Source organism: Labrys sp. Lb11 (genome assembly GCF_057554225.1).
This window is the reverse complement of the sequence record NZ_BAAJOT010000002.1, coordinates 402494-457967: the sequence shown is the minus strand read 5'-3', so window position 1 is coordinate 457967 and position 55474 is coordinate 402494. Positions and strand designations below refer to the sequence as shown.

Here is a 55474-nt window from a genome sequence, read left to right as displayed (position 1 = left end):
GCATGCCATGGCAGGATCGCGGGACGCAACTCTCGGAACCCCTTCGCGGTCCGGGGGCGCGTCGCGCCGTCTTGCGCATGGCTTTGTTGCGTTGGGCCCTGCCGTATGAACGGCCAGGCGCGTCCGGTCGACGCCAATCGACAGGATGATCAGATGTTCACCATATATCGCGAAGAACTCGACTGGGCCGGCCGCAAGCTCACCCTCGAGACCGGCAAAGTCGCCCGCCAGGCCGACGGCGCGGTCCTCGCCACCTATGGCGAGACCACCGTGCTCGCCACGGTCGTCTCTGCCAAGCAACCCAAACCCGGCCTCGACTTCTTCCCCCTGACCGTCAACTACCAGGAAAAGGCCTTCGCGGCGGGCCGCATTCCCGGCGGCTACTTCAAGCGTGAGGGCCGCCCCTCCGAGCGTGAGACGCTGATCTCCCGCCTGATCGACCGGCCGATCCGTCCGCTTTTCGTGGATGGCTATCGCAACGAGACACAGGTGATCATCACCGTGCTCTCGCACGACCTCGTCAACGACACCGACGCCCTGTCGATGGTCGCTGCCTCCGCGGCGCTGACCCTGTCGGGCGTGCCGTTCATGGGGCCGATCGGCGGCGCCAGCGTCGGCTACATCAACGGCGAGCTCAAGCTCAACCCGACCATCGACGAGATGAAGGAATCCTCGCTCGAGCTCGTGGTCGCCGGCACCGCCGACGCCGTGCTGATGGTGGAATCGGAAGCCAAGGAATTGTCCGAGCAGACCATGCTCGAGGCGGTCATGTTCGGCCATCGCGGCTTCCAGCCGGTGATCGAGGCGATCATCCGCCTGGCCGAGAAGGCCGCCAAGGAGCCGCGCGATTTCCAGCCGGCCGACCATTCGGCCGCGGAGAAGGCGGTGCTGGCCCTGATCGAGGACGATCTGCGCGCCGCCTACTCGATCACCGCCAAGCAGGAGCGCTACGCCGCCGTCGACGCGGCCAAGGCCAAGGTCGCCGCGCATTTCCTGCCCGAGGGCGTCGAGAACCCGACCTTCTCCAAGCAGGAGATCGGCGAGGTCTTCCACGACCTGCAGGCCAAGGTCGTGCGCTGGAACATCCTCGACAAGGGCGTGCGCATCGACGGCCGCGACGTCAAGACCGTGCGCCCGATCGTGGCTGAAGCCGGCTTCCTGCCGCGCACCCACGGCTCGGCCCTGTTCACCCGCGGCGAGACGCAGGCCCTGGCCGTGGCGACCCTCGGCACCGGCGAGGACGAGCAGTATGTCGACAGCCTGGAGGGGACGTACAAGGAGCGCTTCATGCTCCATTACAACTTCCCGCCCTACTCGGTCGGCGAGGCCGGCCGCATGGGTTCGCCCGGCCGCCGCGAGATCGGCCACGGCAAGCTCGCCTGGCGCGCCATCCGGCCGATGCTGCCGCCGGCGCACGAGTTCCCCTACACCATCCGCGTCGTCTCCGAGATCACGGAGTCGAACGGCTCCTCGTCGATGGCGACGGTGTGCGGCACCTCGCTGGCGCTGATGGATGCGGGCGTGCCGCTGCGCGCGCCGGTCGCCGGCATCGCCATGGGCCTGATCCTGGAAGGCGAGCGCTTCGCGGTGCTCTCCGACATCCTCGGCGACGAGGATCATCTCGGCGACATGGACTTCAAGGTGGCGGGCACGCAGAACGGCGTCACCTCGCTGCAGATGGACATCAAGATCGCCGGCATCACCGAGGAGATCATGCGCGTCGCCCTCGACCAGGCCAAGGACGGGCGCCTGCACATCCTCGGCGAGATGGCCAAGGCCTTGACCGGCGCGCGCGCCGAGCTCGGCGAGCATGCGCCGCGCATCGAGGTGATCCAGATCCCGGTCGACAAGATCCGGGAAGTGATCGGGTCCGGCGGCAAGGTGATCCGCGAGATCGTCGAGAAGACCGGCGCCAAGGTCAACATCGAGGACGACGGCACGGTGAAGATCGCCTCGGCCTCGGGCACGGCGATCAAGGCGGCGATCAACTGGATCAAGTCGATCGCCTCCGAGCCGGAGCTGAACATGATCTATGACGGCACGGTGGTGAAGACCACGGACTTCGGCGCCTTCGTCAACTTCTTCGGCGCCAAGGACGGCCTGGTTCACATCTCCCAGCTTGCCGCCAGCCGCGTCAACAAGGTCACGGACGTGGTCAAGGAAGGCGACAAGGTCAAGGTCAAGCTGCTCGGCTTCGACGAGCGCGGCAAGGTGCGCCTGTCCATGAAGGTCGTCGACCAGAAGACCGGCGAGGATCTGGAAAAGAAGTCCGAGGGCCAGGCGGCCGAGTAAGTCCCGCCGGCCATCGCGACGAACGACAGCGGGCGGCCTTCGGGCCGCCCTTTTTCTATGCGCGCCCGGGCCTTCGCTGAAGGCCCGGGCGCTTGTCGTTCATATCCTTGGTTGAATCCGCTGAGTTGGAACGTCTCCCGGTTGGCAAACCTCTGGTTCATCCGAATTCGCGGTAATTTCATAAGATTATAGTTAAAATGTCTGAAAATTTGAATGAAACTCGGCTAAGCCGGGCAAAATCGGGATAAAATCGCGCGATCCGGGGGCATTTTGCCGGCCAATACACGGCCACGGCCACGACCGTGGCGGGCCGCGCGATAGCGCAGGCAGCGCCCGACTGGTATGGTCTACATCTAGTAAACGAGGCCATAGTGTGATGTCGGTCCCGCGGGTCGTGTTGCCCCCGCCTGTGCGTACCCAGGCTGTTGCCGGCGAGCGTCGGCGTGGGCAGGAGCGACGGCCGCCGGTCGGCAAGCGCGACCTGTTCAATCTCCGGCAGCTCGAGGTCTCCTTCGATGCCGCGGCAGCGACGCTGTGGACCTTCATGCGGCCGGAGGGGCGGCCCAGCTACAATCCGTCCATGCTGCAGGACTTCCACGACTGGCAGGACGGGATCGTCGAGACCTATGGCGGAGGCGAGCAGGCGCTGCGCTACCTCGTGCTGGGGTCGCATTTTCCGCGCGTCTTCTGCCTGGGCGGCGACCTCAGCCTCTTCGCCGACCGCATCCTGCAGCGCGATCGCGAAGCGCTGGTGCGCTACGGCCAGTCCTGCGTGCGTATCCTGCACCGCAACATGCGGACGCTCGACCTGCCGGTCGTCACCATCGGCCTGGTACAGGGCGACGCGCTCGGCGGCGGCTTCGAATCGCTGCTGTCGTTCAACGTGGTCGTCGCCGAAAAGGGCTCGAAGTTCGGCCTGCCGGAAACCGTGTTCGGCCTGTTCCCGGGCATGGGCGCCCATTGCTTCCTGACCCGCCGGCTCGGGGCGGCCCAGGCCGAGCGGATGATCCTCAGCGGCAACATCTACACGGCCGAGGAGATGCACCAGATGGGCATCGTCCATGTGCTGGCCGAGCCGGGGGAGGGCGTCGCGGCGGTCAAGGACTATATCGCCATGCACACCCGCCGCCACGCCGGGCACCAGGCGATCTACCGCGCCTCCCAGACGGTCAACCCGATCACGCTGCAGGAGCTCGACGACATCGTCGAGATCTGGGCCGACACGGCGCTGCGGCTGCGCGAGCAGGATCTGAAGGTGATGAAGCGCCTGGTGGCGGCGCAGGACCGCCTGATCGGGCTGGCGACGATGACCGAGAAGTAGCGCGCGGCCGGCTCAGGCGACCAGCTTGACGCGCCGCGCCTCGTTGGCCAGCACCTCGCGGATTTCGCGCGAGGGCATCGGCCGCCCGAACAGGTAGCCCTGGCCCTCGGTGCAGCCCTCGGTCTTGACCCGCTCATACTGTTCCGTCGTCTCGATGCCCTCGACCAGGATGGTCAGGCCGAGGTCGCGGCCGAGGCTGGCCACCGCGCGGACGATGGCCGCGGAGCCGGCGTCATGGCCGATGTCCTTGACGAAGGAACTGTCGATCTTGATCTTCTCGAACGGGTATTTGCGCAGATAGCTCAGCGAGGAATAGCCGGTCCCGAAATCGTCGAGGGACAGGCGCACGCCCAGCTGCTTGAGCTGCTTCATGGTGGCGAGGGTGAGGGCGCTGTCCTGGATCAGCACCATCTCCGTCACTTCCAGCTCCAGGCGGCTGGCCGGCAGGCCGGACTTGGCGAGCGCGGTGACGACGGTGCTGCCGAAGCTGCGGTTCTTGAACTGCACCGGCGACAGGTTGACGGCGAGGCGCGTGTGCTTGGGCCAGGCCGTCGCCTCGACGCAGGCCTGGTTGAGCACCCATTCGCCGAGCGCGACGATCAGGCCCGTCTCCTCGGCGATGGGGATGAACTCCAGCGGCGAGATCCAGCCGCGCACCGGGTGCTGCCAGCGCACCAGCGCCTCGCAGCCGGCGATCCGCCGGTTCGCCAGGTCGACCAGGGGCTGGTAGTGCAGCTCGAACTCGCCGCGCTCCCAGGCATGCCGCAGGTCCAGCTCCAGGGCACGCCGCTCCTGCGCGCCGGCATCCATGCTCGGCTCGAACAGGCGAAAGGCGCCGCGCCCGTCGGCCTTGGCGCGATAGAGGGCGAGGTCGGCGTTCTTGAGCAGCCGGTCGGTGTCGGAGCCGTCGCGCGGCGCCAGGGCGATGCCGGCCGAGGCGCTGATCTCCAGATGGTGTCCCTCGATCTCGAAGCGCTCGGACAGGGTCTCCATCAGCCGCCTGGCGAGGCGCGAGGCATCCTCGCTGCGGCGGATCGGGTATTGCATGATGACGAATTCGTCGCCGCCGAAGCGGGCGACGACGTCGGTCTCGCGAACCGAGTCGCGAAGGCGCTCGGCCACGGCGCGCAGCAGCCCGTCGCCGACAGGGTGGCCCAGCGTGTCGTTGACCGACTTGAAGCGGTCGAGGTCGATCCAATGGATGGCGAGCCGGTCCGGGCCGCCGCGCAGATGCGCCAGCGCATTGTCCATGTGCTGGTGGAAGGTGCGCCGGTTGGCGAGGCCGGTGAGCTCGTCGTAGCGCGCCATGCGCGAGACGATCCGCTCGGCCTCCTTGCGGGCGGTGATATCCTCGAAGATTACCACCGAGCCGCCTTCCGGCATGGCGCGCTGGGACAGGAGGATGGTCCGACCGTCGGTCAGTCCGGCCTCCGTCTGGCCGACATGGCCGCCGGCAACCTCGCGGACCAGCTTGCCGAAGACGCGCCGTGCCACGGCGCGGGAATGACGTCCGCTGCGGATGGCGATCTGCAGCAGCTCGTGGGCCGAGGCGCCGGCGCGGATGTCGTCGGCCGGAAGGCCGGTGACCTCCAGGAAGCGTTCGTTCCACACCGCCAGGCGCCCGTCTCGGTCGAACATGCACAGGCCGTGCGACATGTTGGTGAGGGCGGCGTCGAAGCGGTTGGCCTGCTCGCGGTAGCGGCCGGCGAGCTCGGCCTTGTCGCGCGTGGTCACCAGAGCCTGGACGATGATGTCGCGGATGCTGAGGGTGATGTCGACCATGCCGTAGATGAACAGCAGCAACACCGTGGCGAGGGTGTTCTGCATCGTGCCGCCGTTCATGTAGAGCCCGATCGACAGCGGCACCGCCGCCAGCGTCAGCTGGGCCACGGCGATGTAGGGACGGCCGGCATTGCGTCCGGTGATGCCGGCGGCATAGCCCACCGACATCGTCGCCACCACCAGGTGCAAGGCCGGATCGTCGGTCAGCAGCACCGCGAGCAGGCACTGCAGTCCGAGCAAGCCGGCATAGGACCAGGCACCGAGCTCGTAGACCCGTTCCCAGCGATAGGCCGTTTGCACAAGCTCCGGGTCGCGCCGCGTGCGATAGGCGATGGCGGACAGGATGCGGGCGAGGCCGACCAGGAAGATCGCCGTCGAGCAGAGGGTCAGCCAGATGTTCTCGGATCGGTACGACACCATCGCGCCGACCAGGCCGCCGGCGACGGCCCCGACCACCAGCGAGGCGAACGGAGCGTAGAGGGAGTCCACCAGCGCCATCCGCACGTCGTCAGGAAGCTTGGCATCCGCCTTCCTGACGTCGAGCAGTTTGCGGATCAGCAGAGCCATGGAACGCGTGCGTTGCCTTCTTGTCGAACGTCGAAACGATAACAGGGGAGCCCTGAACGTCTTCTCTTCCCATTGAAGAAAATTTTATGGGAACAGGACGCAGAAACGCACGAACATCGACTGGGGTACGACGGGTTCCTGCCTCGCAAGCGGGGTGGCGGGAAAGCGCTTCCCGAAACGATAACAAAGGGCGGCGCCGATGCGCAATGGCCGCGGCGCGCCCGAGGGCGCCGCGGCCGCTGCACGTCGCCGCCGGTTCAGGCGCCGAGCCGGGCGCCGGTCTCGGGATGGAACAGGCGGACGTCGCCGGGCGCCACGCCGATCGTGATCCGGTCGCCGACGCGCAGCGCCGGCCGGTCGGTGGTGAAGCTCTTCATGTCCTGTCCGGCGACCTGGAGGTGCAGCACCGTGCCAAGGCCTGTCGGCTCGATCAGGTCGGCTCGGGCCGAGACCTCGCCGGTGCCGAGTGCGATGCGCTCGGGGCGGATGCCGACGACGACGCGGCCGTCGGCCGGCAGAGCCGCGACCGGCGGCAGGACGGCGAGCAGGGCATCGCCGATCCGGACCTCGAGCCGTCCCTGCGCCGCGACCGCCTGGCCTTGCAGGAAGTTCATGGCCGGCGAGCCGATGAAGCCGGCGACGAACATGTTGGCCGGGTCGTCATAGAGCTGCAGCGGCGTGCCGACCTGCTGGATGACGCCGCCATTCATGGCGACGATGCGGTCGGCCATGGTCATGGCCTCGATCTGGTCGTGGGTGACGTAGACCGAGGTCGCGCCGAGGTCGCGGTGCAGCTTCTTGATCTCGAAGCGCATCTGCTCGCGCAGACGGGCGTCAAGGTTGGACAGCGGCTCGTCGAACAGGAAGGCCTTGGGCTTGCGCACGATGGCGCGGCCCATGGCGACGCGCTGGCGCTGGCCGCCGGAAAGCTGGCGCGGCTTGCGCTCCTGCAGCGCGTCCAGGCCGAGCTTGGCTCCGGCCCGGCCCACCGCCTCGGCGATGCGCTCTCGCGGCGTCTTCTTCAGCTTGAGGCTGTAGCTCATGTTGTCGCGCACGCTCATATGCGGGTAGAGCGCGTAGGACTGGAAGACCATGGCGATGTCGCGGTCTTTCGGCGCGAGGTCGTTGACCACGGTGCCGCCGATGCTGATCTCGCCGGCGGTCATGTCCTCCAGCCCGGCGATCAGGCGCAGCAGCGTCGACTTGCCGCAACCGGAGGGACCGACCAGCACCACGAATTCGCCGGAGGCGATGGCGAGATCGATGCCCTTGAGGATCGAGACGCTGCCGAAGCTCTTTTGCACGCCGCGGATGTCGATGGAGGCCATGGCGATTACCCCTTGACCGCGCCGGCCGTGAGGCCCTGCACGAGATAGCGCTGGATGAGGAAGAAGAAGGCGCAGGCCGGGATGAGGGCGAGGACGCTCGCCGCCATCATCTGCCCGAAGTCGACCGAGAATTTCGACACGAAGGACAGGAGGCCGACCGGGAAGGTGGTCGCGGCCTGGGCCGAGTTCAGCATCAGGGCGAAGAGCAGCTCGCTCCAGGCCGCGGTGAAGACGAAGCCCAGCGTCGCCGCCAGGCCCGGCAGCGTCAGGGGCAGGATGATCTGCAGCACCGCCTTGAGGCGCGTCGCCCCGTCGATCATCGCGGCCTCCTCCAGCTCCTTGGGGATGCCGTCGAAGAAGGACTGCATCAGGAAGGCGGCGAAGGGCACGTTGTAGGCGACGTAGATGATGATCAGGCCGGTGAGGCTGTTGGTGAGGCCGAGCGGGGCGAACAGCTTGAAGATCGGGGCGATGATCATCACCAGCGGGAACATCTGCGTCACCAGCATCAGTCCGATCAGCCAGAACTTGCCGCCGAAGACGAAGCGCGAGAAGGCGTAGCCCGCGCCGGCGGCGATCAGGGTGGTGACGACGGCCGTGACGCCGGAGACGATCAGGCTGTTGCGGAAGAACAGCGGGAAGTCCGAATGCCGGAGCACCGAGGTGTAATGCTCCAGCCCCGCCTGCGACGGCCACATGCGCACGCCCTCGCTGTAGAGCAGCTCATTGGGCGTCACCGACACCTTGAACAGCCAGTAGAGCGGGAACAGGGCGAACAGGACATAGCAGCCGATGGCGACGTAATGCAGCGTCCACAGGGCTGCGCGCTTTCGAGAGGATCCTCGCATGGCGCCCTCAACCGGCTTTGACGAGAAGCTGGCGCAGCGCCACCAGCAGGAAGGCATAGGCGAGCAGCAGCACCAGGAGGACCGCGGCGATGGCCGAGGCATAGCCGAAGTCGAGGCGCTGGAAGGCCTGGGTGAAGATGTAGCTGGCGACGATCTGGGAGGAATCGGCCGGGCCGCCCTTGGTCATCACCACGATCAGGTCGGCCGAGTTGGCGATCCACACCGTGCGCAGCATCACGGTGATGGCGACGGTGGGAGCCAGGAACGGCACGGTGATCGAGCGGAAGCGCTCGAAGGAGGAGGCGCCGTCGATCTCTGCCGCCTCGTAGATGTCCTTGGGGATCGACTGCAGCGCCGCCAGCAGGGTGATGGCGAAGAAGGGGATGCCCCACCAGACGCAGGCGATGATCGGGCCCCACAGGGCTGTGCGCGGATCGGACAGGATGTTGTCGGGCGACGCCATCAGGCCGAGGGCATGGGCCCAGTGCGGCAGCGGGCCGACCACCGGGTTGAACAGCCAGGCCCAGTTGAGGCCCGACAGGAAGGTCGGCACCGCCCAGGGCAGGAAGACCAGGGCCTGGACGATGCCGCGGCCGGGGAAGGGCCGGTTGAGCAGCAGCGCCAGGATCAGGCCGAAGACGAACTGCAGCAGCACCGCGGCCACCGTCCACACGAAGGTGTTGCGCAGCGCGTTCCAGAAATTGGCGTCGGCCCAGAGGGTTCTGAAGTTGGCCATGCCGACGAAGCCGCCGCTGAACGGGTTCAGCAGCTGGATGTCGCGGAAGGCATAGGACAGGCCGATGACCAGCGGCACCAGCATGATCGTCGCGATCAGGAACACGGAAGGGGCCGTGTAGAGGTAGGGCTCGACGGCGAGCATGAAGCGGCGCCGCCGCCTCGTTCCGATGCTGAGTGCCTCGACGGCCATCCCGTGATCCTCTGTCGATGTGACGGCGGTTGTGGCGCGGCGCGGAGCCTTCCGCTGCGGGGCGGGCGGCCGGGCGACGCGGGCCGGATGGCGGCGCGGCGGGCGGGGCAGCCCCATCCGCCGCTCCTTCGCGGCGGTGTCTTCCCCGCCCGGGCGGGGAAGGCCTCCGCCTGCGGCCTGGCCGCTGCTACTTCTTATCGGCCAGGTACTTCTGCTGGGCCTTGGTGAGGTAGTCCGCCCATTGCTTGGCGAGGTCCTCGGGCGAGAGCTGGCCGAGAAGTGCCTGCTGGGTGGTCTTCACCGCGATCGAGTCGGCGAAGAAGGCGAACTCGGACAGGTAGGTCGGCATCACCGTCGGCACCACGTCCTTGTCGGCGAGCGAGGCGAACCAGCCCTTGAACTTGGGATCGGCGTAGAAGGGATCCTTCTCGGCGCTGACATAGATGGGCAGCGCGCCGATCTTCTTGTTCCAGGCGATATTGCCTTCCGGACCGTCCAGGGTGGCGATCAGCTTCCAGGCCAGGTCCTTGTCCTTGGCGGTGGAGAACATCGACCAGCTGCCGTAGCCGATGGTCGGGAAAGCCTTGCCGGCCGGTCCCTTGGGCATGGGCACGACGTCGTAGTCGTCCTTGTTCATGCGCTCGGCGATGGCGATCAGGGCATCGGGATCCTGGTCGAGCATGGCGCAGGTGCCGGAATAGAAGCCCGAGACGATCTCGTTGAAGCCCCAGTTGACGCTGTCCTTGGGGGCATAGCCGTTCTTGTACATGTCGACCAGGAAGGTCACGCCCTTGACCCAGCCCGGATCGGCCATGGTCGAGGTGCCGTCCTCCTTGAAGAAGGTGTTGTCACCGTTCATGGTCGCGCCCATCATCATCCAGCCGTTGAGGCCGCCGGGGCCGCCGCGCAGGCAGTAGCCGGACTTGCCGGGCAGGGCCGAGATCTTCTTGGCCGCTTCCATGAACTCGTCCGTGGTCTTGGGCGGGCCGTCGATCTTGGCTTCGGCGAACAGTTTCTTGTTGTAGAACATGGCCCGCAGGTAGAAGCCGTAGGGCAGGGCATAGGCCGTGTTCTTGACGTAGCGGCCCATCTCCAGGGCGCGGGCGTTGAGGTCCTTGGTGTGCTCCCACTTGGCCAGGTACGGCTCCAGGCTCTCCAGCATGCCGTTGTTGGCATAGAGCGACAGCCAGCGGTCGGGCATCTCGACCACGTCGGGGGTGTCGCCGGCCGAGACCATGGTGGCGAACTTCTCGAAGGCCTGGCCCCAGGGCAGCGAGACGATCTCGACCTTCACGCCGGGATTGGCGTCCTCGAAGGTCTTGACGATGCCCTTGAGCGTCTCGGTGCGCTCGGGGCTGGTGATGACCTCGACCAGCTTCAGCGTGGTCTCGGCCTTGGCGCCGGCGGCGAACATCAGTGTCGCGGCGGCGGCCAGAAGCAGCTTCTTGATCATGGATCTCCCCTGTTGGACGTAACGGATTGTTATTGACGGCGGCGCGGGCCGCCGCTTCGGTTCCTCGACAGGCCGGCGGGCCGGCCCTACAGGCTTGCCAGGCCCGGTGCTTCCCTCCCCGGCGCCGAGGCGCCGGCAAGCGCCTGCTCGATGTCGCTCCAGAGGGCATCGACGCCCTCCAGCCCGACGTGAAACCTGACGACCCGCTCCGGCACGCCGAAATCGATCGCCGAGTTGGGGCCGGCGGCCTGGTGGCGCGTCACCAGGGCCGGCACGACCAGGCTCTCATGCCCGCCCCAGCTGACGCCCAGCTTGAACAGGCGCAGGGCGTTGCAGAAGGCTGGAATGTCGACGCTGTCGTCGAGCTCGAAGGAGAACAGGCTCGATGTGCCGGTGAGACCCGGCGGCAGGCAGTTGCCGAGGCCGGGATGATGCACGGCCGTGACCTGCCGGTGCGCCGACAGCCGCCGGGCGATGGCCAGGCACGCCGTCTCGTGGGCGCGCATGCGCGTGGGCAGGGTGCGCAGGCCGCGCAGCAGCAGCCAGGCCTCGAACGGAGCGAGCTTGGCGCCGAGATAGGGGTGGATGCTCTGGCGGATGCGCCGGATCAGCGCGGCGCTGCCGGCGACCACGCCGGCCACGGTGTCGCTGTGGCCGCCGATATATTTGGAGGCCGAATGCAGCACGAGGTCGACGCCGAGCGTCACCGGCTGCTGGAACACCGGCGTGGCCCAGCTGTTGTCGATGACGGTGACGACGCCCTCGGCCCGGGCCAGGGCGGCGAGGGCGCCGACATCGTGCGCCTCCATCATCCAGCTGGTCGGGCTCTCCATGTAGAACAGCTTGGCCCCCTTCAGCGCCGCCGCCACGGCTTCGTGGTCGCGGCCGTCGACATAGGTGGTCGAGACCTTCCAGCGCCTGAGCAGCGTCTCGAACAGGCGGTAGCTGTCGGGATAGACGTGGCGGACGCAGACGATGCGGTCGCCGGGCTCGACGAAGGCCAGCACCGTGCCGGAGATGGCCGCCATGCCGCTGGCGAAGCCGATGGCATCGTCGGCCGCCTCGAGCGCCGCCAGCTTCTCCTCGAACAGGCGCACGGTCGGGTTGGTCACCCGGGTGTAGACCATGCGCGAGCGCTCGCCCTTGTAGGTCGCCACCATCTCGTCGAAGGACGAGAAGGTAAAGAGCGACGTCTGCACGATCGGCGGCACCACCGCGTCGAAAGCGTGGTCGCCGTCATGGGCGACGATGAGATCAGCCGCGTCGGCGCCGGCGGGATCGGTCATTGCGACATGTCCTTGATGTCTTCCTCGACGATCTCGAGGATGGCGAAGGTCTTGGCCCGGGCCGCCGCCGCATCCCGGTCGCGGATGGCGTCGAACAGCTGGCGATGGAACGGGAAGGAGCGACGGGCGAAGTCGGGCCGGTTGAACGGCTCCTCGAAGAAGTTCTCGAAGGCCTCGCGGATCTGCTCCAGGAGCTGGCGGAACAGCGGGTTGTGCGTCGCGTCGTAGATGGAGAGGTGATAGGCCAGATCCTCGCGGCCCGACGTGCCCTTGGCCAGGTGCACCCGCTCCATCTCGTCGAGCTTCTCCTCGATGGTCGCGAGGTCGGCGGGCGTGCGTCGCAGCGCGGCGACGGCGCTCGCCTCCATCTCCAGGCCGCGGCGCACCTCCAGGGTCTGCAGCAGCCGGTCGCGCAGATGCGCGGCGTCGATCACCAGCGGCATGTGGATGGCGTCGGCCGAGAAGGGGCGCAGCAGATAGGTGCCGCTGCCCTTGCGGGATTCGACGATGCCCATGACCTGCAGCTGGCTCATCGCCTCGCGCACGGTGGAGCGGCCGACGGCGAGCGCCTCGGTGAGCTGGCGCTCGGTCGGCAGGCGGTCGCCGGGGGTGAAATCGGACCCGGCGATGAACTCGGCCATGGCGCGCAGGACGCTGTCCACCCGCCCGGCGGGCGGCAGAGGCATCAGGCCGTTGGTCGAGGGCTTGCGCATGCGGGCTCGCCGGGATCAAAATTGGTCTGACATCTGATCGATTTTGGTGGGAGCGTCAAGCAGCAATCGCGGCGGGCGCGAACCCTGCCGCGGCGCCGGGACGGTCTTGCCGACCGGGGAGGGCGCTAGGCCAGGAGCCCCCTGGCTTCGTCCTCACCGAGCGGCGCCGGCCGCTCGCAGCCGTCGGTGATGGCGACGGGCCGGCCGCCGGCGGCCGAGTCGAGGATGCCGGCCATGACCGCCAGCGTGTGCAGCGCGACGGCGCCGTTGGCCCGGTGCGGCCGGTTGTCGAGGATGGCGCGCGCCATCTCGGCGAGGCCCAGGCCGCGATAATTGGCAAGGTGCGGGTTCGGGGCCGGCCAGTTGAGCGCACCGAACACCCGGTCGCCGCTGCCGGTCGCGGTCCAGTCGCCGCGTTCGCGGGCGACATCGACGGCGCCGCCGAAGAAGTTGGGATCGGGAACCCGCATCGAGCCGTCGGTGCCGTAGAGCTCGATCGGCGGCACGCCGTGCTTCCACACGTCCCAGCTCGCCAGGAAGGCGACCTGGGCGCCGGAGGCGAAGCCGAGCAGGGCCTGCACCGTGGTCAGGACCTCGACCTTGATGGTGCTGCCGCGGATCGGCGAGGCCTGCGCCGTGACGATCCGCTCGGCAAAGCCGGTCTGGCCCACGGCGGTGACGCCGGCGACCGGCCCGAGCAGGGTGATCAGGGTGGCGATGTAATAGGGCCCCATGTCGAACACCGGCCCGGCGCCCGGCTTGAAGAAAAAGGCCGGGTTGGGGTGCCAGTTCTCCATGCCGTGCGACAGCACCGACATCAGGCCGGACAGCGGCCGGCCGATGGCGCCGCCGTCGACGAGGGCGCGGGCGGCCTGGATGCCGGCTCCCAGCACCGTGTCCGGCGCCGAGCCGACACGCACGCCGCGTGCCTGCGCTGCCGCGACGACGGCGCGGCCGTCGGCGAGCGTCGTGGCCAGCGGCTTCTCGCCATAGACGTGCTTGCCGGCTTCGATCGCCCGCAGGGCGATCGGGGCGTGGGCGTCGGGAACGGTCAGGTTGAGGACGATGTCGACGTCCGGGCTGGCGATCAGCGCGTCGGCCGGCCGGACGGGCAGGCCGTACCGGGCGCCCTGGCGGGCGGCCGCATCGGGGTTGATGTCGCTGACGGCGACGAAGGCGATGTCGCGGAACAGCCGGGCGTTGGTCAGGTAGATGTCGGAGATGTTGCCGCAGCCGACGAGGCCGATCTTCAGGGGCATGGTTCAGGCCTCCCCGTGGAGCCGGGACATGGTTGCGAAGCTGGCGCCGGCAAAGCGCAGGAAATCGCTGGGATTGTCGTGCTCGGCCACCATGATCTCGGCGCCGGCCGCGGCGGCGGCCTGCCACAGGGCGGTCCAGGGCAGCACGCCGGCGCCGATGTCGGCCCAGCCGTCCTCGTCGGTCTTGGTGCCGGCGGGGGCGATGTCCTTGACATGGACGAGCGGCACGCGGCCGCGATAGCGCCGCAGCCAGGGCACGGGGTCGACGCCGGCGCGCACGACCCAGGCGAGGTCGGCCTCCCAGGCGATGCCCTCGCCCAGGACATGCTCGATCGGCGAGGTGGCGTCCGGCAGGGGGCGGAACTCGAAGTCGTGATTGTGCCAGGCGAGCCGAAGGCCGTGCGTTTCGAGACGGGCGGCGATCCTCTGCAGGCGCGCGCCCAGACCCTTCCAGCCGGCGGTATCGGCCGGACGCTGCCCGGCGCCGAGATAGGGGCAGACGACATAGGTCATGCCGAGGGTCCGGGCGATGGCGGCGGCCCGGTCCGGGGCGTCTTCCAGCAGGCCGAGGTCGAAATGGCCGCTCCTAGCCGTCAGCCCGGCAGCGTCCAGGGCCGTGCGCAGGCCCGCGGCATCGGCGTAGAGCCCGCCGAACGGCTCGACATTGGTGTAGCCGATCCGCGCCAGCGCCGCGAGCTGATCGGACAGGGGCGGGAAGTTGCGGGAGGAGTAGAGCTGGAAGGAGTAGGGGGTGGAAATCGCCATGGAGCATCCCTGCCGTGCTGACCGCCTGGAGACGCGCCCGCAGGCGCGTCCGACAGCCAAGCGCGGACGGGAGCAAAAGGGAAGGGCCGGCGGACGATGTCGGCCGTCGGGGCCGGCAGCAGGAGGATCGGCGGGAGTGCGCCGGCCCGACCCGGCGTGGGCTACTGCGTCTTCTTGCCGTCGGCTCCGTATTGCTTGAGGAAGGCGATGACGTTCTTGATGTCATCCTCCTTGGACAGGCCGACAAATGCCATCTTGTTTCCAGGAACTTTCTGTTTAGGATTCTTAAGATATGCTGAGATATTCTCTTCGGTCCATTCCAGATTGGCATTCTTCATGGCGTCGGAATAATTGAAGCCGGCGACCGAGCCGGAATGCCGGCCGATGACGCCATTCAATTCGGGACCTACGGCGTTCTTTGCGGTCTCGCCAATTTGATGACATGCCTTGCATTTGATGAATACTTTTTCACCCAATGCTGCATCCTGAGCGTGAGCGGCGCCTCCCCAAGCCAGAGCCGCAAGTGTAGCGAGCGCGATACGCCTCATAATAGTTTCCTCCCCACAAAAGCTTCTCGGAATGGTTCCGGAAAGCTTGCTGAATACCCCGGATCGACTCATGCGATCTTCCTGCGCGGCCTCCGCCTCGCAGCGACGTCAGAATGACGCTGGACAGTATGAGAAATGATGATCAGACTGTGTGTCAAGAATAGTTCTAATTTTTTCACCGGAACGCGTGCTTCCAATCGTCGCGGCCCCGCGCCGGAGCTCCGGCACCCATCCGGCCGTGTACGGCACGGACCCGTGGAGGGGAGCCGGTCCCGGCCGCATTCGGGGGCGCGGGCGTCGGATAGGGGCGCATAGGAGGATTGAATGCCCACTCGCCGCGATATGCTGCTGCTCGCCGGCGGCGCCCTGGCCATGCCGGGCTTGGTGCGGGCGGCTGAACCCGTCCCGGTCCGGATCGGCGTTCTGCAGTTCGGCACGGTCGGCTGGGAGATCGAGACGATCCGGCGGAACGGCTTCGACGTGGCCGCCGGCGTGAGAATCGAGACGACGCGGCTGGCCTCCAACGATGCCGCCCGCATCGCTTTCCAGTCCGGTGCGGTCGACGTCATCGTCAGCGACCTCCTGCTCGCGGCCCGCATCCGCGCCGAAGGTCGCGCCGTGGTCTACGCGCCCTTCTCCGCCACGGAAGGGGCGGTGATGGTGGCGGCGGATTCTCCGGCCCGGGGCGTCGCCGACCTCGCCGGCCGCAGCCTCGGCGTCGCCGGCGGCGCGCTCGACAAGAGCTGGCTGCTGCTGCAGGCCTATGGCCGCAGGACCGCCGGCCTCGACCTCGCCAAGGCGGCGCGGGCCGCCTTCGGCGCTCCGCCGCTGATGAGCGAGAAGCTGGCGTCCGGCGAGCTCGACGCCGCGCTGCTCTACTGGAATTTCTGCGCCCGGCTGGAGGCGCGGGGGTTCCGCCGGCTGATCGGTGCGGAGGAGGTGATGCGGGCTTTCGGCGTGCGCGGGCCGCTGGCGCTGGTCGGCTACATGATCGACGACCGCCTCGCCGCCGGTCGGCCCGAGGCGGTGCGCGGCCTTCTCGCCGCCTCGCGCGCCGCCAAGCGGCTGCTGGCGACATCCGACGCGGCCTGGGCGGCGATCCGTCCGCTGATGCAGGCCGAGGACGAGGCGACCTTCCAGACCTTGCGGCGGCGCTTCGTCGAGGGCATCCCCGACCGGCCGATCGCCGAGGAGCGAGCCGACGCGCAGACGCTCTATGCCGTCCTCGCCGAGATCGGCGGCGAGAGGCTGGTCGGATCGGCGAAGACCTTGCCGGCCGGCCTCTATTGGGGTGCCGACTGATGGCGGGGCGGCACACACGCGGCCGCGACCTTGCCGTGCGCGCGGGCTCGCTGCTGCTGTTGCTCGCCATCTGGCAGGTGGGCGCGGTGCTGGCCGCCAGCAGGGCGCTGCCGACGCCGGTCGCCGTGGGCCAGTTCATCGCCACCGAGGCGGTGCAGGGCGAGCTTGTCGCCAATATCGTCGCGACGCTGCGGCGGGTGGTGCTCGCCTTCGCCGTCGCCATGGCGATCGGCTGCGCCGTCGGCGTGGCGCTCGGGCGCTCGACGGCGGCGGACACGCTGTTCGATCCCTGGCTGCTGGCCCTGCTCAATGCCCCGGCCCTGGTGGTGGCGGTGCTGTGCTACATCTGGCTCGGACTGGGCGAGACCGCCGCGATCGTGGCGGTCGCCCTCAACAAGATCCCCAATGTGGTGGTGATCCTGCGCGAGGGCGCCCGTTCGCTCGACCCGGGGCTGGAGGAGATGGCGCGGGTCTATCGCTTCTCCTACGCCACCTGGGCGCGGCATGTGCTGGCGCCGCAGCTCGCGCCCTTCATCGCGGCGGCGGCGCGCTCGGGACTGGCCCTGGTGTGGAAGATTGTGCTGCTGGTCGAGCTGCTCGGCCGGCCGGACGGCGTCGGCTATGCCATCTCCGTCTACTTCCAGCTCTTCGACGTCCGCGCCGTGCTCGGCTACGCCGTCGCCTTCATGGCGGTGATGCTGGCGGCCGAGTTCCTGGTGCTGCAGCCGCTGGAAGCGCGGGCCCGCAGGTGGCGCCTTGCAGCGGCTTGAGCTCGACATCGTCCGCAAGGCGTATCGGCGCGGCGACGGCACGGTGATCGAGGCGGTGCGCGGCCTGCGCTTTGCCCTCTCCCCCGGCGAGTTCGTCTGCCTGATCGGCCCGTCCGGCTGCGGCAAGACCACGGCCCTGCGCGTCCTGCTCGGTCTTGACCGGGCCTTCGAGGGGCGGGTGTCGCCCGACCCGGCCGGGCTGGAGGTCGGCATGGTGTTCCAGGAGCCGCGCCTGCTGCCCTGGCGCAGCGTGGAGGAGAACGTCCGGCTGTGCATCCGCCGCGGCCGGCGGACCCAGCCGCTCGACGGCCTGTTCGCCGCTTTCGGCCTCGAGGAGTGGCGCGGCCGCTATCCCGGCGAATTGTCGCTCGGCCTGGCGCGGCGGGCGTCGCTCGTCCGGGCGCTGGTCAACGAGCCGGAACTCCTGGTGCTGGACGAGCCCTTCGTCTCGCTCGACGACCGGGCGGCGGCGGAACTGCGCCAGGCGGTGACCGCCGCCGCCGCCCGGCGCGGCATGGCGGTGCTGATGGTGACGCACAACGTCCGCGAGGCGATCGAGCTCGCCGATCGACTGCTCCTCCTGGCGCCGCGGCCGACGCGGGTGCTGGCGGAAGTGCCGCTGCCGGTGCCGCGGGCGGAGCGCAACGCGGCCTGGATCGAGGCGCGGCATGCCGAACTGGCGGCGCGGGAGTGAACGATGATGATGCGATGCCTGTACGCGATGCTGTGCCTTGCCCTGCTGCTGCCGGCCGCCGTCATGCCGGCTCTCGCCGGAGAGGACGAGCCCTTCCCGGTGACGGAGGTGGCGGAGGGAGTGTTCGTCTATGTCGCTCCCTATGCGCTTGCCGCGCCCGGCAACCTCGACGCGATCGGCAATGCCGGCTTCATCGTCGGGCGCGACGCCGTGGCGGTGGTCGACACCACGGGCAGCTTCCGGGCGGGCCGACGCCTGCTGGCGGCGATTCGGGGGAAGACCGACCTGCCGATTCGCTATGTCATCAACACCCATGTCCACCCCGACCACCTCCTCGGCAACGCCGCATTCGCCGGCACCGGTGCGACCTTCGTCGGCCACCGCACCCTGCCGGCCGCGCTCGCCGCCCGGGCGGAGGGCTATCTCGCCGCGACGCGTGACCTGATCGGCGCGGAGGCCTTTGCCGGCACGATCGCCGTGCCGCCGACCCTGCTGGTCGAGGGGCGCACGAGCCTCGACCTGGGCGATCGGGCGATCGAGCTGGAGGCCTGGGCGACGGGCCACACCAATTCGGACCTGACCGTACTCGACCGGCGGACCGGCACCTGGTTCCTGGGCGACATGCTGTTTGCCGGCCATGTGCCGGCGCTCGACGGCAGCCTCAAGGGCTGGCTCGCCGACCTGGAGCGGGCCAAGGCGCAGCCGGCCGCCCGGGTGGTGCCCGGCCACGGGCCGGCGGCGATGGCGTGGCCCGATGCCGCGGAGCCGATCGAACGCTATCTCCTGCGGCTGCAGACCGACGTGCGCGCCATGGTCCGGGAGGGCCGGACCATCGGCGAGGCGGCGCGGGAGGCCGGCCGCGCCGAAGCGGGGAAATGGGAGCTTTTCGACGATTTCAACGCCCGCAACGCCACGGCTGCCTTCCACGAGCTGGAATGGGAGTAGGCGCAGGCGAATTGTCGTCATGCTGCAGTGCAGCTTATTGATGCTGCTTTGCAGTATAAATCGAGGGTGGGGAGTATTTGATAGGAATATATGCAGATTGGATCCGATCTATTGCATACCCAAGAAATTCTGCTTAGAGTTCCCACATCTTCGGCTTCAACGGCTTCTGTGATGGGGATCGCAGGGCCGGTTCGAAGGCCGGCAGGGCACTGTCCCTGCTTGGCTTCAGGGGCAACTTGCTGGCTGTGACACGCTGCCGAAGACACGAGGTATCCCCAAGGCGAACGAGCGACGCTCAACTTGGCATGCCATCCGCCGGATGGAGTGACCATGGCCACTCGGAGGAAACGTTCATGAAACGACTATTGGTACTGGCGGGGATCGTCGGATCCCTGTTCTGGTCCGGCGCAGCCAGCGCGAACGACGAAGTCAAGAAGCTCATCGATGACCCCAACCAGTGGGTGATCCAGACCGGCGACTACGCCAACACCCGGTATTCCAAGCTCGACCAGATCAACGCCGAGAACGTCAAGAAACTGCAGGTTGCCTGGACCTTCTCGACCGGCGTGCTGCGCGGGCACGAGGGCTCGCCGCTCGTCATCGGCGACGTGATGTATGTGCACACGCCGTTCCCCAATATCGTCTATGCCCTCGATCTCAACAACGACGGCAGGATCATCTGGAAGTACGAGCCCAAGCAGGATCCCAACGTCATTCCGGTGATGTGCTGCGACACCGTCAATCGCGGCCTCGCCTATGCAGACGGCAAGATCTTCCTGCACCAGGCCGACACCACCGTCGTCGCCCTCGACGCCAAGGACGGCAAAGTCGTCTGGAGCGCCGTCAACGGCGACCCGAAGAAGGGCGAGACCAACACCGCCACCGTGCTGCCGGTGAAGGACAAGATCATCGTCGGCATCTCCGGCGGCGAGTTCGGCGTGCAGTGCCACGTCACCGCCTACGACATGAAGACCGGCAAGCAGGTCTGGCGCGCCTATTCGGTCGGCCCGGACGACCAGCTCCTGGTCGACCCGGAGAAGACCACCGAACTCGGCAAGCCGATCGGCAAGGATTCCTCGCTCAAGACCTGGCAGGGCGACCAGTGGAAGACCGGCGGCGGCTGCACCTGGGGCTGGTATTCCTATGACCCCGATCTGAACCTGTTCTACTATGGTTCGGGCAACCCCTCGACCTGGAACCCCAAGCAGCGTCCCGGCGACAACAAGTGGTCGATGACCATCTTCGCCCGCGACCCCGACACCGGCATGGCCAAGTGGGTCTACCAGATGACCCCCCATGACGAGTGGGACTATGACGGCGTCAACGAGATGCCGCTGGTCGACCAGAAGATCGACGGCAAGGACCGCAAGCTCCTCGTCCACTTCGACCGCAACGGCTTCGGCTACTCGCTCGACCGCGTGACCGGCGAGCTGCTCGTTGCCGAGAAGTACGACCCGGCGGTGAACTGGGCTTCCAAGGTCGACATGGACAAGAACAGCAAGACCTATGGTCGCCCGCTGGTCGTGTCCCAGTACTCGACCGAGCAGAACGGCGAGGACGTGAACTCCAAGGGCATCTGCCCGGCGGCTCTCGGCACCAAAGACCAGCAGCCCTCGGCCTTCTCGCCCAAGACCGGCCTGTTCTACGTGCCGACCAACCATGTCTGCATGGACTATGAGCCGTTCAAGGTGAGCTATACGCCCGGCCAGCCCTTCGTCGGCGCCACCCTGTCGATGTATCCGGCCCCCGGCGGCAACACCATGGGCAACTTCATCGCCTGGGACGCCACCAAGGGCAAGATCGTCTGGTCGCTGCCTGAGCAGTTCTCCGTCTGGTCGGGGGCCCTGGCCACCGCCGGCGACATCGTGTTCTACGGCACGCTTGAAGGCTACCTGAAGGCGGTCGACTCCAAGACGGGCAAGGAACTCTACAAGTTCAAGACCCCGTCGGGCATCATCGGCAACGTCATGACCTACACCCACAAGGGCAAGCAGTATGTGGCGGTGCTCTCGGGCGTGGGCGGCTGGGCCGGCATCGGCCTGGCAGCGGGCCTCACCGACCCCAACGCCGGCCTCGGCGCGGTCGGCGGTTATGCCGCCCTCAACAACTACACCGCGCTCGGCGGTCAGCTCTCGGTGTTCACGCTTCCCGAATGAGGGCAAGCGCGTAGACCGTCACTGAAAATCTGGTCGGGGCCAGCACGCATGCACACAGGCGCGCTGGCCCTTTCAGTCAACGCCGAGACACCGGCGGCAAACCTGGCGGCGAAGCCCGCTGCCAGCCCGGGCCGTCCGCGTGGCGGGAGGATATGTGTTGCTCTGGACATTTCTGACAGTTGAACCGCGACGGTGGGCCGTCGCAACCTGCACAGCCGCCGGGATCGCGGCGGCCCTGTCGGTCGCCGCGCCGGCGGGCGCGCGAGCGGAGGCGACGAAGCCGGCGAGCAGCGAGGACGGCAAGTATGCCGATGCCGACGGGACGCCGGTCTATCGCGTCGACCCCGACGGCAAAGTCGACTGGTATACGTTCTCGGGCTATCGGCGCTATCATTCCGAGTGCCATGTCTGCCATGGCCCGGACGGCATGGGCTCGACCTATGCGCCGCCGCTGGTGGAGTCCCTCAAGCACCTGAAATACGAGGATTTCATCACCATCGTCGCGCAGGGGCGCAAGAATGTCGGCGGCGGCAACGAGAAGGTGATGCCGGCGCTTGGCGAGAACCGCAACGTCATGTGCTATCTCGATGACATCTACGTCTATCTGCGGGCCCGGTCCGACGGAGCCCTGGGGCGCGTGCGCCCGGAAAAACACGATGACAAGCCCCAGAGCGCCAAGGACAACGAGACGGCCTGCATGGGCAACTGAGCGCCGGCCGGCGGCGGCAGCGGCGCTGGCCGCGGCCGCCTTCGCCTGGGCAGCGTCGCTGCCCGGCGCCGCCGGCGCCCAGCAGATCCCCGATCTCGTCACCCATAACGTGCTGCGCGTCTGCGCCGATCCGGCGAACACGCCCTTCTCCAACCGCCAGAGCGGCGGCTTCGAGAACCGGATCGCCGAGATCGTCGCGCAGGAGCTGAAGGTGCCGCTGCGCTACTACTGGATGCCCCAGGGCCCCGGTTTCGTGCGCAACACCCTCGGCTCGGGCCTGTGCGACCTGATCATCGGCTATGCCTCGGGCGCCGACATCGTCGAACATTCCAATCCCTACTACACCTCGACCTATGTGCTGGTGGTGAAGGCCGGCGGCCCGCTCGACGGGGTGGAGAAGCTCGACGATCCTCGCCTGAAGGGGCGCAAGCTCGGCGTCATCGCGGCGACGCCGCCCGCCGACCGCCTGCTCGAGCTCGGGCTGGTGCAGGATGCCAGGACCTATGCCTTGCTGGTCGACCGGCGCTTCGAGTCGCCGGCCGAGGAGGCGATCGCCGACCTTGCCGCCGGCAAGATCGAAGGCGCCCTGCTCTGGGGGCCGATCGGCGGCTATTTCGCCCGCAAGGCTCCGGTTCCGCTCAAGGTGATCGCCCTCACCCAGGAGCCGAGCCGGCCGCCGATGTCCTACCGCGTCACCTTCGGCATCCGTCCGAACGAGCGGGAATGGAAGCATGCGCTCAACGATGTCATCCGCAAGCGCCAAGGCGACATCGACAAGGTGCTGCTGGATGCCGGCGTTCCGCTGCTCGACAACAGCGGCAAGCCGCTTGTCGCCACGGGAGCGGCGACGCCATGACGGCGCGCCGCAGCGCCGCGCTGGCTCTCGTCGGCCTTCTCGTCCTTGCCGCGCCCGGAGACGCCGCTCCGGCGGCGGCGCCGGAGGAGCCGGCGACCTACCGGCTGGATCACTACAGGGCGCCGACGCCGGCGACGCTGAAGGGGGCCGCCGTCGTCACCACGGCCGAGGCCGAAGCCTTGTGGCGGAGCCGGGGTGCGGTGTTCGTGGATGTCCTGCCGCGCCCGCCCAAGCCAGAGGGCCTGCCGGTCGGCACCATCTGGCGCGAGCCGCCGCATCGCTCGATCCCCGGCGCAGTCTGGCTGCGCGACGTCGGCTTCGGCGAACTGGCACCGGTGACGCAGGCCTATTTCGAGCGTGGCCTCGCCGAGGCGACCGGCGGCGACCGCACGAGGTCGCTCCTGTTCTTCTGCAAGCGCGAATGCTGGATGTCGTGGAACGCAGCGAAGCGGGCGCTGAGTCTCGGCTATTCCGCCGTCCGCTGGTACCCGGACGGCGTCGACGGATGGGAGGCGGCCGGGCTGGCCCTCGAGGAGATCCAGCCGCGGCCCTGATGCCCGTCGCCGGGACGTAATTTGCCGGCTATTTGCCCTTCATCTTGCTCTTCAGCGCCAGCAGGCCGGCGAGATAGATGTCGGCGATCGCCTTGCGCGCGGACTTCTCCGGCACGCCCTTCGGCTCGAAGGTCGACGACCACGTGATCGCCACCTTGCCGGGTTCATCGTCCTCCTCCAGCTTCAGCGTCGAGACGTAGTTGCTGATCGGCAGCGGGCTTTCGAGGATCTCGTAGGTGTAGAGGTGATCCTTGTCGTCCCACTTGACCAGCTTCTCGACGAATTTGGCGCCGTCCTTGGTGGTCAATGTGCGGATCTTCGCTCCGTCCTTTTCCGACAATTCGCAGGAGGCGATGGCCGGGTGCCAGGTCTGGATGCCGCAGAAGTCGCCGATCAGGGCCCAGGCCTGGTCGACCGTCGCGACGCCCTCGATGCGATTGCTGTTCTTGGCGGCGAGGGCCTCGGCAGAAGCGAGCGTCGCCAGCGTCAAGGCGGCGATGAAAGCCAGTCTCTTCATGAAGCGTCCTCCGATCCTTATTTTTCTCTCACGTTCAACGTGCCTTCGGACAGGCTAGCGAAAGTGCCATTCCTCGGCAATTCTTACTATTTTCATGGAAATTCTCGGCAATGTTCGTTGCAAAGCTTCCGAGCGGCGTGTTGGAAGGCCGAAGTCGCGCGAGGATCACCATGCCGGATGCGGCGGGTTGTGATAGGGTGGCGGACAACCTGACGAACGGAGGCGTGAGATGAGCGAAGACGGCAAGGACGTCGCGCTGGCGGAGGCGGACGTGGTGCAGCGCCTGCAGCAGGAGCTGCCGCACTGGTATTTCGAGAACGGCTGGATCCGGCGCCGCTACAAGACCAACAGCTGGAAGAGCACGCTGATGGTGATCAACACCGTCGGCCACCTGGCCGAGGCGGCTTGGCATCATCCGGACATCACGGCCTCCTATGCCTGGGTGGAGGTGCGGCTGATGACCCACACGGCCAAGGGCGTGACCGAGAAGGATTTCCAGCTCGCCCGCAAGATCGAGGAGGTGGTGCAGTGGCAGCCGGCCAGGGAGGGCGGGGCGCTGGAGGGAACGCCGCAGAACGACCTGCGCTTCTCCTACATCAAGTACGACACGTGATCGGGCCGGCGGGCCGGACGGCTGGGGCGGAGCCATGGCGCTGCCGGGCGCTTGCGCTCGCCGCCCTGCTGGCGCTGGCGGGGGCGCCGGCCGGCGCGCAGGACTTGATGCGCCATCTCGACCTCGACTCGCCGATGATGACGCAGGCCGAGATGAGCCGGGCCGAGGTCGAGCGGGTCCTGGCCAAGCCGCCCGCCGACCTCGCCGGCAGGCGCCTTTCCGGCCTCGACCTCTCCGGCCTCGACTTCCGCGGCGCCAACCTGCGGACGGCGATGCTCAACGGCACCAGGCTTGCCGGCGCCCGGCTTGGCGGCGCCACCCTGGACCAGGCCTGGCTGCTGAAGGCCGACCTGTCGGGGGCGGATCTGGCAGGAGCAAGCCTGTTCGGGACGCAGGCGATCGGCGCGCGGCTCGACGGCGCCGACCTTTCCGGCGCCCGGGTGGCCGGAGATTTCACCGGCGCCAGCCTGAAGGGGGCAAAGCTGGTCCGCGCGCGGCTCGGCGCCGACATGCGCAACCAGTCGATGGGGCTGATGCGGGCGGTGCTCCAATCGGCCTTGCTCGACGGGGCGGACCTGACGCAGGCGGACCTGTCGCGGGTCGATCTCGAATTCGCCAGTCTGCGCCAGGCGGATCTCTCCGGCGCTGACCTGCGCGGCGCCCAACTCGCCGGCGCCGATTTCCTCGGCGCCAAGGTCGAGGGAGCGGATTTCGACGGCGCCGATCTCGCTTCGGCCCGGCTCCGCGGCGTGATCGGCCTCGGGCAGGCCCGCAACGTCGAACGCACCCGCAATCTCGACCGGGCCCTGCGCGATTGATCCAGGCCGGACCGGCCGAGGCGCCGCGATTGCCGGGCGATACGCGGCGGCCATCGACCTCGCGAGGGGGCGGCGGTGAGTGTTCGGACGACAGGAGGTTCCATGACCGCGTTGAGGATCGCCCGGGGCGCCTTGCTCGTCAGCATCACGCTCTACGTGGCGACTATGGCGATTGTCCTGGCCGGCTACCGGGCGCCCGCGCTTCTGTCGATCGGCATTTGCTCCATGATAGGCATCGAGGTCAGCGCGGTCGCCTGCGTTGTCCTGCAGACGGCAACCTGCCTGGCCCGCCGCCTGCGGCGGTGACGCTAGTTTCCGGTCGGCGGAGCCACGCGGCGGCAGACGGTCTTGAGATAGCTGGTCGGGCCGAGATGCTCGCGCAGCGCCGTACGGGCGACGATCTCCTGCCAGCCCATGGCGCAGGCGAGCTCGGACGGCACCTTCGTCGACATCACGTCGATGGCGGTCTTCTCGGTGCAGGCGTCCTGGCGCAAGGAGGTCGCACAGATCAATACAAGAGCAACATAAGAATCCATTTCCGATGTCCTCGCTTTGCATCGAGGAACGGGATGATATCCTTGTTTCGATTTGGGGACGATGGATTTGCGGTCACGACGACGTCTCGTGTTCGGCGAAGCGCCGGTCGATACCTTGGAAACTCGTCCTGGGGACGGGCAGGAACGTCTCGCCCTGATCGATCAGGAACTGGCACAGCGTCTTGACCGCCGGCATCAGCCGCCGCTGCTTGAGGTGCACGATCTGCCATTGGCGGATGATCGGGAGGCCGATGATATCGAGCATGGTCAGGCGTCCGGAGGCGATCTCCGCCTCGATGGTATGGCCAGAGATGAAGGCAATGCCGAGCCCGGCCATGACGGCCTGCTTGATGGTCTCGTTGCTCGACATCTGCATGCCGATCTTGGGCTTGACCGCCATGTCGGCGAAGTAGCGCTCCATCAGGCTGCGGGTGCCGCTGCCCGGCTCGCGCACCATCAGTGTCTCGCCGGCCAGGGCCGTGGGGTCGATCATCCGCTGGCCGGCCAGCGGATGATCGGGCGGGGCGATGATGACGTGCGGGTTGTCGCCGATCACCGTGGCCTCGACCTCCAGCTCCTCGGGCGGGCGGCCCATGATGGCGATGTCGAAGTCGAGCTGGCGCAGGCCGGCGATGATGTCGGACCGGTTGCCGACGGTGAGGTGCAGCGTGATGCCGGGATGCTGGCGGGCGAAGGCGGCCAGGGCACGCGGCGCGAAATATTTGGCGGTGCTGACGATGCCGACCGCGGCGGTGCCGCGCTGGGAGCCGACGAGCTCGGCGAGGGCGGCCTCGCATTCGGCCAGGACCCCGGCGATCCGCTCCGCCGCGACCAGCACCTCGCGTCCGGCATCGGTCGGCATCGTGCCGGCGGCCGAGCGCTCGACCAGCGGCAAGCCGGCCTGCTCCTGCAGGAGCTGCATCTGCAGGGTCACCGCCGGCGGGGTGATGTTGAGACTTTGTGCCGCACCCGTGACCGAGCCGGCCTTGAGCAGGGCGGCAAAAGTGCGGAGCTGCTTGAGTGTGACGTTGCGCATGGCGGTATGATTTAGTTTTGTTGAATGGCAGCATAATCAAATTCAAATTTACTTACAACATCGGCGCGCCATGATGCCTCGAGCAGGCGGGACGGTGCGCCACGTCGAAACGATCCGGCGGACTTGAGCGGCTGGGCGGGAGGTTCAACCATGTCGGGCGTCATCAGGCTCGAGACCCATCTGGCACGGCAATGCCGAACCGGGGAGACCGTGCGGTCGGCGGCTGCGGATGTGATCCTGGCGCTCGCCGGCGCCGCCCGACGGGTCGCAACGCTGCTGGCCCAGGGGCCCCTGGCCGGCAGGCTCGGGACCGTCCATGCCGACGGGCGCGGCGGCGATAGCCAGAAGGAGCTCGACCTTCTCGCCAACCGGCTGATGGTCGAGGCCCTGGCGAGGGCCCCGGTCGGCGTCATCGGCTCGGAGGAGATGGACGAGCCGATGACAGGCGCGGCCGACGGCCCGCTGGCCGTGGCGATCGACCCCCTGGACGGCTCCGACAACATCGAGACCGGGGTGCCGGTCGGTACCATCTTCTCGGTGTTGCCCCGGCGCGGTGGCGAGGCCATGGCCAGCCTGCTGCAGCCCGGCCAGGCGCAGATCGCCGCCGGCTACTTCATGTACGGCAGCCGCATCACCCTGACCCTCACTTTTGGCGAGGGTACGCAGGTGTTCACGCTCGATCCGTTGTCCGGCGAGTTCGTCCTGACCGCGGCCCAGGTGGCGATCCCGCTGCAGACGCGCGAATACGCCATCAACGGCTCGAATTTCCGGCACTGGGACGAAGCGATCCGTCTCTATGTCAGCGATTGCCAGAAGGGGACAGCGGGGCCGCGCGGCGCCGATTTCAACACCCGCTGGAACGCGTCGCTGGTGGCGGAGGCGACGCGGATCCTGCTGCGCGGCGGCATCTATCTCTACCCCGGCGATGCCCGGCCGGGCTACGGCCAGGGCCGCCTGCGCCTGGTCTACGAGGCCAACCCGATCGCCTTCCTGGTCGAGCAGGCGGGTGGGGGCGCCAGCGACGGGCGCGAGCGTATCCTCGGCCTAGTACCGACCGGCCTGCACCAGCGTATGCCCTTCGTCTTCGGCTCGCGCAGCGAGGTCGAGGGCGTGGCACGCTACTATTCCAGCCCGCTCGACACCGGCGAGACCTCGCCGCTGTTCGGTCGCCGCAGCCTCTTCCGTGTCTGAAGCCGAGCCGTAGCCATGTCCCTGAAGCACCCGATCATTTCCATCACCGGCTCCTCAGGAGCGGGTACGACGTCGGTCAAGAACGTGTTCGTGCAGATCTTCCGGCGCGAGAAGATCACGGCCGCCTTCATCGAGGGCGACGCCTTCCACCGCTACGACCGGGCCGAGATGAAAGCCAAGATGGCGGAGGAGTGGGAGCGCGGCAACCGCCACTTCAGCCATTTCGGGCCGGACGCCAACCTGCTGGCCGAGCTCGAACAGACTTTTGCCGACTATGCGGCGACCGGCGGCGGACGGACGCGCACCTATATCCACGACGCCGAGGAGGCGGAGCTCTACGGCGCGCCGCCCGGCACGTTCACCCCGTGGCGCACGTTCGAGCCGGACACGGACCTCCTGTTCTATGAGGGCCTGCACGGCGCCGTGGCAGGCGAGGGCGTCGACATCGCCAGGCATCCCGACATCAAGATCGGCGTGGTCCCGGTGATCAACCTCGAATGGATCCAGAAGATCCATCGCGACCGCTCCTTGCGCGGCTATTCGACCGAGGCGGTGACGGACACGATCCTGCGGCGCATGCCGGACTATGTGAACACCATCTGCCCGCAATTCGCCCGTACCGACATCAATTTCCAGCGCGTGCCGACGGTGGACACCTCCAACCCGTTCATCAGCCGCTGGATCCCGACGCCGGACGAATCGATGGTGGTGATCCGCTTCGCCAACCCGCGCGGCATCGACTTCCCCTACCTCCTGTCGATGATCCCCGGCAGCTTCATGTCGCGGGCCAACTCCATCGTCATCGCCGGCAACAAGATGGATCTGGCGATGCAGCTCATCCTCACCCCCATCATCCTGACGCTGATCGAGCGCAAGCGGAGAGCATCATGAGCATCCCCGGTCCCGCAGCCAGCCTCCACGGCGCCGCCGTCGCCGCGCCGCCGCTTGCCGCCGACGTGCCGGTGCGCACCATGGCCAATGCCGTCCGCGCCCTGGCCATGGACGCGGTCCAGGCGGCGAACTCCGGCCACCCCGGCATGCCGATGGGCATGGCCGACGTGGCGACGGTGCTGTTCACGCGCTTCCTGAAGTTCGACCCCGCCGACCCAGCCTGGCCGGACCGCGACCGCTTCGTGCTCTCGGCCGGGCACGGCTCGATGCTGCTCTATGCGTTGCTGCACCTCACCGGCTATCCCGGCATGACGGTGGAGGAACTGCGCGCCTTCCGGCAATGGGGGGCGCTCACCGCCGGCCATCCCGAATATGGCCACACGCCGGGCGTGGAGACCACCACCGGCCCGCTCGGCCAGGGCATCGCCACGGCCGTCGGCATGGCGCTGGCGGAGCGGATGCTGGCCGAGCGCTTCGGCGCCGACCTTGTCGACCACTACACCTATGCCCTGGCCGGCGACGGCTGCCTGATGGAGGGGCTCAGCCACGAGGCGATCTCGCTGGCCGGCCATCTCCGGCTCGCCCGGCTGATCGTGCTGTTCGACGACAATTCCATCTCGATCGACGGGGCCACCAGCCTGTCCTGCTCCGACGACCAGCTGGCGCGCTTCGCCGCGGCGGGATGGTCGGTGCGGCGGGTCGACGGCCACGATCCGGAGGCGGTGGCCGAGGCGATTGCGGCCGAGCGCGAGACGGACAGGCCGTCCCTGATCGCCTGCCGCACCATCATCGGCTACGGCGCGCCGAACAGGCAGGGCTCGGAGAAGGTTCACGGCGCCCCGCTCGGCGCCGAGGAGATTGCCGCGGCGCGCCGGCAGCTCGATTGGCCGCACGCGCCCTTCGAGGTGCCCGGGCCGGTGCGCCAGGCCTGGCTGGAGGCCGGCCGGCGTTCCGCGGCCGCCCACCGCATTTGGGACGGCCATGTCGCCCGGCTCGGTGAGAGCGAGCGCCGGCGCTTCGACGAGGCGATCAAGGGCCTGGTGCCCGAGACGGCCCACGCTGCGCTCGACGCCATCCGCGAGCGTTTTGCCACGGAGGCGCCGAAGATCGCGACGCGTCAGGCCTCGCAGCAGGTGATCGACGCGCTGGCCCCGGCCATGGCCAACCTTGCCGGCGGCTCGGCCGACCTTACCCATTCCAACCTGACGCAGGCCAAGTCCCAGGCTCCGGTGAGGCCCGGTGCCTTCGCCGGCTCCTACATCCACTACGGCGTGCGTGAGCACGGCATGGCCGCGGCGATGAACGGCCTGGCGCTGCATGGCGGCTTCGTGCCCTATGGCGGCACGTTCCTGGTGTTCTCCGATTATTCGCGCCCGGCGATCCGCCTGGCGGCGCTGATGGGCATCCGCGTCATCCACGTGATGACCCATGATTCCATCGGCCTGGGCGAGGACGGCCCGACGCACCAGCCGGTCGAGCACCTGGCGGCCCTTCGGGCGATTCCCAACCTCCTGGTGTTCCGCCCGGCCGACGCGGTCGAGACCGCGGAGGCCTGGGCCTGCGCCCTGACGTCTGAGAAGACGCCGTCCGTGCTCTGCCTCACCCGCCAGGCCTTGCCGACGCTGCCGCACAGCGACGCGACGCGCCACGGCGTCGCCCGCGGCGCCTATGTGCTGCGGGAGCCGGCCGGCGGGCGCGACGTCACCCTGGTCGCCACCGGCTCGGAAGTGTCGCTCGCCCTGGCGGCGGCCGAGATGCTGGCGGGCGAGGGCATCCGCGCCGCCGTGGTGTCGGCGCCCTGCCTCGAGCTCTTCCAGCGCCAGACGCCGGACTATCGGCGGGCGGTGCTCGGCTCGGCGCCGCGCGTCGGCGTCGAGGCGGCGATCGAAGGCGGCTGGGCGCGCTGGCTCGGCGAGGACGGCGCCTTCGTCGGCATGGCCGGGTTCGGCGCCTCCGCGCCCGCCGACGTGCTGTTCCAGAAATTCGGCATCACCAGCGAGGGCGTGGCGCAGGCCGCCCGTCGCCTCATCGACAGGCCCTGACGGAGGATCCCATGGCCCGCATCACGCTTCGGCAATTGCTGGATCACGCCGCTGAATACAACTATGGCGTGCCGGCCTTCAACATAAACAACATGGAGCAGGTACTCGCCATCATGGCGGCAGCCGCGGAGACGGATGCGCCGGTGATCCTGCAGGCCTCGCGCGGCGCCCGCTCCTATGCCGGCGACATCATGCTGGGCAAGATGGTGGAGGCGGCCGAGGCCATGTTCCCCGGCATCCCGATCTGCCTGCACCAGGACCACGGCAATGACGAGGCCACCTGCTTCTCGGCCATCCAGCATGGCTTCACCTCGGTGATGATGGACGGCTCGCTCAAGGCCGACGCCAAGACGCCGGCCGACTATGCCTACAACCTCGACATCACCCGGCGCGTCACCGAGATGGCGCACAAGGTCGGCGTCTCGGTCGAGGGCGAGCTCGGCGTGCTCGGCTCGCTCGAAACCGGCCAGGGCGAGGCCGAGGACGGGCACGGCGCCGAGGGAGCGTTGTCGCACGACCAGTTGCTCACCGACCCGGAGCAGGCGGTGGACTTCGTCGCCCGCACCAGGGTCGACGCCCTCGCCATCGCCATGGGCACCTCGCACGGCGCCTACAAGTTCTCGCGCAAGCCCGACGGGGCGATCCTCGCCATGCATGTGGTCAAGGCGATCCATGAGCGCCTGCCCGGCATCCACCTCGTCATGCACGGGTCTTCCTCCGTGCCGCAGGATCTGCAGGAGGCGTTCAACCGCTATGGCGGGGAGATGCCCCAGACCTGGGGCGTGCCGGTGGAGGAGATCCAGGTCGGCATCAGATACGGCGTGCGCAAGGTCAATATCGACACGGATTGCCGCCTGGCCATGGCGGCGCAGATCCGCCGCGTCGCCATGGAGAAGAGGTCGGAGTTCGACCCGCGCAAATTCCTGCAGCCGTCGATCGAAGCGCTGAAGGCGCTTTGCCGGCAACGCTACGAGGAGTTCGGCACGGCCGGCCGGGCCTCGAAGATCAAGACCCTTTCGCTCGCCGAGATGGCCCGACGCTATCGCTCGGGAGCCCTCGACCCCCGCATCGGCGCCGATGCCGCGGCCGCCTGAAGGAGACACGCTGATGAACGCGCCAACCCAAACCACCAGCCTGGATGCCAAGTCGGTCACCGTCAGGGGCAAGGACCGCTACAAGTCCGGCGTCATGGAATACAAGCGCATGGGCTATTGGGAGCCCGACTACGAGCCGAAGGACACGGACGTCATCGCGCTCTTCCGTGTCACGCCGCAGGACGGCGTCGACCCGATCGAGGCGTCCGCCGCGGTGGCGGGCGAATCCTCGACCGCCACCTGGACGGTGGTGTGGACCGACCGCCTGACCGCCGCGGAGAACTACCGGGCCAAGTGCTACCGCGTCGATCCCGTGCCGAACGCGCCCGGTTCCTACTTCGCCTATATCGCCTATGACCTCGACCTGTTCGAGCCGGGCTCGATCGCCAACCTGACCGCCTCGATCATCGGCAACGTCTTCGGCTTCAAGCCGCTGAAGGCGCTGCGGCTGGAGGACATGCGCCTGCCGGTCGCCTATGTGAAGACGTTCGACGGACCGGCGACCGGCATCGTCGTCGAGCGCGAGCGCCTGGACAAGTTCGGCCGGCCGCTGCTCGGGGCCACGGTGAAGCCCAAGCTCGGCCTCTCCGGCCGCAACTACGGCCGCGTCGTCTACGAGGCGCTGAAGGGCGGCCTCGATTTCACCAAGGACGACGAGAACATCAACTCGCAGCCCTTCATGCACTGGCGCGACCGGTTCCTCTACTGCATGGAGGCGGTCAACCGGGCGCAGGCGGCGACGGGCGAGATCAAGGGCACCTATCTCAACGTCACCGCCGGCACGATGGAGGAGATGTACAGGCGCGCCGATTTCGCCAAGGAACTCGGCTCCACCATCGTGATGATCGACCTGGTCATCGGCTACACCGCCATCCAGTCGATGGCCAAGTGGGCCCGCGACAACGACATGATCCTGCACCTGCATCGCGCCGGACACTCGACCTATACGCGCCAGAAGAGCCACGGCGTGTCGTTCCGCGTCATCGCCAAGTGGATGCGCCTGGCCGGCGTCGACCATATCCATGCCGGCACGGTGGTCGGCAAGCTGGAGGGCGACCCGAACACGACCAAGGGCTATTACGACATCTGCCGCGAGAACTTCGTGCCGACCAGGCTGGAGAACGGCATCTTCTTCGACCAGCACTGGGCCTCGCTGCGCAAGCTGATGCCGGTCGCCTCGGGCGGCATCCATGCCGGCCAGATGCACCAGCTCATCGATCTGCTCGGCGACGACACCGTGCTGCAGTTCGGTGGCGGCACCATCGGCCATCCGATGGGGATCCAGGCCGGCGCCATCGCCAACCGTGTCGCGCTGGAGGCGATGATCTTCGCCCGCAATGCCGGCCGCGACATCCTGCGCGAGGGGCCGGACATCCTCAAGGCGGCGGCGCAGCACTGCCAGCCGCTGAAGCAGGCGCTCGACACGTGGAAGGACGTCACCTTCGACTACGCCTCCACCGACTCGCCCGACTTCGTTCCCGCGGTCAGCGTCTCGGGCTGAAGCCCTGAACACGAGCGAACAGGAGACATCCATGCGCATCACCCAGGGCTGCTTTTCCTTCCTGCCCGACCTCACCGACGAGCAGATCGCCATTCAGGCGCAGTACTGCATCGACAACAACTGGGCGGTGAACATCGAGTTCACCGACGACCCGCATCCCCGCAACACCTATTGGGAGATGTGGGGCCTGCCGATGTTCGACATCAGGGACGCGGCGGCCGTGATGATGGAGCTGAAGGAGTGCCGGAAGGTCTATGGCGACCGCTACATCCGCCTGTCCGGTTTCGATTCCTCGCAAGGGTGGGAGTCGGTGAAGATCTCCTTCATCGTCAACCGGCCGAAGGACGAGCCGGGCTTCCGCTTGCAGCGCCAGGAGGCGGCCGGACGCCAGCAGCGCTACACCACCCAGTCCTATGCTTCCGACAGGCCGGAAGGCCGGCGCTACGGCTGAATCGAACCACATCCGATCCCTCTCCCGACCGGGGAGAGGGATCTCGCTCTCTCCCATGCGGGCTGTCGACATGGAGCGGTCCGCCACCTCCGGCGCGGAGCCTCGGCTCCGTCGCCGGCTTCTCTTTCGCGGAGGCTGTGTTGAAGGCCATGACCGGATCCTATGATCATCCCGGCATCACCGACCCGGTCGAAGACGCGACGCCCCGGCGGGCCCCGACCTTCGAGGCCTCGGCGGACGCCGTCGCCGATCCTGCCGGCGAGCCCGTGGATCTGCGCCAGGAACTGGCGGACGCCGGCGTCGACGATGTCCTGAAGACGCTCGACGAGGAACTGGTCGGCCTCGCACCGGTCAAGACCCGGATCCGCGAGATCGCGGCGCTGCTGCTGGTGGAGCGGGTGCGGCGCAGGCTGGGCCTGGCCAGCGAGCCGCCGACGCTGCACATGTCCTTCACCGGCAATCCCGGCACCGGCAAGACCACGGTGGCGCTCAGGATGGCCGACATCCTCCATCGCCTCGGCTTCGTGCGCAAAGGCCACCTCGTCTCGGTGACGCGCGACGACCTCGTCGGCCAGTATATCGGCCACACCGCGCCCAAGACCCGCGAGATCCTGAAGAAGGCGATGGGCGGCGTGCTGTTCATCGACGAGGCCTACTACCTCTACCGGCCCGAGAACGAGCGCGACTACGGCCAGGAGGCCATCGAGATCCTGCTGCAGGTGATGGAGAACCAGCGCGAGGACCTGGTGGTGATCCTCGCCGGCTATGCCGACCGCATGGACCGGTTCTTCACCTCGAATCCGGGCTTCCGTTCACGCATCGCCCACCATATCGACTTCCCCGACTATCGGGACGACGAGCTCCTGTCGATCGGCGAAATCCTGCTGGCCCGGCAGAACTACCGGCTCAGCCCGGCGGCGCGCGAGGCCTTCGTACGCTATATCGAGGCGCGCAAGGCGCAGCCGCATTTTTCCAATGCGCGCTCGATCCGCAACGCCCTCGACCGCGCGCGGCTGCGCCAGGCCAATCGGCTCGTCGCCAATGCCGATGTGCCGATCACCGCGGCCGACCTGATGACGATCGACGTGCCGGACATCCTGGCCAGCCGGGTGTTCGCCAAAGCCGCCTCGGAGAAGAACCATGACTGAACCCCTGCTCATCGCCCCCTCGATTCTGGCGGCCGACTTCGCCCGCCTCGGCGAGGAGGTGCGGGACGTCGGCGCCGCCGGGGCCGACTGGATCCACCTCGACGTGATGGATGGGCATTTCGTGCCCAACATCACCTTCGGGCCGGATGTGGTGAAGGCGCTGCGGCCGCATTCCGACCTCACCTTCGACGTGCACCTGATGATCACGCCGGCCGATCCCTACCTGGAGGCCTTTGCCAAGGCGGGCGCCGACGTGATCACCGTGCATGCCGAAGCCGGGCCGCATCTCGACCGGTCGCTGCAGGTGATCCGCTCGCTCGGCAAGCGGGCAGGGGTGACGATCTGCCCGGCGACCCCCGAAAGCGTCCTGACCTATGTGCTCGACAAGGTCGACCTGATCCTGGTGATGACGGTCAATCCCGGCTTCGGCGGCCAGGCCTTCCTGCTCGACCAACTGGAGAAGATCCGGCGCATCCGCGCCATGATCGGGCCGCGGCCGATCCGGCTCGAGGTCGACGGCGGGGTCAATGTCGAGACGGCCGAACTGGTGGCGGCGGCCGGCGCCGACACGCTGGTGGCCGGCTCGGCGGTGTTCCGGGGCGGCAAGGCCGGTTACGCCGCCAACATCGCCGCCATCCGCCATGCGGGACAGCGCGGGCTGACGCAACTGGCGGCGTGAGGGGGGAAGGATAGGGGCCCGGTATGGTCGTGGAGAAGGCCTTGGCGCGCCTGATCCTGCCATTGACGAGCCGGTGTTGTCGTCGCGGCGGCAGACGGCAGAACGCACAAATGGGGCTGGACAGCCGTGCCTCATACGCGGGGAGGGCCTTGCAAAACGCAGAGCGGGTACCGATGTGTGTTGAAGGAGGATCACCATGTCGCACCTGCTGTTCCGCCTCTCCATCATCGCCGCCCTGATCGCGGCGAGCCCGACGCTGGCCTTCGCCGGCAAGATCATCGGCAACGGCTGATCTTGCCAGGGGGCAGGGCGCTCGGCCGGTGCCGGTCGAGGGCTCGACCGGAAAGTCGATCGGTCGTCTCGCGAGATCTTTCCCCGCTTCCTTGCGGCCGCCCTTCGTTCGGTCGCGGCTGCTACCGGTGTTCGGTCGCGGCTGCTACCGGTGCTTGTCGGATCGGCGGGCATCCCTCGCTTGCCGACCTTGGCGTTTGCCACTGAGACGGGCGGGGCGGTCGCCGATGCTTTTGGCGCGACGTGCCGGAGCTCAGAATATTTTTGGTATGTCTTCGCGTTGCTCTGCCTACCGCATCGTCCTCGTCTGTTTCAGATAGAATCGGGCTGCTTCGACAAGCGCGGTGCCAAGGCCGGCACCGATGCCGGGGAGCGCACGGCCCGATGACATGAAGTTCCCAGGAAGGCGCCGACCGACAAGAGGACAAAAGAGTGAAGGCTCAGCAGGCGCGCGGGATGTTCGAGCATGTCGGTCCACCCAGGTTGGCGGTGTGTTCGACGTGGTTGCCCTGCCCGACGTGACGCCACGCCATCGCATCCGATCTTGGCAGGCCTTTCGCAGCGACCGCAGATCGGAAAAAGGGCTCGATCCGCTCGCTGCACCGTTCGCGGCGGTGGATGCCGTCACAGCCTCGCGGCTGGAGTGCGCGCGGCTCCGAGGGATCGCGTCGGCCGGCCTACAACCCGCGCACGGCATCGACCACCCGGCAGGCGTCGACGTGCTCGCGGATGTCGTGGACGCGCAGGATGTCGGCGCCGCGGGCCGCCGCCAGAACGTGGCTGGCCAGCGTCTCGGCCAGGCGCTCGCGCGGCGGCCGGTCCATGCTTTCGACGACCAGCGACTTGCGCGAGGCCCCGACCAGGACGGCGAAGCCCATGGCCTTGATCTCCGACAGGCGGGCCAGGGCCGTCAGGTTCTGCGTCCGTGTCTTGCCGAAGCCGATGCCGGGATCGAGCACGATGTGCCGGTCCGGGATGCCGGCGCGGCGGGCGATGGCGATGGAACGGCGGAAGAAGGCCCGCATCTCCTCGATGATGTCGAGCGCCGGGGCGGATTCACGGCGATTGTGCATGATCACCACCGGCGCGTCGAAGGCGGCGGCCGCCTCGGCGACGGCGGGCTCGCGCTGCAGCCCCCAGACGTCGTTGACGATGCGCGCACCGGCCTGCAGCGCCGCATGCGCCGTCGCCGCCTTGTAGGTGTCGATCGACAGCGGCACCGGTACCGTGGCGGCAAGGCGCTCGACCACGGCGGCGACGCGGCGGATCTCCTCCGCGGCAGAAATCTCCGTGGCGCCGGGCCGCGTCGACTCGCCGCCGATGTCGATGATGTCGGCTCCGTCGGCCACCATGGTCCGGGCGTGCGCGAGCGCCGGCGCCTCGGCATTGAACCGGCCGCCGTCGGAGAAGGAATCCGGCGTCAGGTTGAGGATGCCCATGATCTGCGTGCGGTGGCCGAGGCCCGGAAGGCAATCGATGCGGGTGAGCATGGGGGCTCCTTGGTCGTCGGGCTCGTCGCGGCGGGACACAGCGGTGTGATCGGCGGCGTTTGCAGTGGATCGGGCGGACCAACTGCGGGTAAGCTCGCGAACACTGTCTCGACTATGGCTTTGTGCTGCAAGCCCGATGTGAAGGAGGAGCGCGCATGACGGCGATGAGCAGGCGGACCGCGCTGATCGGCGCCGTTCTCGCAGGGGCCTTGCCGCTGCTGCCCGGCGCGGCCGCGGCCGAGGAGAGCGAGGCGACCTGGGCCTCGATCAGGCCCGACATCTTCGGTGACAAGCCGATCGAGGAGGGCAGCCCGATCGTCAGCCTCGATGCGCCCAAGCGGGCCGAGGATGCGGCGATCGTGCCGTTCGAAGTGCATGCCGCCCTGCCGGCCGGGGATGCCCGCACGCTCAAGACGATCACCCTGGTGGTGGACGAGAATCCCTCGCCCCTGGTCGCCGCCTTCACTCTGGGCGAGGGGCGCCGCAGCTTCGATCTTTCCACCCGCTCGCGGGTCAATTCCTATTCCTTCGTGCGGGCGGTGGTGGAGACCAGCGACGGCGCGCTGCACATGGCCAAGGCCTACGTGAAGGCGGCCGGCGGCTGCTCGGCGCCGGCGGCCAAGGATCCGGCCGAGGCCAAGGCGCATCTGGGCGAGATGCGCTTCCGCAGCTTCGCCGATACCGGCCGGAGCGAGGCGCAGGTGCAGATCCGCCATCCCAACAATTCCGGCATGCAGATGGACCAGGTGACGCGGCTCTACACGCCCGCCTGGTTCATCCAGAATATGACGGTGAAGCAGGGGGCGCATACGCTGTTCGCCATGGAGGGCGGCATCTCGATCAGCGAGGATCCGACCTTCCGCTTCAGCTACAGCCCGGACGGCGAGCCGGTCACGGTCGAGGCCCGCGACACGCAGGGCACCGTGTTCAGGAAGGAGTTCCCGGGCGGGCAGGGATCGTGAGGCCGGACACCGTCGAATCGCGATACTCGTGCATGCCGCCCCGGTAGTCGCGCACCCGGTAGCGTCCTTCGCCGGCCGGCTCGACGGCGCTGCGGCCGATCGGCGCCTTGCCGAAGCCGCCGGGAATGTCGAGGACATAGGTCGGCTGGCACAGGCCCGACAGATTGCCGCGCAGGGCGTCGACGATGTCCTGGCCGGCGGCGATCGTGGTGCGGAAATGGCCGGTGCCGCGCGCGAGATCGCCATGGTGCAGGTAGTAGGGTTTGACCCGCATCGCCACCAACGCGCGGAACAGCTCGGCCAGCACCGCGGCGTCGGCGTTGACGCCGTTCAGCAGCACGGTCTGGCTCAGCATGGGAAAGCCGTTGTCGACCAGCCGGGCGCAGGCGGCGCGGGCCGCCGGCGTCAGCTCGCGGGCATGGTTGGCATGGAGCACCACATAGGTGGCCTTGCCCGTCTTGAGCGCCTCGATGAGTTCGTCGTTCACCGCTTCGGGCCGGACCACCGGCACCCGGGTGTGGAAGCGCACCACGCCGACATGCTCGATCGTCGCCAGGCGCCGCATGATGCCGGCGATGCGGCGCGGCGCCATCACCAGCGGGTCGCCGCCGGTGATCACCACCTCCCAGACGGCGGGAGTGGCGGCGACGTAGTCGAGCGCCGCCTCCAGCGCCGCGGCATCGAGCGCCTCGCCGCCGGGGCCGACCATCTCGCGCCGGAAGCAGAAGCGACAATAGACCGCGCAGGCGTGCATCGGCTTGAGCAGCACCCGGTCGGGATAGCGGTGGACGATGCCCGGCACCGGGCTGTGGGGCTCGTCGGCGATCGGGTCGCCGCTTTCCTCGTCGAGCCAGACCATTTCCGCGGCGTTCGGCACGAACTGCGCCGCGATCGGGTCGGCGGGGTTCCGGCCGTCGATCAGGGCGCGCATCTCAGGCGTGATCGCGATGGCGAAGGTCTCGGCGATCCTGGCCATCGCGGCCAGCTTCTCGGGCGCCACCAGGCCGGCAGCGGCCAGGTGATCGGCATTGCGGATGGGGGAAGTCTCGTCGAAAGCCATCGGGCTGCTTGGGTTGCGCGATTGTCTGAGTCCGGTCCTCTACACCCGGCGGTGGCTTTCGCCCAGACGGAGCAGGGTTGCAAGGGCCGCATGAGCCCTTGTAAACAATCCGTCCGGTCGGTATTATTGAAACATGGCCGAAGCTCATCACCGCAGGAAGCAACCCGAACTGCTGCGCCGCCAGGTGCTGGCGGCTGCGGCCGAGCTTGCCGTCGAGCAGGGCGCCGAGGCGGTGACGCTCGACGCGGTCGCCAGTCGCGCCGGCGTCAGCAAGGGCGGCCTGCAGCACCATTTCCCCGGCAAGCGGGCGCTGATCGATGCGCTGTTCGACCGGATGTGGGAGCGCTTCTCCGCCGACCTCGCCGCGGAGATGGCGGCCGATCCGGAGGAGCGGGGGCGGGCGACGCGTGCCTATCTGAAGGTGAGCACCCGCGGCTTCGCCGACGGCGAGGGCGATTTCTGGCGCGCTGCCGTGACGCTGATGCTGGCCGATCCGCTGCTGCGCGAACGCTGGGCCGCCTGGGTCCGGCAGGTCTGGGAGCCGGACCTCGTCGCCGAGGAGGGCGCCGCCCGCCTGCTCGCCTGCCGTCTGGCCGCCGACGGCCTCTGGCTGTCGGATCTCGGCGGCTATGACGCGGTGACGCCGGCCTTGCGGGCCGGCGTGCTGCAGACGCTGCTCGACATGACCTATGCGAAGGGGACGCCGTGATGAGCGCCGCCATGACCTATCTGTGCCTGGGCGTCGCCATCGTCGCCGAGGTGATCGCCACCTCGGCCCTGAAGGCGTCGGAAAGCTTCACCCGCCTGGTGCCGAGCCTGATCGTGGTCACAGGCTATGCCGTGGCCTTCCTGCTGCTGTCGGTGCCGATCCGCACCATGCCCGCCGGCATCGTCTATGCCGTGTGGTCGGGGGCGGGCATCGTGTTGATCTCCATCGTCGGCTGGGTCTGGTACAAGCAGACCCTCGACATGCCGGCCCTGTTCGGCCTGGCGCTGATCGTCCTGGGCGTGGTGGTGGTCAACCTGTTCTCCAAGTCGGTCAGCCACTGAGGCGCCTGGAGGGCGCGCGCCATCCGGCGCCAGGTCACGCCCTGGCCGCCTCGGCCTGACGCAGGCAGAGCGCGATCAGGAGGCCTGCCACTGCCGCGGCGGCGCCGATCAGGAAGATGCTGCCATAGCCGGCACGGTCGGCCAGAAGCCCGGCCAGGGGACCTGTCAGGCCATAGGCGAGGTCCTGGAAGGCCGAGAACCCGCCCAGGGCCGTGCCACGCAGATGCGGCTCGACGAGGCGCACGACTTCCCGCCCCATGGCCGGAAAGATCATCGAGCAGCCCAGCCCCGTCAGGAAGGCGCCGGCAAGGGCCAGGATCGGACCGGCCGCGCTCCAGATCAGGACCTGGCCGACGGCCTCGACGGCGAGGGAGCCGATCGCCACCGGCAGGCCGCCGATACGATCCGGCAAGTGGCCGAAGAGCAGGCGGACCAGGACGAAGCCGCCGCCGAAGGCCGTCAGGCCAAGCCCGGCATAGCTCCAGTGGCGGTCGAGGAGATAGAGGGCGAAGAAGGCCCCGATTGCGGCAAAGCCGATGCCCTGCAGGCCGACGATGGAGCCGTGCAGCCAGATCCGGCCGATCACGCTCCAGAACGCGGGGCGCTCGGCACCGGGATGGGCTGCGACGCCGGCGAGGCGCCGGATCGCCAGCAGTCCGAGGCAAGGCAGGGCCGCGCCGATCGCCATCGCGCCGGCAAAGCCGAGCCGGTCCAGCAGGGCAAGGCCGAGCGGCCCGCCGATGGCGAGGGCGCCGTAGATGGTGGCGCCGACCAGGGCCAGGACCTTGCCCGAGCGGCCGGGACCGACGAGGCCGATCCCCCAGGCGATCACGCCGACCGCAACCAGGCTCTCGCCAAGCCCGAGAAGCAGCCGGCCGGCGAGGAGGACGGAGAAGGCCGTCGCCGGCGCATCGAACGCCAGGCCTGCGATCAGGGAGGTCAGTCCTCCGGCCACGTAGAGGGCCAGCCCGCGCCCGACCGCTGCCTTGGCACCGAGACGGTCCGAAAGGCCGCCGGCATAGCCGCGGCTGACGATCGTGGCGAGAAAGGCGATGCCGACGCCGAGTCCGGCCCAGGCATTGCCCAGCCCGAGCGTGCCCGTCACGTAGACCGGCACGATGGGAAGCGAGATGGCGACGCAAAGATAGGAAATGAAGAGGATGGCGGTCAGGGGCAGAAGGCGGGCCTGCGCCGGGTCGCGGGTCGATTGGAAAGCCATGGCGTTCTCCAGGCTGGTTCCTCGATCGACGGGGCGCAACAAAAAACGCACTCCGATCGCCGAGGATCGTTGAGTGCGTTGCTTGACGTCAAACGCTTACGGCCAGTGCTCCTGGCGATGCCGTCTTAGGTGGCTCCGGAGCCGGTGTCAACGGAGTGCCGCGAGAGCCCGGCGCCCCATCCCGCTCCGGCACAAATCCTACTTGAAGCAGCGGATCTCCGCTTCGGCCTGGGCGCGGCGGAGATCGGCGACGATGTCGTCGAACTGCCTGGTGCTCTTGAACACATTGGCATTGGTGCCGACGCCCTGGCGCATGGCCAGGATGGTCTCGGCGCTGACATAGCGGTCATAGGGCAGGATCGAGGCGACGATGTCGATCGAGCAGGAGCAGCGCTCCATCGCCTCGTGCGTCTGGCCGTTCGCCGCCATGCAGCCGAACACGTAGTCGACGCGGGCCTGGGTCGGGTAGTCGTTGGCGGGATCGTCGGCAAGGGCGCGCCCGGCCGGCAGGGCCAGAAGCAGGCCGGCGGCGACGAGGGCGGCGGCGAGGGCGTCAGGGGGCCTTCGGTTCATAGGACAGGCTCTCGTCGATCAGGAATTTTCCGTCCGCGGCCGGCGCGGCGGCCGAGAGGTGGATGATCTCGCCCGGCACCTCGGCGGCGACGGTGAAGTCGTAGACCATGGTGTCGAGGCCCTGCATCCGGCCGCGATTGGGGTCGTCGCGGAAGGGCTCGACGCGCACATGCCAGCCCTCGAGCGAGCGGCCTCCGAGCGACACGGCGGTCTTTTCGACCTTGGCCTTGTCGCGCAGCGCGGTGCGGATGGCGTTCTTGATGTAGCGCGGATTGGCCTTCAGCCGCGGCGCGATCTCCTGCAGATGGTTCTCCAGGAACAGGGAGAGGACGGGATTGCCGGTCATGTCCACGAACGGGCCGGCAGCGCGGCGGTGCTCGCCGGAGAACATGGTGACGCGCAGCGTGCGCTCGGCTTCGCCCTTGCCCGCTTCCACCGCCAGGAGGATCGTATCGTCGAAGGTCGGGCCGTAGAGGTTCGCATCGGCGGATTTGCGCGAATAGGCATAGGTGAGCGTCGTGCCCGGCGCGGCGTTCCTGAGCTGCTCCTCGTCGAACAGCAGCGTGGCGGCATCGGGCGGGCCTGCCTCCGCAGCGCGGGGTATGTCGGGGACGGCGGTGGCGAGGCACGCCAGCGCCAGAAGGCCGCCAAGCCGGCATCTGCTGCCCATCACGCCACCGGTTCTCCCTGCTTGCTGTCGGCGGCCGGGCCGCCGATCCGTCGATAGACATAGGCAGGCGGATGCGGGTCGACCGCCTCCGCCGTCGCCAGCGCGACCATGCGGGCATGGTGCGGCGATTTCGAGCAGGCCGGGTCGGTGGCGGCGGCATCGCCGACCAGCGCCATGGCCTGGCAGCGGCAGCCGCCCCAGTCCTGCTCCTTGCGCTCGCAGCCGCGGCAGGGCTCGGGCATCCAGTGAGTGCCGCGGAAGGCCGTGAAGGCCGGCGACGCGCCCCAGATCTCGGCGAGGCCATGGTCGCGCACCGACCAGAATTCGAGGCCGGGAATCGTTTCGGCGGCATGGCAGGGCAGGACCTTGCCGGCCGGCGTGACATTGAGCGAGCGCCGGGCCCAGCCCCCGGAGCAGGGCTTGGGATAGAGGCCGTAATAGTCGGGCAGGACGAGGTCGATCACCAGCGTGCCCTTGAGGCGTTCCCGCGCCGCCTCGACCACGGCGACGGAGGCGTCGGCCTCGGCCCGCGTCGGCATCAGCGCGGCACGGTTGGCATAGGCCCAGCCGTAATATTGGGTGTGGGCGATCTCCACGCGCTTGGCGCCGATGGCCACGGCGAGATCGATGATGGCGCCGACCTCACCGATATTGCCGCGATGGATCACCGCGTTGACGGTCAGGGGGAAGCCGAGGCGCACGACCTCGGCGGCGAAGGCGAGCTTGGCCTCGTGGGCGCCGGCGAGGCCGCCGATCAGGTCGCCGCTCGACGGCCGCGCCCCCTGCACCGAGAGCTGGACATGGTCGAGCCCGGCGTCGAACAGGGGCCCGAGCTTGGCCATGGCCTGGCCGACGCCGGAGGTGATCAGGTTGGTGTAGAGGCCGACCGAGGCGCAATGGGCGGTGAGCGCGACGATGTCCTGGCGCGCCGTCGGCTCGCCGCCGGACAGGTGCACATGCAGCACGCCGAGCGCCGCCGCCTCGTCGAACACGCGTTTCCACTCGGCGGTGTCGAGCTCGGCCGAACGGCGGTCGAGCTCGATCGGATTGGAGCAGTAAGGACAGCGCAGCGGGCAGCGATGCGTCAGCTCCGCCAGGAGGCCGATCGGCACCGGCACGGGGCGGGCCGGAGCGGTCACCGCTCGATCACCCGCTTGAGGAGAAGGTCGTCCAGCATGGCGACCACGTCCTTCTCGATCACGCCGCGCTTCTCATCGTAGCGTTCGGCCAGGGCGTCGATGATGGCCGAGACGGAGCGGCTGCCGTCGACCAGCTCGACGATGGCGGCAGCGACCTCGTCGACATGGAAGGCGCGCTCGGGCGCCAGCAGCACGTGCTTGCCGCGCACCGCGTCGAAGCGCAGCTTGACGCCGCGCGGCAGCCTCGGCACGTCCTCCGGCGCCAATGTGGTCATGGCCCGCTCTCCGCGCCGGGCGTCCAGGCGCCGGGCGGCGGCAGGCCCGGCACGACATAGGCATGGTGCAGGGCGTCGAGCTGCGCCCACAGCACGTCGCACTTGAAGGTCAGCGCCGCGACCGCCGCCTGCTGCAGCTGCGGCGTGATCGCATGCTGCTTGACGTAGTCGAGGGCGAAGTCGGCATCGCGCGGCGCCTGGGTCAGGCGCTTGTCGAAATAGGCGAGCGTCTCGGCCGAGATGAAGTCGTAGCCAGCCAGCATGCCCGAGACGCGCTCGGAGATGATCTTCGGGCTGAACAGCTCGGTGAGCGAGGAGGCGATGGCCTCGAGCAGCGAACGGTCGCGCACGAAGTGCACATAGGCCTCGACCGCAAAGCGTGTCGCCGGCAACAGGCCGCGGGTCGAGACCACATCGTCGCGCGGCAGGCCGAGGCCGTCGGTGAGCCTCAGCCAGCGCTCGATGCCGCCGTCGCCGTCGCTCTCGCCGTCATGGTCGACGATGCGCTGGCGCCAGATGCGGCGCAGCTGCGGATCATGCATCCGCGCCATGATCGTCGCATCCTTGATCGGGATCATCGCCTGGTAATAGTAGCGGTTGAGCGCCCAGGCGCGGACCTGGTCGCGCGTCAGCCGGCCGCCATGCAGCAGCCGGTGGAACGGGTGCAGGTTGTGGTAGCGCCGCGCCCCGACGTCGCGCAGCGCCGCCTCCAGGGCCTCGGGCGAGAGAAGCTCAGTCATAGCGAGAGCACCATGCCGTCGTGAGCCACCTGCCATCCTGCCGCCTCGAGCGCGTGGCGCTCGGACGAGTCCTCGATCAGGACGGGGTTGGTGTTGTTCATGTGGACGAAGACCTTCCGGGCGACGGCGAGGCCGTCCAGGGCGGCGATCGAGCCGTCCGGGCCGCTCATCGGCAGGTGTCCCATCCGTCCGCCGGTCTTGGTGCCGACGCCGGCGAGGATCATCTCGTCGTCGCGCCAGACCGTGCCGTCGAAGAGCAGCAGGCCAGCGCCGTCGATCCGCTCGCGCAACTCCGGCGTGACGCGGGCGCAACCCGGCGCATAGACCGCGCGCCCGGCGCTCCCGGTCAGGATGACGCCGACCGTCGTCTCCGTGGCCTCGCCCACCCGCAACGTCTCGTCCTCCAGCCAGAGCGGCACCTTGCCCGGCACCGCGAACAGCTCGACCGTCAGGCCCGGCAGCGCCTCGAACGGGGTGTCCAACGCCACGGCCGTGCGCGGGACCATGTCCGGCGACACGACGTCGAAGATGCGGTTGTCGCCGAGCGAGCGCAACGTCCGGTCCGTGCCGAGAAGCGTGAAGGCCTGGCGCTCGCGCAGGCTCAGCAGGCCGGCGACATGGTCGACGTCGCCATTGGTGAGCAGCACCGCGGCCAGCGGCGAGTGCCGGGCATCCCGGCGCGGCTGCAGGTCCGGCGTTACGGCGATCTGCTGGCGGATGTCCGGCGAGGCGTTGAGCAGGAGCCAGTGCTCGCCGTCGACCGAGACGGCCAGGCTCGACTGCGTCCGCGGCCGGACACGGGGATCGCCCGACCATGCCAGCAGACATACCGGACAGCGGCAATTCCACTGGGGAACGCCGCCGCCGGCTGCTGATCCGAGAACGATGACCCGCACGGCCGCTTGTCCCGTCCGGATACGCGAACCCGGACCTGTTTCCAGCCGGGCTCAGAACTCCGGCGGGGTCTCGTCGGAGGAGATGTAGCCCGTGACTTCCAGGCCGACGCACACTTCGGTGACGGTAGGCGTGTTCCAGCGCATGGTGTTTCTCCGTTGCTTCCGCTCCGATCTCTTTATAAGGAAATCATAAGAGATCGTCTGTGTCGTCCGCGACAACACATTGGAATAGACTGTCTACGACTTCCTCCGGCTCGACAAGAAGAAAGACTCTCATGAAGTTCTAATTTATGTCCGGCGCCGAGCCGATCTTGCCGGGCGAGCCTGATTTCCGGCCCATGACGGTCGGAAACCTTGGCGATTCCGCTGGGGCGCCGAAGCCTCTAGGACCGGCGGGCGGCCTGGCCGGCTTCGAGGGGCGCGGCAGCGGTCAGGTCGAGCATGAAGCCCTTGCCGCGCACCGTGGCGATGGTCGGGCCGCCGGCCCGGGCGATCTCCGTGAACTTGCCGCGGAGATAGCCGACATAGACGTCGACGACGTTGAGCGAGACGCCGCCATGGTTGGCCCAGAGCGCGTCGAAGATGTCGCCGCGCGACACGGGGCGGTTGGCGCTGTGCATCAGCAGCGCCAGCAGTTCGGCCTCGCGCTGGGTGAGGCGCACATGCACCGGCCCGTACAGGGCCTGGCGGGTGGAATTGTCGAGGATCAGCCGCCCGGCGACGAGGCGGTCGCGATCATCGACCTGGCCCGAACGGTGCAGCAGATGGGCGCGCAGCCGCGCCACCAGCTCATCGAACTGGAACGGCTTGACGATGTAGTCGTCGGCGCCGGCCGACAGGCCGTCGGCGCGGTCACGCACCTCGTCCTTGGCGCTGAGGAACAGGATCGGCCCGGTATGGCCGCCGCTGCGCAGCGACCGGCAGACGTCGAGGCCGGAGCCGTCGGGCAGGATCATGTCGAGCAGCACGGCGCAGGGATTGCTGGCCCGGGCGGTGTCGAGCGCGTCGTCCGCCCGCTCCACCACCGTCACGTCGAAGCCTTCGGCGCCGAGCCCGCGACGGAGCATGGAGCCGATGTCGGCATCGTCTTCGACCACGAGAACGTTCATGTCTTGCCTCCCGGCGGCGTCACTTCCTCGGCAGCTCGATCATGATCCGCGTGCCGGCCGCGCCGTGTTCCCGCGACTCTATCGCGATCTTGCCGCCATGTCGCCCTATGATCCAGTGCGCCAGCGACAGGCCGATGCCGAAGCCGGGCGCCGCCGCCTTGTCCAGGGAGCGGGCGAAGCGCTCGAAGGCGTGCTCGCGCGCGGCGGGGGCCATGCCGGCGCCGTCGTCGGTCACCAGGATGCGCGCCGCGGCGTCGGTGACCTCCATGGCGACCACGATGGTCCTGGCGCCGCGGGCGTGGCGGACGGCATTGTCGATCAGGCCCTCGACGATCTGGCGCAGCCAGTCCCGGTCGCCGGCGACGTCGACGTCGATCTCGGCGGCATCGAGTCGCAGCGCGATGCCGCGGCGGCGCGTCGCGGCGGCGAAGCCGTCGACGGCCTCGACCAGGATGGGGCGCAGCGCCACCGTCGCCAGGGCAAGCTCGATCTCGCCGCTCTCGGAGCGGGCGACGCGCAGCATGTCCTCGACCCGCCGGTGCAGCGCCAGCGCGCGCTGGCGGATGGTGGCGAGCACGGACCGGGCCTCCGCCTCGGGAATGGCCGGGGCCCGCAGCGTCACGTCGCATTCGCCGAGCACCACGGTGAGGGGAGTGCGCAGCTCGTGGCTGACGTCGGCGAAGAAGCGCCGCCGCGAATTGTCGATCGCCGCCAGGCGCCGATTGGCCGCGGTGAGGTCGGCCGTGCGCTCTGCGACCGTGTTCTCCAGCGCCGCCCGGTCCCGGTCGAGGCGGCGGGTGCGACGCGCCAGCCGCGTCGCCATGCGGTTGAAGCGGGCCATCAGCAGGCCGAGCTCGTCGTGAGGGCCGATGTCGAGCCGGGTCTCGAGCTCGCCGCGGCCGATCGCCGCCGCGGCCAGCTCCATGGCGCCGAGCCGGCGCAGCAGGGGCTGGGTGATGGTGCGGTGCAGCAGCAGCGCCGCGGCGAGCGCCAGCAGCGCGGCGACGACCGCACCGATGGTGAGGCGGCGCGACGTCTCCCGCGCCTCGTCCCTGGCGCCTTGCAGGAAACGCCGCTCGGCCTCGACCAGCAGGGAGAGCGGCGGGCCGGCGGACGTGCCGAAACCGTTGAGGGCGCCGCGGATGCTGTCGCCGCGCGGGCCGGGGGCCGGCATGGCCATGGCGCGGGCGACCTGGGCGGTCAGGACCTCGAAATCGGCGCGCAGATGCGTCAGCAGCCGGACCCGGGACGCCTGGGCCTGGTCGTTGGCGATCTCGCTGGCCTGCGTCGTCTCGATGGCGGCGACGACGGCGCGGGCCTTGCCCTGCAGGTCGGCGAGACGGGCGACGCCGCCGGATGCGGCGTTGGCGCTGTCGATCGCCGCCAGGCCGTATTCCGTGATGCGGCCTGAGACCTCGGTGAGCAGGTCGAGGCGCCGCTGCGACTGGGAGATCTGCTCCAGCGTGCGGTCCGAGACCTGCACGGCGAACAGGATGCCGCCCGCAGCCAGCACGGTGAGCAGGGCCACGCCGCCGATGAAGGTCGAAAGCTTGGCCCTGAGCGATCCCATCCGTCCGCAACACCGCAATGCCGGCCATCGGGCCCGATCGGTCCAGCGTGCCATGCCGCGGCCGGGCAGCAAAGGCTGCCGGACCGGTTTTCCCTGCCGCTCCCGCCACGATATTGGGAGGGCCTGCCTCGCGTCAGGCGCCGGCGGGCAGCAGGATCTCACCCTTGCCGAGTGTCGCCAGGTCGCCGGCGAAGCGGCGCATGATTGGCGGTACCAGTCCGGCGAACTCCGGGGCCAGGCCCTCGAGCGTCCGGCGCAGCAGGCGCAGGAACACCAGCTCGTGGCGGCCGGTGTCGACGAAGCTCGGCAGGATCTCGCCCGACCGGGCCGTGACCAGGGTGCCGCGCCGCATGCCGAAGCCGGGCTGTTCGCCGAGCTCGGCGGCGATGATCGTGCCGGCGATCATGCGGGTGCCGGCGTAGTCTCCGGCCGCGCCGGCGACGAGCAGCAGGCCGCGCCGCATGCGGTCGCCGAGGCGGGGGCCGGCCTTGCCGCCGACGATCAAGGTCGCGCCGTCGAGGCCGAACATCGCGCCGTGGACGGCGCCGCCGGCGCTGGCATCGGCCTCGCCGTCGATCCGTATCAGGCCGCCGCTGGCGGCGCTGGCCGCGAAGGGGCCGGCCGATCCGCCGACTCGGATCTCGCCGCCGGTCATGCCGAAGCCGAGGCGCTGGCCGGCGTCGCCCTCCAGTTCGATGCGGCCGCCGGCGAGGCCGCGGCCGAGATTGTCGAAGCGCGGCGACCCGCCCCGGATGCGGATCTCGCCGGCATCGCCGGCGGTCACGGCGAAGAGGTCGCCGACGTTGACGCCGGTCCGGCTGGTGCCGACGGCGAGCCGCTCGATCTCGGCGGCGGACAGCCCGGCGAGGCGCTCGGGCGTCAGGGGCGAGAGGTCCAGCCGCTCGGGCGGCGCCTCGCGCAGCGTGAGGACGAGCGCGCTCATGCCAGCAGGTCCCGCAGGTGGAAATGATACTTGCCGAGCTTGCCGCCGTAATTGCCGGCGGCGACGCGCAGCAGGCCGTGGGTGGCGCCGACGGCGGTCGCCGCATGCAGGGCGGCCCGCATCGAGGCCCGCACCGCCGCAGCCGACAGGCCGTCGATGACGATCTCCAGCACCACGCCGGTCTCCGGCGCCAGGGCCGAGCCCGGTCGTCCCTTCAGGGACGGGCAATAGGCGTCGTTGGTGGAGGCGATCACGCCCTTGTAGCGCGAGCCGACCTTGGAGCCGGACCGAACGATGCCGCCGGGAAAGGGCAGGATGACGTCGGCTGCATCGCGCGCCGCGGCGGCCGCGATCTCCGCCACGGCCAGAGCGCCGGCATGGTGGCGGCCGAGGAACAGCAGGTTGCCGCCGCCGACCGCGCCTTCGACCATGCCGGTGTCGTGCTCGCAGACGAATTCCCCGTCCATTACCGGCAGCCGCCAGTAACGCCGACCTTCCAGGCGCTTGGCGACCTGGTGACCGTCGGCGAAATAGCGCAGGTTGGCGCCCATCTTGAGCCGCTTCGCGCCCTCCGAGCCGGCATAGACGGCCGAGCCCGGGCTGGTGAGCACGCATTGGCCGAGCCGGCGGGTGAGCTGGCTGCCGAGCCCCTTCTGGTCGAAGCCGAACAGCAGCACTCGTGCTCCGGGCCGGCCGTCCGGTGTCTCGGCGCCGGTCAGCATCCGGTCGATGCCGGCCTCGACGCCGCAGCCGATCACCGACGTGGCGAAGCCGGTCATGGTCGTCGCGGCGATCTCGGCCCAGCGCGCGGTGTCGGCGGTGACGACGACGGCGGTCGCCGCCATGCCGAAGGCCTCGGCGAAGGTATCGTCGACGGCGATGCCGTTGAGGCTCAGGTCCGGCATGGCTCGACCTCGAACACGTCCCGGTCTCCGAACGCGGCCTGCGGCACGGCGAAGCTGGACAGACCGGCACCGAACCGGTCGCTGAGATAGGTGTCGGTGCGTCGCACCATGGCGGCGTCGACGGCCGGGGCGAGCGACAGGGTGCGGCCGGGGCGCCAGCCCAGGGGCTCGCCGTCGCGCACGATCTCCTCGCCGTCCTTGAGCACCAGCCGGGCCGAGGCGAACATGGCGGCCCGGTCGGCTTCGTCACGGTAGATCGCCACGTCGGCCCGCGCCCCGGGGCCGAGATGGCCGCGATCGGCGAGGCCGAGCAGGCGGGCCGGGGCGGCGCGGGTCATGATCGCGACCTCGGCGAGGCTGTATTCGCGCTCGATGGCGGCAAGGCCCGAGCGTTCGCGCGCGAGCTCCGGCAGGCCCGCGACCACGCGGTCGCGCTCGGCCTTGTCCATCAGCAGCTGGATCAGCCGGGGATAGGCGGTGAAGGGGCCGCCATTGGGATGGTCCGTGGTGAGCAGCACCCGCCACGGGTCGGGCGAGCGCAGGAACAGCTCCAGGCCGATGGCGAACTGCAGGGCGTTGACGCCGTTGCCGCGCTTGTAGCGGTAGGGGACGATGCCGCCGCCTTCGGCGTCGCCGTCGACCAGAATCCATTTGCGCGGCCGCCCGGACTTGTGCCCGGCATATTGGCGCAAGATGTCGAGCGAGATGGTGCAGGTCTGGCCGAACACCACCTGGCCGACATCGAGCGTGGCGTTGGGGTGACGGGCCAGGGCCTCGCAGACCCGCTCGGCGGCGGAGGCAAAGCCGCCGGCCTCATGCCGGGCATAGCTGTAGAACTGGGCATGGGCGAGGTGGATGCGCCGGCCCTCGGCAGCCTCGAGGGTCTCGACCAGCGTGTCGTCGGAGCCGGGCAGGCCGAGATTGTTGGCGTGGACGTGCAGGGGATGCGGCACGCCGACGGCCTCGGCCGCATCGAGCAGGGCGGAGAGGATGGCGCGGGAGGTGAGGCCGTAGCTCGGCACCTCGTCGTCGAGGCCGAAGCGCCGGACATTCTCCTTGAAGGCCGCCGCGCCGCCGGCATTGATCACCTTGAGGCCGAGGCCGCGCGCCGTGGCCAGCGTCAGCGCGACATGGTCGCGGATGGCGGCGGCGCCCTCGCGCTGGCGCAGCAGCGCCAGCAACTGGTCGTCATTGCCGACCACGGCGAGGCCGCCGCGGTCGATCAAAGGGATGTCGCCGAGCTCCAGGTGGGTGGCCAGCGCGGCGGTCGGCACCAGGGCCGGCTCGATCACCGTGGTATAGCCCATGCGCGCATAGAGCCGGCCGGTCTCGAAGGCCGACCAGCGGGCGGTGGCGAAGGGCAGGCCGTGCGGGGCGGCCGCCTCGCTGACATGCAGCTCGGGCAGCAGCAGGCGGGCGAGCGTGACGTTGCCGCCGGCGATGTGGGAATGGACGTCGATGGCGCCGGCCATGACCACGCAGCCGGCGGCATCGATGGTGTTGTCGGCCACGGCGTCGGGCGGCGGCGCGACGATGCGGCCGTCGGCGATCCAGATGTCGCCGACGCCGTCGCGCCCATGCGCGGGGTCGATGATGCGCCCGCCGGCGATCCGGGTCAGCATGGCGCGGCATCCGGGTTGGGAAGGGCTGCCTCGATGGCAGCGAGGATGGCGGCGGCGGTGGGCGTGTCGCCGGGCCGGGCCGCGGGCCGATGCACCAGCGTCGCCCGCCCCTCGTGCCAGACCGTGCCCGGGGCGGTTTCGCCGGGCTTCGCCACCTCGATGACGATGCCGGCCTCGCTGCCGGCCGCTCCGGCGAGCAGGGCGGCGGCTGGAAAGGCTGCCGGCCAGTCGGGCGGAGCGCTCGCCAGCGGCCCGATCCACAGGCCGGCGTCGGCCTCTCCAGCGGCGATCAGGCGGGCGGCGTCGAAGCGCCAGGGGTCATGCTCGGGATAGCCGCGGCCCAACCCGACGCGCGGGCCGTCGCCGGTCGTCCAGGCCCCGACCTGCAGGGCGGCCCGCCCCTCCTGCGCCAGGGACAGGCCGGTGAAGCGGGTCGCGGCGTTGAGGTCCTTGACGAGCCCCTGCAGCATGTCGACGCCGAGGTCGCCGAGCTCGCCCGGGTCGTAGAGCGCGACGCCGAAGCCGGCCTGTTGCAAATGGTCGCAGGCCTCGCCGAGATTCGGGATCTGGCCGGCGGCGGCGAGCCGCCCGCCGGCGACGGCGCGGATGAGGCCAAGAGTCGCAGCCAGGGTTCCGGCGGTCACGGGAACGTGCAGGGCCTGGTTCCTCGAGGCGTTCGGGCCGGCATCGGCGGCCAGGACGACCAGCCGGCGGGCTCGATCCGGCGCGCCACGCTGCGGAGGGGCGGCCATGATCGAGGCCAGGGCGGGAGAGGCGGCCGCATGGTCTCCGACCACCAGGACGAGATCGGCGCGGGCACGGGCCTCGGCCGGCGTCGTCGCCATGGCGCCGTTGGCGGCGAGGGCGGAAAGCTCGCCATAGAGGGCCGCGGAACCGTTTGCGTCGAGCGATGCGCCGAGCCTGGCGGCGAGACGATAGGCGGCGCGGATCGCATCCACGTCCGCCGCCAGGCCGCCGAGAAGAGGATGGCGCGCCCCCGCCAGCAAGGCGCCCGCGGCACGCACCGCGTCCTCTACGCTGACCGGTTGTCCTGCGATCCAGGCTGGCATTGCTTCCTCTTGGCACTCGATGCGATCATGATGGCATCCGCAAGGATGGCGAAGCAAGTCGTTGAAGTCGTTGCAGTGCAATATGTGAGATTTCTAAGAATTCCTCGAGTTGCAAAGTCTTTCTGACTGATGCGAAAGTTCTGATGATGCCATCGATTTCTTATTTTCGACATACATTGGCGAGGGGGCGGCTGAGGTGCGGGACGTGACGGCGACGAGCATTGCTGCGGCCCGGGTTCTTGCGCCGGCACGATTGCATTTCGGCTTCCTCGATCTGAATGGCGGGCTCGGGCGTCGTTTCGGCAGCTTCGGGGTGGCGCTGGAGCGCCCGGCGGTCGAGCTGCGGATCCAGCCCGCGCCTCGTCTTGAAGCCGTGGGGCCGGAGGCCGAGCGGCTGGCCCGCTATGTCGAGGCGGCGGCGGTGCATCTGGGCGTGCCTGCCCGGGGCCGGGTCGAACTGCGCCGCGCCATCCCTTCCCATGCCGGCTTCGGCTCCGGCACCCAGCTGGCGCTGGCGGCTGCGGCGGCCCTGGCGCGGATGCACGGCAAGCGCTTCGACCCGGTGCTGGCGGCCACGGCGCTGGATCGCGGCAATCGCTCGGGGATCGGCCTCGCCGCCTTCATGGACGGCGGCCTGATCCTCGACGGCGGGCGCGACGGCGGCGACGCAGCCCCGCCGATCCTGGCGCGGGTGCCGTTCCCGCCGGCCTGGCGCATCCTCCTGGTTCTCGACGGCAGGGCGCAGGGCGTGCACGGCACCACCGAGGCCTCCGCCTTCGCCCGGCTGCCGCCGTTTCCCGCCGCCGACGCGGCGCATCTGTGCCGGCTGGCGCTGATGCAGATCCTTCCCGCCGCCGTGACCGGCGATCTCGATGCCTTCGGCCGGGGCGTCACCGAGGTGCAACGGCGGGTCGGTGACTATTTTTCGCCGGTGCAGGGCGGACGCTTCGCCAGCCGGCACGTCACCGCCGTGCTGGCGGCGCTGCAGGAGCGCGGCGTCGCCGGCGTCGGCCAGAGTTCCTGGGGCCCGACGGGCTTCGCCATCCTCGGCTCGGAGGCCGAGGCACGGCGCCTGGCGCGGGAGATGGCGCCGCTCGCCCGGGCGGGCGGGCTCACGCTCGCCGTCACCCGTGGCCGCAACCGCGGCGCCAGGATCAGCACCATCCCGGTCGCCGTGGAGGCGGCCCCCGCCCGCGCAGCCGCTGGAGCACCTGCCGAATGAGCCGCTCGATCCTTCACATGCTGTCGCCGCTCAAGCACATGAGCCCGTTCGACGTGAACATGGCCGTGGACGCCGGCTTCGACGTCGTCGTGCCCTATACCAACGTCACCCTCGAGGAGGTGCGCGGCCTGGTGCAGGATGCGATCTTCTCGCGCTCCCCGGCGGACAGCGTGCGCTCGACCATCTTCATCGCCGGCAAGCGCGCCGACCTTGCCCTCGACATGCTCGACCGGGCGAGAGCCTCCTTCGTGCCGCCGTTCCAACTGCATCTCTTCGCCGATCCGGCCGGCTCCTTCACCACCGGCGCGGCGCTGGTGGCGGTGGTGGCCAGGACGCTGCGCCAGGCCGGCCATGGCGGCCTGAACGGCAAGGCGGTGATCATCTTCGGCGGCACCGGCGTCGTCGCCTTCTGCGCGGCGGTGCTGTGCGCCATGGAGGGGGCTCGCGTCACATTGGCCGGCCATGACGGCGCCGCCCGCGTCGGCGGCATCGCGGCAACGATGAAGCAGCGCTTCGGCGTCGATGTCGGCGCCGCCGACGGCTCCAGCGCCGGAGCCCGCGCGACGGCGGCCGCCGGCGCCGACGTCATCCTGTCGGCCGGCCCGGCCGGCGTCACCATTCTCGACGCGGCGCAACTGGCTGATGTCAAGGGCCTGCTGGTCGCCGCCGACGTCAACGCCGTGCCGCCGGCCGGCCTGGAGGGCGTCGACGTCATAGCCAACGGCGTCGCCTTCGGCGCCGGCAAGGCCCTGGCCGTCGGTGCGCTGGCGGTCGGCAACGTCAAGTACCGCACGGAGTCCGGCCTGTTCCGCCGGTTGCTGACGGCCGACAAGCCGCAAGTCTTTGATTTCCGGGATGCCTACAAGCTTGCTGTCGAAATCGCCGGCTGACGGCGAAGCCCTGCTCATCGTGGCCCAGTCCGGGCGCGCCCTGGCGGCGGCGGCGCGGCGCGCCGGCTTTGCGCCGCTGGTCGCCGATCTGTTCGGCGACAGCGACACCCGCGCCCTCGCCGCCGACTATCGACGCCTGGCCGGACGCTTCGGCCTCGGGCTCGGCGAGGGCAGCGTGCTGGCCG

54 protein-coding genes and 1 pseudogene (1 of these 55 only partly in view) are annotated in these 55474 nt (G+C 69.1%); 27 read left to right on the top strand and 28 right to left on the bottom strand.

Annotation, left to right across the window (positions count from 1 at the left end; translation table 11 throughout):
* Positions 1-153 precede the first annotated feature (153 nt).
* Together pnp and AC27L4_RS07285 are read left to right on the top strand one after the other, a co-directional pair.
* Positions 154-2292 carry a polyribonucleotide nucleotidyltransferase gene (gene pnp / locus AC27L4_RS07290; RefSeq protein WP_487141417.1) on the top strand — a complete coding sequence of 713 codons (2139 nt, stop codon included), beginning with the start codon at positions 154-156 and terminating at the stop codon, positions 2290-2292.
* Positions 2293-2668: 376 nt separating this feature from the next.
* The gene (locus AC27L4_RS07285) at positions 2669-3613 is read left to right on the top strand and encodes a crotonase/enoyl-CoA hydratase family protein (protein ID WP_487141416.1); all 945 of its coding nucleotides are present in this window, start codon (positions 2669-2671) and stop codon (positions 3611-3613) included.
* 12 nt (positions 3614-3625) lie between these two features.
* Here AC27L4_RS07285 and AC27L4_RS07280 read toward each other — a convergent pair whose 3' ends face one another.
* The 10 genes from AC27L4_RS07280 to AC27L4_RS07235 form a co-directional block, all read right to left on the bottom strand.
* Entirely contained in the window at positions 3626-5962 is a 2337-nt protein-coding gene (locus tag AC27L4_RS07280; RefSeq protein ID WP_487141415.1) for a putative bifunctional diguanylate cyclase/phosphodiesterase, read from the bottom strand.
* A gap of 257 nt (positions 5963-6219) precedes the next feature.
* Positions 6220-7290, bottom strand: coding sequence for an ABC transporter ATP-binding protein (locus AC27L4_RS07275; RefSeq protein ID WP_487141414.1), 1071 nt, complete (start codon positions 7288-7290; stop codon positions 6220-6222).
* A 5-nt stretch (positions 7291-7295) separates the two neighbouring features.
* Positions 7296-8138: a carbohydrate ABC transporter permease gene (locus tag AC27L4_RS07270; RefSeq protein WP_487141412.1), complete on the bottom strand. Its 843-nt coding sequence runs from the start codon at positions 8136-8138 to the stop codon at positions 7296-7298.
* A 7-nt stretch (positions 8139-8145) separates the two neighbouring features.
* The gene (locus AC27L4_RS07265; protein ID WP_487141411.1) at positions 8146-9066 is read right to left on the bottom strand and encodes a carbohydrate ABC transporter permease; all 921 of its coding nucleotides are present in this window, start codon (positions 9064-9066) and stop codon (positions 8146-8148) included.
* 187 nt (positions 9067-9253) lie between these two features.
* Positions 9254-10516: an ABC transporter substrate-binding protein gene (locus tag AC27L4_RS07260; RefSeq protein WP_487141922.1), complete on the bottom strand. Its 1263-nt coding sequence runs from the start codon at positions 10514-10516 to the stop codon at positions 9254-9256.
* Between the two features lie 89 nt (positions 10517-10605).
* On the bottom strand, positions 10606-11805 hold the full coding sequence (locus AC27L4_RS07255) for a PLP-dependent transferase (RefSeq protein ID WP_487141410.1): 1200 nt from the start codon (positions 11803-11805) through the stop codon (positions 10606-10608).
* Positions 11802-12518, bottom strand: coding sequence for a FadR/GntR family transcriptional regulator (locus tag AC27L4_RS07250; protein WP_487141409.1), 717 nt, complete (start codon positions 12516-12518; stop codon positions 11802-11804). The genes AC27L4_RS07255 and AC27L4_RS07250 overlap by 4 nt, the downstream gene beginning before the upstream one ends.
* Before the next feature lie 125 nt (positions 12519-12643).
* Positions 12644-13777 carry a Gfo/Idh/MocA family protein gene (locus AC27L4_RS07245; protein WP_487141407.1) on the bottom strand — a complete coding sequence of 378 codons (1134 nt, stop codon included), beginning with the start codon at positions 13775-13777 and terminating at the stop codon, positions 12644-12646.
* Between the two features lie 3 nt (positions 13778-13780).
* Positions 13781-14542 (bottom strand): sugar phosphate isomerase/epimerase family protein, encoded by a 762-nt coding sequence (locus AC27L4_RS07240; protein WP_487141406.1) that lies wholly within the window; start codon positions 14540-14542, stop codon positions 13781-13783.
* Positions 14543-14703: 161 nt separating this feature from the next.
* A complete protein-coding gene (locus AC27L4_RS07235; RefSeq protein WP_487141405.1) occupies positions 14704-15090 on the bottom strand; it encodes a c-type cytochrome in 387 nt (128 codons plus the stop codon).
* A gap of 324 nt (positions 15091-15414) precedes the next feature.
* Between AC27L4_RS07235 and AC27L4_RS07230 the strand changes: the two genes are divergently transcribed.
* From AC27L4_RS07230 to AC27L4_RS07195, 8 genes are all read left to right on the top strand, one after another.
* Positions 15415-16392: an ABC transporter substrate-binding protein gene (locus AC27L4_RS07230; protein WP_487141404.1), complete on the top strand. Its 978-nt coding sequence runs from the start codon at positions 15415-15417 to the stop codon at positions 16390-16392.
* On the top strand, positions 16392-17162 hold the full coding sequence (locus AC27L4_RS07225; protein ID WP_487141403.1) for an ABC transporter permease: 771 nt from the start codon (positions 16392-16394) through the stop codon (positions 17160-17162). The genes AC27L4_RS07230 and AC27L4_RS07225 overlap by 1 nt, the downstream gene beginning before the upstream one ends.
* A complete protein-coding gene (locus AC27L4_RS07220; protein WP_487141402.1) occupies positions 17149-17856 on the top strand; it encodes an ABC transporter ATP-binding protein in 708 nt (235 codons plus the stop codon). The genes AC27L4_RS07225 and AC27L4_RS07220 overlap by 14 nt, the downstream gene beginning before the upstream one ends.
* Before the next feature lie 3 nt (positions 17857-17859).
* Positions 17860-18801, top strand: coding sequence for a quinoprotein relay system zinc metallohydrolase 2 (locus AC27L4_RS07215; RefSeq protein ID WP_487141401.1), 942 nt, complete (start codon positions 17860-17862; stop codon positions 18799-18801).
* A 353-nt stretch (positions 18802-19154) separates the two neighbouring features.
* Positions 19155-20957, top strand: coding sequence for a lanthanide-dependent methanol dehydrogenase XoxF5 (gene xoxF5, locus AC27L4_RS07210; RefSeq protein WP_487141400.1), 1803 nt, complete (start codon positions 19155-19157; stop codon positions 20955-20957).
* Between the two features lie 235 nt (positions 20958-21192).
* Positions 21193-21666 carry a c-type cytochrome, methanol metabolism-related gene (locus AC27L4_RS07205; protein WP_487141921.1) on the top strand — a complete coding sequence of 158 codons (474 nt, stop codon included), beginning with the start codon at positions 21193-21195 and terminating at the stop codon, positions 21664-21666.
* Positions 21614-22522 carry a substrate-binding domain-containing protein gene (locus AC27L4_RS07200; protein ID WP_487141399.1) on the top strand — a complete coding sequence of 303 codons (909 nt, stop codon included), beginning with the start codon at positions 21614-21616 and terminating at the stop codon, positions 22520-22522. Before AC27L4_RS07205 ends, AC27L4_RS07200 begins: the two co-directional genes overlap by 53 nt.
* On the top strand, positions 22519-23076 hold the full coding sequence (locus tag AC27L4_RS07195; RefSeq protein ID WP_487141398.1) for a PQQ-dependent catabolism-associated CXXCW motif protein: 558 nt from the start codon (positions 22519-22521) through the stop codon (positions 23074-23076). The genes AC27L4_RS07200 and AC27L4_RS07195 overlap by 4 nt, the downstream gene beginning before the upstream one ends.
* Before the next feature lie 28 nt (positions 23077-23104).
* Here the strand turns inward: AC27L4_RS07195 and AC27L4_RS07190 are convergent, their stop codons facing one another.
* Positions 23105-23593 carry an SRPBCC family protein gene (locus AC27L4_RS07190; RefSeq protein WP_487141397.1) on the bottom strand — a complete coding sequence of 163 codons (489 nt, stop codon included), beginning with the start codon at positions 23591-23593 and terminating at the stop codon, positions 23105-23107.
* A 229-nt stretch (positions 23594-23822) separates the two neighbouring features.
* Between AC27L4_RS07190 and AC27L4_RS07185 the strand changes: the two genes are divergently transcribed.
* From AC27L4_RS07185 to AC27L4_RS07175, 3 genes are all read left to right on the top strand, one after another.
* Positions 23823-24206, top strand: coding sequence for a 4a-hydroxytetrahydrobiopterin dehydratase (locus AC27L4_RS07185; RefSeq protein ID WP_487141396.1), 384 nt, complete (start codon positions 23823-23825; stop codon positions 24204-24206).
* Positions 24203-25024 carry a pentapeptide repeat-containing protein gene (locus AC27L4_RS07180; protein WP_487141395.1) on the top strand — a complete coding sequence of 274 codons (822 nt, stop codon included), beginning with the start codon at positions 24203-24205 and terminating at the stop codon, positions 25022-25024. Before AC27L4_RS07185 ends, AC27L4_RS07180 begins: the two co-directional genes overlap by 4 nt.
* A gap of 102 nt (positions 25025-25126) precedes the next feature.
* Positions 25127-25330, top strand: coding sequence for a hypothetical protein (locus tag AC27L4_RS07175; RefSeq protein WP_487141394.1), 204 nt, complete (start codon positions 25127-25129; stop codon positions 25328-25330).
* Between the two features lie 2 nt (positions 25331-25332).
* Here AC27L4_RS07175 and AC27L4_RS07170 read toward each other — a convergent pair whose 3' ends face one another.
* Both AC27L4_RS07170 and AC27L4_RS07165 read right to left on the bottom strand, forming a co-directional pair.
* Positions 25333-25560, bottom strand: coding sequence for a hypothetical protein (locus AC27L4_RS07170; RefSeq protein WP_487141393.1), 228 nt, complete (start codon positions 25558-25560; stop codon positions 25333-25335).
* 73 nt (positions 25561-25633) lie between these two features.
* Positions 25634-26596 carry a LysR family transcriptional regulator gene (locus AC27L4_RS07165; RefSeq protein WP_487141392.1) on the bottom strand — a complete coding sequence of 321 codons (963 nt, stop codon included), beginning with the start codon at positions 26594-26596 and terminating at the stop codon, positions 25634-25636.
* Positions 26597-26746: 150 nt separating this feature from the next.
* Between AC27L4_RS07165 and AC27L4_RS07160 the strand changes: the two genes are divergently transcribed.
* The 8 genes from AC27L4_RS07160 to rpe all read left to right on the top strand — a co-directional run bounded on the left by AC27L4_RS07160 (position 26747) and on the right by rpe (position 35593).
* Positions 26747-27787, top strand: coding sequence for a class 1 fructose-bisphosphatase (locus tag AC27L4_RS07160; RefSeq protein WP_487141391.1), 1041 nt, complete (start codon positions 26747-26749; stop codon positions 27785-27787).
* A gap of 15 nt (positions 27788-27802) precedes the next feature.
* Positions 27803-28678 (top strand): phosphoribulokinase, encoded by an 876-nt coding sequence (locus AC27L4_RS07155; protein WP_487141390.1) that lies wholly within the window; start codon positions 27803-27805, stop codon positions 28676-28678.
* Positions 28675-30720, top strand: a complete 2046-nt coding sequence (gene tkt / locus AC27L4_RS07150; protein WP_487141389.1) for a transketolase — start codon at positions 28675-28677, stop codon at positions 30718-30720. Before AC27L4_RS07155 ends, tkt begins: the two co-directional genes overlap by 4 nt.
* Positions 30721-30731: 11 nt before the next feature.
* Complete coding sequence (gene fba / locus AC27L4_RS07145; RefSeq protein ID WP_487141388.1) at positions 30732-31814, top strand: class II fructose-bisphosphate aldolase; 1083 nt, start codon at positions 30732-30734, stop codon at positions 31812-31814.
* A 13-nt stretch (positions 31815-31827) separates the two neighbouring features.
* Positions 31828-33315, top strand: a complete 1488-nt coding sequence (locus AC27L4_RS07140) for a form I ribulose bisphosphate carboxylase large subunit (protein ID WP_487141387.1) — start codon at positions 31828-31830, stop codon at positions 33313-33315.
* A gap of 31 nt (positions 33316-33346) precedes the next feature.
* Positions 33347-33766, top strand: coding sequence for a RuBisCO small subunit-like domain-containing protein (locus tag AC27L4_RS07135; protein WP_487141386.1), 420 nt, complete (start codon positions 33347-33349; stop codon positions 33764-33766).
* 149 nt (positions 33767-33915) lie between these two features.
* Positions 33916-34914, top strand: a complete 999-nt coding sequence (gene cbbX / locus AC27L4_RS07130; RefSeq protein WP_487141385.1) for a CbbX protein — start codon at positions 33916-33918, stop codon at positions 34912-34914.
* Positions 34907-35593, top strand: coding sequence for a ribulose-phosphate 3-epimerase (gene rpe / locus AC27L4_RS07125; RefSeq protein ID WP_487141384.1), 687 nt, complete (start codon positions 34907-34909; stop codon positions 35591-35593). Before cbbX ends, rpe begins: the two co-directional genes overlap by 8 nt.
* 968 nt (positions 35594-36561) lie before the next feature.
* Here the strand turns inward: rpe and folP are convergent.
* Entirely contained in the window at positions 36562-37374 is an 813-nt protein-coding gene (folP, locus tag AC27L4_RS07120; protein WP_487141383.1) for a dihydropteroate synthase, read from the bottom strand.
* 155 nt (positions 37375-37529) lie between these two features.
* On the opposite strand from folP, the gene AC27L4_RS07115 reads away from it, so the two are divergent.
* Positions 37530-38336 (top strand): quinoprotein dehydrogenase-associated SoxYZ-like carrier, encoded by an 807-nt coding sequence (locus tag AC27L4_RS07115; protein ID WP_487141382.1) that lies wholly within the window; start codon positions 37530-37532, stop codon positions 38334-38336.
* Here the strand turns inward: AC27L4_RS07115 and AC27L4_RS07110 are convergent.
* Entirely contained in the window at positions 38302-39396 is a 1095-nt protein-coding gene (locus AC27L4_RS07110) for a lysine-2,3-aminomutase-like protein (RefSeq protein WP_487141381.1), read from the bottom strand. The two genes, AC27L4_RS07115 and AC27L4_RS07110, sit on opposite strands and share 35 nt — an antisense overlap.
* A gap of 133 nt (positions 39397-39529) precedes the next feature.
* Here AC27L4_RS07110 and AC27L4_RS07105 point away from each other — a divergent pair, with 133 nt between their 5' ends.
* Positions 39530-40105, top strand: a complete 576-nt coding sequence (locus AC27L4_RS07105; RefSeq protein ID WP_487141380.1) for a TetR/AcrR family transcriptional regulator — start codon at positions 39530-39532, stop codon at positions 40103-40105.
* 11 nt (positions 40106-40116) lie between these two features.
* Positions 40117-40446 carry a DMT family transporter gene (locus AC27L4_RS07100; RefSeq protein ID WP_487141920.1) on the top strand — a complete coding sequence of 110 codons (330 nt, stop codon included), beginning with the start codon at positions 40117-40119 and terminating at the stop codon, positions 40444-40446.
* A gap of 34 nt (positions 40447-40480) precedes the next feature.
* Here AC27L4_RS07100 and AC27L4_RS07095 read toward each other — a convergent pair whose 3' ends face one another.
* The 13 genes and pseudogenes from AC27L4_RS07095 to AC27L4_RS07035 all read right to left on the bottom strand — a co-directional run bounded on the left by AC27L4_RS07095 (position 40481) and on the right by AC27L4_RS07035 (position 53177).
* On the bottom strand, positions 40481-41665 hold the full coding sequence (locus tag AC27L4_RS07095; protein WP_487141379.1) for an arabinose transporter: 1185 nt from the start codon (positions 41663-41665) through the stop codon (positions 40481-40483).
* Positions 41666-41863: 198 nt separating this feature from the next.
* Complete coding sequence (locus AC27L4_RS07090; RefSeq protein ID WP_487141378.1) at positions 41864-42238, bottom strand: hypothetical protein; 375 nt, start codon at positions 42236-42238, stop codon at positions 41864-41866.
* Positions 42219-42908, bottom strand: a complete 690-nt coding sequence (locus AC27L4_RS07085; RefSeq protein ID WP_487141377.1) for a hypothetical protein — start codon at positions 42906-42908, stop codon at positions 42219-42221. Before AC27L4_RS07085 ends, AC27L4_RS07090 begins: the two co-directional genes overlap by 20 nt.
* Complete coding sequence (gene pqqE / locus AC27L4_RS07080) at positions 42908-44047, bottom strand: pyrroloquinoline quinone biosynthesis protein PqqE (protein ID WP_487141376.1); 1140 nt, start codon at positions 44045-44047, stop codon at positions 42908-42910. The genes AC27L4_RS07085 and pqqE overlap by 1 nt, the downstream gene beginning before the upstream one ends.
* A pseudogene (gene pqqC, locus AC27L4_RS07075) lies at positions 44044-45098 on the bottom strand (pyrroloquinoline-quinone synthase PqqC). Before pqqC ends, pqqE begins: the two are co-directional and overlap by 4 nt.
* Positions 45059-45958 carry a pyrroloquinoline quinone biosynthesis protein PqqB gene (gene pqqB / locus AC27L4_RS07070; protein ID WP_487141375.1) on the bottom strand — a complete coding sequence of 300 codons (900 nt, stop codon included), beginning with the start codon at positions 45956-45958 and terminating at the stop codon, positions 45059-45061. The pseudogene pqqC and the gene pqqB overlap by 40 nt, the downstream one beginning before the upstream one ends.
* Positions 45959-46009: 51 nt before the next feature.
* The gene (gene pqqA / locus AC27L4_RS07065) at positions 46010-46102 is read right to left on the bottom strand and encodes a pyrroloquinoline quinone precursor peptide PqqA (RefSeq protein WP_307266336.1); all 93 of its coding nucleotides are present in this window, start codon (positions 46100-46102) and stop codon (positions 46010-46012) included.
* A 239-nt stretch (positions 46103-46341) separates the two neighbouring features.
* Positions 46342-47067: a response regulator transcription factor gene (locus tag AC27L4_RS07060; RefSeq protein WP_487141374.1), complete on the bottom strand. Its 726-nt coding sequence runs from the start codon at positions 47065-47067 to the stop codon at positions 46342-46344.
* 19 nt (positions 47068-47086) lie between these two features.
* Positions 47087-48637: a sensor histidine kinase gene (locus AC27L4_RS07055; RefSeq protein WP_487141373.1), complete on the bottom strand. Its 1551-nt coding sequence runs from the start codon at positions 48635-48637 to the stop codon at positions 47087-47089.
* Between the two features lie 133 nt (positions 48638-48770).
* Entirely contained in the window at positions 48771-49580 is an 810-nt protein-coding gene (locus AC27L4_RS07050; protein ID WP_487141372.1) for a formylmethanofuran dehydrogenase subunit C, read from the bottom strand.
* On the bottom strand, positions 49577-50485 hold the full coding sequence (fhcD, locus tag AC27L4_RS07045; protein ID WP_487141371.1) for a formylmethanofuran--tetrahydromethanopterin N-formyltransferase: 909 nt from the start codon (positions 50483-50485) through the stop codon (positions 49577-49579). Before fhcD ends, AC27L4_RS07050 begins: the two co-directional genes overlap by 4 nt.
* Positions 50473-52107 (bottom strand): formylmethanofuran dehydrogenase subunit A, encoded by a 1635-nt coding sequence (locus tag AC27L4_RS07040; RefSeq protein WP_487141370.1) that lies wholly within the window; start codon positions 52105-52107, stop codon positions 50473-50475. The genes fhcD and AC27L4_RS07040 overlap by 13 nt, the downstream gene beginning before the upstream one ends.
* Positions 52101-53177 carry a formyltransferase gene (locus AC27L4_RS07035; RefSeq protein WP_487141369.1) on the bottom strand — a complete coding sequence of 359 codons (1077 nt, stop codon included), beginning with the start codon at positions 53175-53177 and terminating at the stop codon, positions 52101-52103. The genes AC27L4_RS07040 and AC27L4_RS07035 overlap by 7 nt, the downstream gene beginning before the upstream one ends.
* Positions 53178-53373: 196 nt before the next feature.
* Here AC27L4_RS07035 and AC27L4_RS07030 point away from each other — a divergent pair, with 196 nt between their 5' ends.
* The 3 genes in view from AC27L4_RS07030 to AC27L4_RS07020 are tightly spaced (each overlapping or abutting the next) and all read left to right on the top strand, a layout consistent with a single transcriptional unit that may run on beyond the window.
* On the top strand, positions 53374-54399 hold the full coding sequence (locus tag AC27L4_RS07030; protein WP_487141368.1) for a beta-ribofuranosylaminobenzene 5'-phosphate synthase family protein: 1026 nt from the start codon (positions 53374-53376) through the stop codon (positions 54397-54399).
* On the top strand, positions 54396-55289 hold the full coding sequence (locus tag AC27L4_RS07025; protein ID WP_487141367.1) for an NAD(P)-dependent methylenetetrahydromethanopterin dehydrogenase: 894 nt from the start codon (positions 54396-54398) through the stop codon (positions 55287-55289). Before AC27L4_RS07030 ends, AC27L4_RS07025 begins: the two co-directional genes overlap by 4 nt.
* Positions 55255-55474: the 5' portion of an ATP-grasp domain-containing protein gene (locus tag AC27L4_RS07020; RefSeq protein WP_487141366.1), read on the top strand. Its footprint extends 992 nt past the window's final position; 220 of the gene's 1212 nt are visible here — the first part of the coding sequence; its start codon is at positions 55255-55257; its stop codon lies beyond the right edge, outside the window. Before AC27L4_RS07025 ends, AC27L4_RS07020 begins: the two co-directional genes overlap by 35 nt.

Coding starts and splice junctions, on each gene's coding strand:
- pnp (WP_487141417.1), top strand. CDS start 154: ATGTTCACCATATATCGCGAAGAACTCGACTGGGCCGGCCGCAAGCTC.
- AC27L4_RS07285 (WP_487141416.1), top strand. CDS start 2,669: ATGTCGGTCCCGCGGGTCGTGTTGCCCCCGCCTGTGCGTACCCAGGCT.
- AC27L4_RS07280 (WP_487141415.1), bottom strand. CDS start 5,962: ATGGCTCTGCTGATCCGCAAACTGCTCGACGTCAGGAAGGCGGATGCC.
- AC27L4_RS07275 (WP_487141414.1), bottom strand. CDS start 7,290: ATGGCCTCCATCGACATCCGCGGCGTGCAAAAGAGCTTCGGCAGCGTC.
- AC27L4_RS07270 (WP_487141412.1), bottom strand. CDS start 8,138: ATGCGAGGATCCTCTCGAAAGCGCGCAGCCCTGTGGACGCTGCATTAC.
- AC27L4_RS07265 (WP_487141411.1), bottom strand. CDS start 9,066: ATGGCCGTCGAGGCACTCAGCATCGGAACGAGGCGGCGGCGCCGCTTC.
- AC27L4_RS07255 (WP_487141410.1), bottom strand. CDS start 11,805: ATGACCGATCCCGCCGGCGCCGACGCGGCTGATCTCATCGTCGCCCAT.
- AC27L4_RS07250 (WP_487141409.1), bottom strand. CDS start 12,518: ATGCGCAAGCCCTCGACCAACGGCCTGATGCCTCTGCCGCCCGCCGGG.
- AC27L4_RS07245 (WP_487141407.1), bottom strand. CDS start 13,777: ATGCCCCTGAAGATCGGCCTCGTCGGCTGCGGCAACATCTCCGACATC.
- AC27L4_RS07240 (WP_487141406.1), bottom strand. CDS start 14,542: ATGGCGATTTCCACCCCCTACTCCTTCCAGCTCTACTCCTCCCGCAAC.
- AC27L4_RS07235 (WP_487141405.1), bottom strand. CDS start 15,090: ATGAGGCGTATCGCGCTCGCTACACTTGCGGCTCTGGCTTGGGGAGGC.
- AC27L4_RS07230 (WP_487141404.1), top strand. CDS start 15,415: ATGCCCACTCGCCGCGATATGCTGCTGCTCGCCGGCGGCGCCCTGGCC.
- AC27L4_RS07225 (WP_487141403.1), top strand. CDS start 16,392: ATGGCGGGGCGGCACACACGCGGCCGCGACCTTGCCGTGCGCGCGGGC.
- AC27L4_RS07215 (WP_487141401.1), top strand. CDS start 17,860: ATGATGATGCGATGCCTGTACGCGATGCTGTGCCTTGCCCTGCTGCTG.
- xoxF5 (WP_487141400.1), top strand. CDS start 19,155: ATGAAACGACTATTGGTACTGGCGGGGATCGTCGGATCCCTGTTCTGG.
- AC27L4_RS07200 (WP_487141399.1), top strand. CDS start 21,614: ATGACAAGCCCCAGAGCGCCAAGGACAACGAGACGGCCTGCATGGGCA.
- AC27L4_RS07195 (WP_487141398.1), top strand. CDS start 22,519: ATGACGGCGCGCCGCAGCGCCGCGCTGGCTCTCGTCGGCCTTCTCGTC.
- AC27L4_RS07190 (WP_487141397.1), bottom strand. CDS start 23,593: ATGAAGAGACTGGCTTTCATCGCCGCCTTGACGCTGGCGACGCTCGCT.
- AC27L4_RS07185 (WP_487141396.1), top strand. CDS start 23,823: ATGAGCGAAGACGGCAAGGACGTCGCGCTGGCGGAGGCGGACGTGGTG.
- AC27L4_RS07175 (WP_487141394.1), top strand. CDS start 25,127: ATGACCGCGTTGAGGATCGCCCGGGGCGCCTTGCTCGTCAGCATCACG.
- AC27L4_RS07170 (WP_487141393.1), bottom strand. CDS start 25,560: ATGGATTCTTATGTTGCTCTTGTATTGATCTGTGCGACCTCCTTGCGC.
- AC27L4_RS07165 (WP_487141392.1), bottom strand. CDS start 26,596: ATGCGCAACGTCACACTCAAGCAGCTCCGCACTTTTGCCGCCCTGCTC.
- AC27L4_RS07160 (WP_487141391.1), top strand. CDS start 26,747: ATGTCGGGCGTCATCAGGCTCGAGACCCATCTGGCACGGCAATGCCGA.
- AC27L4_RS07155 (WP_487141390.1), top strand. CDS start 27,803: ATGTCCCTGAAGCACCCGATCATTTCCATCACCGGCTCCTCAGGAGCG.
- tkt (WP_487141389.1), top strand. CDS start 28,675: ATGAGCATCCCCGGTCCCGCAGCCAGCCTCCACGGCGCCGCCGTCGCC.
- fba (WP_487141388.1), top strand. CDS start 30,732: ATGGCCCGCATCACGCTTCGGCAATTGCTGGATCACGCCGCTGAATAC.
- AC27L4_RS07140 (WP_487141387.1), top strand. CDS start 31,828: ATGAACGCGCCAACCCAAACCACCAGCCTGGATGCCAAGTCGGTCACC.
- AC27L4_RS07135 (WP_487141386.1), top strand. CDS start 33,347: ATGCGCATCACCCAGGGCTGCTTTTCCTTCCTGCCCGACCTCACCGAC.
- cbbX (WP_487141385.1), top strand. CDS start 33,916: ATGACCGGATCCTATGATCATCCCGGCATCACCGACCCGGTCGAAGAC.
- rpe (WP_487141384.1), top strand. CDS start 34,907: ATGACTGAACCCCTGCTCATCGCCCCCTCGATTCTGGCGGCCGACTTC.
- folP (WP_487141383.1), bottom strand. CDS start 37,374: ATGCTCACCCGCATCGATTGCCTTCCGGGCCTCGGCCACCGCACGCAG.
- AC27L4_RS07115 (WP_487141382.1), top strand. CDS start 37,530: ATGACGGCGATGAGCAGGCGGACCGCGCTGATCGGCGCCGTTCTCGCA.
- AC27L4_RS07110 (WP_487141381.1), bottom strand. CDS start 39,396: ATGGCTTTCGACGAGACTTCCCCCATCCGCAATGCCGATCACCTGGCC.
- AC27L4_RS07105 (WP_487141380.1), top strand. CDS start 39,530: ATGGCCGAAGCTCATCACCGCAGGAAGCAACCCGAACTGCTGCGCCGC.
- AC27L4_RS07100 (WP_487141920.1), top strand. CDS start 40,117: ATGACCTATCTGTGCCTGGGCGTCGCCATCGTCGCCGAGGTGATCGCC.
- AC27L4_RS07095 (WP_487141379.1), bottom strand. CDS start 41,665: ATGGCTTTCCAATCGACCCGCGACCCGGCGCAGGCCCGCCTTCTGCCC.
- AC27L4_RS07090 (WP_487141378.1), bottom strand. CDS start 42,238: ATGAACCGAAGGCCCCCTGACGCCCTCGCCGCCGCCCTCGTCGCCGCC.
- AC27L4_RS07085 (WP_487141377.1), bottom strand. CDS start 42,908: ATGGGCAGCAGATGCCGGCTTGGCGGCCTTCTGGCGCTGGCGTGCCTC.
- pqqA (WP_307266336.1), bottom strand. CDS start 46,102: ATGCGCTGGAACACGCCTACCGTCACCGAAGTGTGCGTCGGCCTGGAA.
- AC27L4_RS07060 (WP_487141374.1), bottom strand. CDS start 47,067: ATGAACGTTCTCGTGGTCGAAGACGATGCCGACATCGGCTCCATGCTC.
- AC27L4_RS07055 (WP_487141373.1), bottom strand. CDS start 48,637: ATGGGATCGCTCAGGGCCAAGCTTTCGACCTTCATCGGCGGCGTGGCC.
- AC27L4_RS07050 (WP_487141372.1), bottom strand. CDS start 49,580: ATGAGCGCGCTCGTCCTCACGCTGCGCGAGGCGCCGCCCGAGCGGCTG.
- fhcD (WP_487141371.1), bottom strand. CDS start 50,485: ATGCCGGACCTGAGCCTCAACGGCATCGCCGTCGACGATACCTTCGCC.
- AC27L4_RS07040 (WP_487141370.1), bottom strand. CDS start 52,107: ATGCTGACCCGGATCGCCGGCGGGCGCATCATCGACCCCGCGCATGGG.
- AC27L4_RS07035 (WP_487141369.1), bottom strand. CDS start 53,177: ATGCCAGCCTGGATCGCAGGACAACCGGTCAGCGTAGAGGACGCGGTG.
- AC27L4_RS07025 (WP_487141367.1), top strand. CDS start 54,396: ATGAGCCGCTCGATCCTTCACATGCTGTCGCCGCTCAAGCACATGAGC.